Source organism: Bacteroides intestinalis DSM 17393, assembly GCF_000172175.1.
Lineage (GTDB): Bacteria > Bacteroidota > Bacteroidia > Bacteroidales > Bacteroidaceae > Bacteroides > Bacteroides intestinalis.
This window is the reverse complement of record NZ_ABJL02000008.1, coordinates 2996570-3054240: the sequence shown is the minus strand read 5'-3', so window position 1 is coordinate 3054240 and position 57671 is coordinate 2996570. Positions and strand designations below refer to the sequence as shown.

Below are 57671 nucleotides of genomic sequence, written 5' to 3'. Positions count from 1 at the left end.
AATATACAACGGTAGCAGGTGTAGATTTTACTCAATATCAAAACTACCAATTTAATAAACCGGAATCTCAATTATCACAGATTTTAGGTTCACCTTATGGTTATCGTAACGATCGTATTCAACAACGTTCTACTTGGGTATGGACCAATATGTTGAGTTATGACAAAACTTTTAATGATGTTCATGAAGTAAAAGCTGCAGCTGCAATGGAAGCTCAATCCAGCCATTACCGTACACTGACAGCTTCTGTTAGTGGTTTTGCAACTGGTAAATTGGATGCTATTTCAGTTGGAGCAACAGATAAAGATGTAGCAGGAAATACTACTGATTGGAGAATGCTTTCATATCTGGCAACTGCTGGTTATACTTATGATAGTAAATACATTATTGATGCAGCGATTCGTTGGGATGGTTCTTCACGTTTTGGAGCAGATAACCAATATGGTATGTTCTGGGCTGTAGGTTTAGGCTGGAACATGGAACGTGAATCATTCTTGCAAGATGTAAGCTGGCTTACTCGTTTGAAAGTTCGTGGTAGTGTAGGTACCAGTGGTAATAATAACATTGGTGATTATGCTGCACAAGGTGTATATGGTTATGGTAGCTATAATGGTGCATCAACTGCTTATCCTGCACGTTTACCGAACCCTGACTTATCTTGGGAAAAGAGTATGCAGGCATCTGTGGGTTTGGATGCTTCTTTGTTCGATTCACGTTTAAATGTTACATTTGATGTCTACCAACGTAAAACAACCGATTTGTTACTTTCAACTCGTTTGTCTATGACTTCAGGGTTCTCAAGTCGTATTGATAATGTTGGTGAATTGATGAACAAAGGGTATGAACTCTCTATCAGTGGTGATCTTATCAGAACCAATGACTGGAAACTGACATTGAATGGAATGATTTCTCAAAATAAGAATGAAATCAAAAAATTATATAAGGGAAATGATATTTCTGTTGGTTGGAATAACCTGATTAAGGAAGGCTATCCTATCAATGTCTATAAGATGGTTCGTTGGGCTGGAGTAAATCCTGCCAATGGTGACGCTTTGTACTATACTGCAGATGGCAGAATTACCAATACTTACAATTCAAATGACGCTGTAGTTTTAGATGGTAAGACTCCTGACCCCAAATATTTTGGTTCTTTTGGTGCAAATCTGTCATATAAAGGATGGGAATTAGCTGCAGATTTCTACTTCTCTGGTGGAAATTATATCTATAATCATATTCGTTTCTTTACGGAAAGTGATGGTGCACAGTATGGTAATAACCAAGATAAGAGTATGCTGTATGACCAATGGAAAAATCCGGGAGATATAACTAATGTGCCCAAACAAAGTATCAACAATAGTTCTTATCAGTCTACCAGATATCTGGAAGATGCTTCATACTTACGTTTGAGAAACTTAACCTTGGCATATACTTTCCCGAAGCAATGGCTAAAGGTAGCCCATGTAGAGAAGTTACGACTTTTTGCACAAGGTTTGAATCTGTTTACTGTAACAGGATTTAAAGGACTTGACCCTGAGGTAGGTGATTCACCTGCAGGTACAGGTGCAGGTGCTACAGGTGGTGTTCTTGACTTTAGCTACCCGGCTTCCAGAACGATCATGTTCGGTATTGAAATAGGTTTCTAATTATTATTTATGAATTTCAAAAAAGACACTCGTATGAAATTAATTAAAAAAACAATAATACCAGCAGTTGCTCTTTTTAGTTTGTCACTGACCGGATGTTCTGGTTTTCTGGATACCACTCCTCATGACTCTCTGAATAGTGACAATGCACTAGAGTCTATGCAAGACTTTGATAATACAACCAATAGTGTATATGAATCAATTCGTTCGGCATCTTATACCACCGAGTTTATGTTGATGGTTCCAGACGTTATGTCCGATAATCTAACATTGAATCGTGACGGCCGTTTGATTTACAATGAATTTGCCGATTTCAAGTTTTACGCTGATACATATGGTGTAACTGGTATGTGGTCTGCTGCTTATAATGGTATTTTAGGTGCTAATGAGGTTATTACCCGTTTGGATGGTATGGAAATAGCTGAAGCAGATAAAAAGTTAGGTGCCAACCTACTTGCTGAATGTCTGGCTTTACGTGGCATGATACATTTTGATCTGGTACGTTTATATGGTAGAAACTATCAGCAGGCTTCTGACGGTGATTTAGGAGTTACTTATAAAAAAGATACGGAAACTGATTTTCCGGCACGTAATACTGTGAAAGAGGTATATACATGGTTGGTAGAAGATTTGGAAAGAGCGAAAGGATTGATGAGCGATGATTACAATGCTAAAATCAATTATCGCTTAAATAAGAAATCTGTTTGTGCTATTTTGGCACGCGTGTATCTAACAATGGGTGAAAATCAATTAGCTGTAACAAATGCAACAGCTGCTATTACAGGTGATGGCTCTGATATGGCGGATACTCAAGGTTTCAGCAAAGTATATACTACCAGTATGGCAGTTCCTGAGGTTTTATTCCGCATAGCACTTAAATCAGATGATGGAATTCTACCTGGCAACAGCTGGGGACAGGGTGCTACAACCAGCTATGTAGGTAATTATTCTGTTTCTTGCGGATTAAGAGAACTGTATACAACCACTGACTGCCGTAATTCTGTTATCAAAATGGTTACCAGCGAAAGTGGTGATTGCAATATGGTATGGAAATGGGCTAATGGTGGTGCCTCTGCCGGTCTGGTTGATATTCCTCTTATACGTACTGCAGAAATGTACTTGACTCGTGCAGAAGCTAATTACAATTTGAAGCAGTATACTCCTGCTTTGGCAGACTTGAATATTGTACGCTCAAAACGTTATTCAGATTATGAAGCAGGTAATGAAAGTGGTGAGAGTTTGGAAAAAGCCATTCAGTTACAAAGACGTTTGGAACTGGCATTTGAAGGGCACCGTTTCTTTGACTTAAAGCGCAGACATGAAGATTTGGAGCGTGATGGTTTAGGTTTCTTAGCTGATGGTACAGGTGCTCCTGCCGGTGCTCAAGAAGTATCTGCAGACAGTCCTTACTATCTCCTGCCTATTCCACAAAGCGAAATAGATGCTAATGAGAATATGATTCAAAACAAGTATTAATTTCTAAAAACGGAAACAAATGAAAAAATTGACATATTTAATATTGGCTGTCGGGTTGTTGTTTACTTTTGCTGCATGTGATGATAACGAACCACAATCATTCAGAGCGGCAGATTCTAACGCAAGTTTTCCGACAACGACAGCTTCAGTAGATGAAAATGCTACCGAGCCCCTTCAAATCCCTCTTGCTTTAGCAGGGATTAAAGGGAGTGGAAAAGTAACGGTAACCCTTACAGCTTCTTCCGAAGGAGAAAGTAGTCCGGCCATTGAAGGAACAGACTTTGTTATTGAAAACAAAGAGATTGTTTTTGAAGATGGTTGTGGAGTACAAAATGTAATTGTAAGACCGATAGATAATGATGTCTTTACCGGAAAAAAGACTTTTAAAATTATTATCTCAGCGACATCTCCTAAATTACTAGAATCTGAACAAAATAGTGTTCTCGTTACGATTGTAGACGACGAACATCCGTGGGCAGCTATAATCGGAACTTATAATATAACTGGTATTTCTGCTTTCGATGAAGTTACTCCGGTAAGCGTTCCAGCAGTAATTAGCGCTTCTGATGAAGATACGAACGTATTAAATGTGAATTTTGGTTATGGAACTCTTGCCAAAATGAGTGTGGAAGAAGTAGATGGGGAAATTGTGGTTGCAATGAAAGATAATCAATATATAGGTCCTATGCCGAAACCTACAGATGCATGGAACCGTTACTTCAGGGCCACTCATGTAGAGGGAGAAGATTTATATACAGTGAGTGCTTTAGCTGGAATTTTTGAGAATGGAGTAATTACGTTTGAATATGGATTTGGATTCCAAGCAATTCATCCATCTACAGGCGCATCTGGTGGCTTCTTTACCTTACTTATGGATGGCGTTGTAGCTACGAAAGCAAAATAATTCCTTCCTTATAGTCATTTAAGAATAAGGTCACCTATTTGATGGGGTGACCTTATTTTGTTTAAAATCAATAATATGATAAAGAAAAGATTACTTTTGATTTGTTTTTGGTGCAACATTTTCTGCTGGATGTATGCTGCTCCTTTTAGCTTTCTTGAAACAACAGTTACCCAACCTGATGGAAGTCAATTAACGCTGTATGCTTCAGGGGATGAGTTTTACCATTGGGTGCATGACAAAGATGGTTATACAGTATTGCAAGGAGAAGATGGTTACTGCTATTATGCTGAGAAAAATGATATGGGAGAATTGGTTCCTTCACCATTTTTAGTAGGAAAAACATCGATAGCTGATACAAAGCTCAAACCTTGGTTAAAAATTTCCAAAGAAAAATATGATGTTCGTCGTGAACGTTTGCAACCTTTATCGCGGACAAGGGGAATGTTTCAACCTCAATATGCTTCTCATAAAAAGCCTTTGAATAATATTGTAATATTTATATCTTTCCAAGATGCTACTACTTTCTCAAAAAAGAGAAGTGTATACGACAGCCGCTTTAATAGTACTACCTCTTCTACAGGTTCCCTTAAGGATTATTACTTAGAAGTTTCTTATGATAATTTGACTATCCAGTCTCATTTCTTTCCTCATGCTGATTTAGAAGCTAATAATGTGGGTTATGTAGATTTTCATAACAGAGGTTTCTACCGGGCTTATAATGCAACGACTAATCCGGATGGATATAAAACCAGTGAAGAATCTACAATGAGAGAACATAATCTTGTTCAGAATGCAGTTGATGCAATGAGAAGTATTATTGAACAAGAGTTTACTCCAGATGAAATAGATAATGATAATGACGGATATGTTGATAATATCTGTTTTGTTGTTCAAGGAAATAGTGACGGATGGAGTGATTTATTATGGGCACATCGTTGGTCACTTTATACAAAAGAATGCTATATACATGGCAAGCGTGTAATGGATTATGTTTTTCAACCGGAAAACCAAGTAACTGTTAATACCCTCTGCCATGAAATGTTTCATGCTTTAGGAGCTCCGGACTTATATCATTACAGTGAAGAAAGTAAAACTCTAGACCCTGTTGGTGCTTGGGATTTAATGAATAGTGGCTGGTGTCATATGGGAGCCTACATGAAGTGGATGTATGCAGGTAAAAGTTGGATTACTGAAATTCCGGAAATTACGACTACCGGTAGATATTCATTAGTACCCCTTTCTCAAGGTCCAGATAACTCTTGTTACAAAATAAATTCATCCAATGCGAATGAATACTATGTTTTGGAATATAGAAAGAAAGAAGGAAAATACGAAAAGAACATTCCAAGATCCGGTTTATTAATTTATAGAATCAATACAACTGTATCTAATGGTAACCGGAATGGTCCTCCTGATGAGGTCTATATCTATCGCCCTTATGGTTCCTTAGTTGAAAATGGTTTTCTAGACGAGGCTGCTTATCAAACAAACGCTGGAGCAGTAATGACGGATAAAACCTATCCGAAACCTTTCTTATCTGATGATAGTGATGGAGGATTACGTATCACAAACTTAGTTGTAGAGAATGATAAACTTAGTTTTGATATTAATATCACTACTACAGGCGTTGAATCAGAACAGGAAACCAGTTCTTTCAAAATATATCTGGAAAGCAAAACATTAATAATTCATTCCAATGAGTTAATTAAGGATATCGTTGTTACAGATCTCTCTGGAAAAGGTGTTATGAAATGGGATAATGTAACTCAACCCATATCATTGCAACAGCTTTCCTCTGGAGTTTATATTGTTTCTGTTACTTTAGCTAATGATACGACGTATCAACAAAAAATCATTTTAAAATAATAATAGTATGGCGTCTATTTCTAATAAGATAATTGTATTGTGCTGTTGTTTTGTAAGCACTACTTTGGCATGGGGGCAAAATGGTAAACATTTTGTTTTTCCCGAATATCAAGAAGGGCAGATTGTTTATAAAAATAAGAAAGTTAACAAAGTAGAGTTGAATTATAATAAGGCAACTGAAGAAATGATCTATACTGGTTCTGACGGTAAGAAAATGGCTCTTCATCCTATTGACCAAATTGATACTATCAATTTCGGGAAGAGGAGTTTTATTCCTTCAGGGAATAGTTTTGAAGAAGTTTTATTGTCAGGAAAGTACCCTTTGTATGCATCCTATCGCTGTCGTTTGAGTATTGGTGCTCAAAATATTGGTTATGGTAGTTCTTCTACAACGGCTATTGATAATATTTCCTCTCTTAATACGGGTGGAGAAATGTATCAGTTGAAATTACCAGAAAATTATAAAGTGGAACCATATACTATATACACCATAGAAATAAATGGAAAACGTGAGCGTTTTAGGAGAATAAAAGAAGTTATAAAAATATTCCCTGAACGAAAGAAAGAAATCATGAGCTTTCAGAAAAAAAATAAGTTGAAGAATGATAACGAGGGTATTATCCAGGTAATTCAATATATTTCTTCTCTGTGATTTAGTAGGTTCTGATAGAAATAGTGGACTTTATAATAAATAACTTACACATAAAGCGGGAGGCATATTCTAAATGATATGCTTCCCGTTTTTGTTTTGGATTACAGCTATATAGATAATTATTTTCCAACAATATGCTATCTAAAAGACTTTTAGTTGTAAATTAATAATGTAGACTACAACTATATTTCTATTTATATGCTTAATAATTAGTAAGTTAGATTTATTATTAGGATATATACGGTAGATCATTATGATAATTATATTAATATATATGTCTTATAATCAATACAATAGTATATACAAATATTCGATTTATGGGTTCTTTTTGTTTTAGTAAATCGCTTATAATTAGATCAATAGCTATATTGTAGTTCTGCGAAGACTTTGCAGATTTCGTACATTGGAATGCAAGCACAAGAAGTGGGTATTAAACCTACTGTGAAGGTTATTATGAAGTCTGATGCTGAGATGCTTGACGAAGTAATGGTGGTTGCTTATGGTACCGCGAAGAAGTCTGCATTTACAGGTTCTGCTTCAACTATCAAAGCAGATAAGTTGGCAGAGCGTCAGGTCTCTAATATAACTAATGCACTTTCAGGTCAGGTGGCTGGTGTACAAACAACCAGCGGAAATGGCCAACCGGGTACCGGGTCTACTGTACGTATTCGTGGTATCGGTTCGATTTCTGCCAGTAATAATCCATTATATGTAGTAGACGGTGTACCTTATGATGGAGATATTTCTGCTATTAACTCTCAGGATATTGAGAGTATGACAGTTTTGAAAGATGCAGCTTCTAATGCTTTGTATGGTGCACGTGGTGCGAACGGTGTTATTTTGGTAACTACTAAAAAGGGGGCTTCCGGAAAAGCTGTTGTTAACGTTGATGCAAAATGGGGTACAAATAGACGTGGGGTTCCCAGTTATGACGTTATGACCAATGCTAATCAATATGTTGAAACCTATTATAAAGCAATGCTTAATGGCTGGGCAGGTGGTGACCCCAATAAAATTGTTGATTATGCAGGAGATGGTTCTGTGATGATTTCTGGTAATAACCTAGTTAATGCCTTGATTTTTGGCAGTGACTATCTGGGATATCCTATATATACAACGCCGAATGGAGAAAATGTAATTGGTATGGATGGTAAAATTAACCCTAATGCTAAAATTGGTTCTGTTTATGGTGATTATTATGTAACACCGGATGATTGGGAAAAAGAATTGTTTGATAATAGTAATTTGCGTCAGGAATATAATGTTAGTATTAGTGGTTCAAGTGATAAGATGACCTACTATATGTCAGCAGGTTATCTGGATGACAGTGGTATTATTCCGGGCTCTGGTTATTCTCGTCTCTCTACTCGTTTGAAAGCAGACTATAAGGTACAAGAATGGTTGAAAGTAGGTGCAAATTTCTCATATGCCAATGTAAAGAGCCGTTATCCTGATGAACAAACAAAGACAGGAAGTAGTATGAACTTGTTTTATATTACTAATAATATAGCTCCTATTTATCCTCTATATATTCGTAATGCAGATGGTAGCATTAAACAGGACAGCCGTGGTTATACAATGTACGACTATGGTAATGGTATGTATAACAGGCAGGTGAATGGAAAGACTGAGGCTTTGAATCGTCCATTCTTGTCCAATTCTAACCCTGCTTCTTCACTACAGTTGGATAAACGTGAATTCTTAATGGATATTCTTAGTGCGAAAGGATTCGTTGAAATTGAGTTTATGCCAGGTTTGAAAGCTACTGGAAACTGGGGTATGGATTTGGATAATACTCGTTATTCAGAGTTGGTTAACCCGTATTATGGCCAGTATGCTTCAGAAAGTGTTGGCGGTCTTGTTTCTATGGAGCACTCTCGTACTTTCAGTGTAAACCAACAGTATTTGCTTACCTATAAGAATAATTTCGGGATACACAATATAGATTTGTTAGCAGGATTTGAATCTTATAATTATAAATCTCAGTATTTGTCCGGTAGTAAGCAGAAATTGTATAATCCTACAATTATAGAAATAAATAATGCAATCAAGACTCCAGCTGTTTATTCTGCAACTACTAATTATGCAACTCAGGGTTTCTTAGCACGTGCCCAATATGATTATGATAGTAAGTATTTTGCAAGTGCTTCTTATCGTCGTGATGCTTCTTCTCGCTTTCATCCTGACCACCGTTGGGGAAATTTCTGGTCTGTAGGTGCCAGCTGGTTGCTGAATAAGGAGGCTTTCATGAGTGATTTAACATGGATTGACATGTTGAAGTTTAAGGCTAGTTATGGTGTACAAGGCAATGATAATATTGGTAATTATTATGCTTATCAAGATCAGTACTCTGTATCTAATAGTAATGATGATTTCTCTGTTTCTCTTGCATATAAAGGTAATAAGAATATCACTTGGGAAACGTCTCATAGCTTCAATACTGGTTTTGATTTCGAATTCTTTGACCAACGTTTGAACGGTACGATCGAATATTTTAGCCGTAAGACTACGGATATGTTGTATAACAAACCAGTTAATCCGTCAGTAGGCTATTCTGCAATTCCAATGAATGTAGGTTCTATGATTAATCGTGGTGTTGAACTTGACTTGAATGGTGATATTATCCGTACTAATGATATTACGTGGAGTGTAAACTTCAACTTGACTCATTTTAAGAATAAAATCCAGAAACTGCATCCTGATTTGAATGGCGAATTGATTGATGGTAGCCGTATTTATCAGGAGGGGGAGTCTATGTATCAATTCTATTTGCGTAAATATGCAGGTGTAGATGAGGAAACGGGAGTTGCTCTTTACTATAAAGATATAACAGATGCGAACGGTAATGTTACTGGTCAGGAAAAGACTCAGAATTGGTCAGATGCAACTCGTCATGCAACGGGTGATATTCTTCCGAAAGTATATGGTGGATTTGGTACTCGTTTGAATGTTTATGGATTTGATTTTGCTATTTCATTGGCTTATCAATTAGGTGGTCGCGTGTATGATAATGGATATGTATCCTTGATGCATGCAGGTGATGATCCTGGACAGAACTGGCATAAAGATATTCTGAATGCATGGACTCCGGAAAATAAGACAAGTAATATTCCGCAGATCAACGTATTTGCGCAGTATGCCAATTCTTTGTCAGACCGGTTCCTGACAAGCTCGGATTATCTAAGTATTAATAATATTACGGTAGGATATACATTACCTAAAAACTGGACCCGCAAAATGTTAATCAGTTCTATGCGTATATATATGGCTGCTGACAATGTTGCTTTGTTCAGTGCACGAAAAGGATTGGATCCTCGTCAGAGCTATACAGCATCAAGTGCTGATGTGTATTCTCCGATACGAACTATTTCTGGTGGTATAACCCTTTCTTTCTAACCCCTTTAAAAAGCAAGAAAATATGAAAATAAATAAGAGTATATTGTTACTTTCATCTGTTTTTGTAATGGCTGCGTGTGATCTGGATAAGTATCCTGAAGGCTCGACCATGACGCAAGACCAAAAAGATGAAGTTATCTCCATGATTCCGGAACGTATTGAGTCTGAGTTGAATGGTTTAAAAAGTGGATTGAATGTTTTAGGAACATTGGGTAATCCTAACTCTACCGGTTATCATTTTGACTATGGTTTCCCGGCTATATGTATGATTTACGATCAGGCAGGGCAGGATATGACTTGCAAGAATGATGCTATTGGTTACAATAAATATATATCCCAGCAGAAGTTCAGAGACCGTATAACTACTTCTGTTTTTAATGAGTTTATCTGGAAGAATTACTATAACCATCTGAAAACAGCAAATGACTGTATTGCAACATTGTCGGCTGCTTTCCCTGAAGATAAACGTACTGCTAAAGTAAAGAATTACTTTGGGCAGGCATTAGCTTCACGTGCATTCGATTATTTACAACTGATCCAGACTTATCAGTTTACTTATATTGGTCATGAATCAGCAAAAGGTGTACCTTTGGTTCTGGATACAATGACAGATGATGAGAAATTAAACAATCCTCGTGCAACAGTAGAGCAAGTTTATACTCAAATTATGTCTGATTTGAATACTGCAATTTCTTATTTGGCAGAAAATCCTGTTACTCGTAAGGATAAAGCACAAATAACGGCAGAAGTTGCTTATGGACTTCGTGCGCGTACTAATTTATTAATGGGTAATTGGGCTGCTGCTGCTTCAGATGCTGCTAAAGCATGTGCAGGTGCTCGTCCTTACTCTATGGAAGAAGTTAGTGTTCCTAGATTTTATGATGCCAGTGATGCCTCTTGGATTTGGGGGATTGTGATTACTTCAGAAGATGGAGTCGTGAAAACTGGTATTGTAAATTGGGCTTCTCATCTTTGTTCACTTACAGGTATGGGATATACTACTGCAGCCAGTGCTACAGATGTGTCATTTAGGGCTATTAATAATAAATTATGGGCAGAGATATCAGTGTCTGATGTTCGTAAGGCATGGTGGGTGGATGATCAGCTTCATTCGGATGCTTTGGTTAATGCGTATGGAACTCAGAATGCTTACGGATGGGCAAATGGACTTTTTGGTTCAACAATATTCTCTCCATATGTAAATGTTAAGTTTGGTCCTGAAGGAGGGCAGATAGCTAATTCTGACAATGCACAAGACTGGCCTTTAATGCGTGTTGAGGAGATGTTATTGATTGAGGCTGAAGCTACTGGTAGAGATAATCTTGCTGCCGGTAAACAGAAATTGGAGGCTTTTGTAAAGGGGTATCGTGATGCTACGTATATTTGCAATGCAACTAATTTAGACGAATTTATAGATGAGATATGGTTCCAACGTCGTATTGAATTATGGGGCGAAGGGTTCTCATTATTTGATGTTTTGCGTTTGAAGAAACCAATTAAGCGTATTGGCACTAATTTCCCAGCAGGTAGTACATTTGCAGATATTGCTGCTGAATCCCCACTTTTGATCTATACAATTCCTGAATGTGAAACTGCAGTAAATAAAGCTATTACTCCTGCAGATAATAATGAAGCAGCGATTCCGCCGACACCTGTTCAGAATTAATGATTAAGTAAGAAGCATTAATATAAAAATTACTTATTGAGTATTAGAAATATGCACCCCAAATGTCGATATCGCCTTTGGGGTGCTTTTTTTAATACACTCTTGTCTTTGTTAATATACAAAATAGTAGATGAAAATATTTGCAGTGTATCGAATTTCAGTAAATTTGCAATTTTCTTTTAATTATTCTAATAAATGATGCCTATGAAGAAATTACTACTCCTGTTTTTGGTTCTTCTGTGTAGCTTAACAGCATGGACAGCCCAGCGTTCTCCGGAAGAAGCTCTTTCTATTGCCCGTTCTTTCTTTATGCAGTCATCCGGGGATGTAACCCGTAGTGCTGGTGATATTCAGTTGGTGACAGTTTCCAATGATTTGCTAAAATCTGTATCTACCCGTAGCGTGGAAGGAACAGCTTTTTATATTTATAACTATGAGCAGTCTGCCTATGTCATAGTATCCGGTGATGACCGCATGAAACCTGTGTTGGGTTATTCGGATAATGGGAGTTTCATAACTGAAAACTTACCGGTAAATATACTTGGGTGGTTGGAATTATATAATGCTGCCTATGCTGAACTGGGTAATGGCGAAAAAGCAGTTACTGAACCTAAATTACTTACTAAAACAAGTTTTCCGGCATCTGTATCTCCTTTGCTGGGAAGTATATGTTGGGATCAAAGTGCACCGTACAATAATACCTGTCCCCTTTATCAGGGAGAACGCTGTGTGACGGGATGTGTAGCTACGGCAATGGCTATGATTTTGAAATATCATGAATACCCAGTAAAAGGAAAAGGTACTCATTCTTATAAAGCTCCTAATGGAATTGAATGTTCTTTTGATTATGGAAATACTACTTTTGACTGGAATAATATGCTTCCGCAATATTCTGGAACTTATACTGCCGAACAGGCTGACGCTGTTGCTCAATTAATGTCGGCCTGCGGTGTAGCGGTTGATATGCAGTATTCACCTTATAGTTCAGGAGCTTATTCATATCAGGTAGGCCAAGCATTAATTGACTACTTTGGGTATGATGGTAATTTGGAATTGGTATATCGTCAATATTTTACTTCTGCCGAATGGATGAATCTGATTAAATCAGAAATAAACGAGAAACGTCCTATCTACTATTTTGGCTCATCGGATGATGGAGGACATGCGTTTGTCTTTGATGGTTATGATACTCAGGATATGGTTCATGTCAATTGGGGATGGAGTGGAATGAATAATGGCTACTTTGAGGTTTCTTCTTTGAATCCTGATTCTCCCGGTATTGGTGGTGGAAGTAATCTAGGAGGAGGATTTACGAGAGGCCAAGGAATGTATCTGGGGATACAGCCACCTACTTCTTCTTCAAACTTTACTTCTCATTTTTATATGACGGAGTTGGAAGTAAATAAAGAAGAAATTGATAAGGGAGACGTGTTTAAACTGACGATTACTAAGATATTCAATATGAGTATGGCATGCAAGAATAGTAAATTGGCAGTGATAGCAGAAAAAGATGGTAAGCAGTCAATATTAGGGCAGATTGCTTTGGCTACGATGATAAATACGTATGAAGGATATAATACTCTTGTTCTTTCTAATCTGAAAATACCCAATGATTTTGTTGATGGAACTTATTCTGTATATGCAGCTACCAAAGATGAGCGCGAAGCAACATGGAGCCGTGTGCGTGGTTACGTAGGTTCTGAAGCACAACTCATTCTTGTTGTGGCTGGTAATAAATGTACTTTGACTCCGTTTAGTGGTAATCTTAGTTATAGAGAAGACATAGAAGTAAATGTGGAATTAGTACATAATTTGTATAGTGGTCTCAAGGGAGATTTCAAAATGTTGGTTTCTAATAAAAGTGCATCGGATGAATATTATGGTTTAGTGGGTGTTGCACTTTTTAAAGCTGATAAAGAACAGAACTTTGTAGCGATAGTCGGAGATGTACAGGTTGAAATAAAGCCGGGCACGGTGAATAGAGAATTGGCTGTATCCGGAGATTTGGCTGTTACAGAGAACGGCGTGACTACCAATATTCCTGCCGGAGATTATTATATTTGTCCCTGCATGGATTGGGGAGGAGCTACGTATGCCATCGGTGAGTTAACTCCGGTAACCATAAAGGAAGCCTATGGAGCTGCCGATTTAAAAGTCAGTCAACCCCGTCTGGAGAAAACGCAGCTTCAAGTGGGGGAGAATCTAAAACTGTTGGCTGATCTTTCATTATCTGGCAATGGAAATGTATATGCTGGGACATTAACAGTGGCCATTTTTCAGTATGATGATCAGTATGCGTCCAGTGTGCACTATCAAAATGTATTTGTGGAAGCAGGGCAGGCAGTTAATCTTGTTATGGAAATTCCTTTGAATGTAGGTGTAGGGGATCATACGGTTGGTTTGTTTAAACCTGATGCAAGTGGGAACCCTACGCCAGTTCGTTATCTTTCTTTCTCTGTGGGACCAGCTACCGGTATTGAAGATGAAGTGACTGATAAAGACGAGTTAGTTGTCTGTCAACAACCAGTAGACGATATTCTTAATATCCGTACTTCTAATGCTGTCCAAATGATCTCTGTCTATAATCTGTCCGGGCAACAGATGATACAGCAAAAAGAGTCCGGAGATAAAAAAGAATATTCCATACCAGTAAGAGGGTTGACCGCAGGTTACTATATTGTAGTATTACAGTCGGCTGATGGTAAGGTATACAAGAGCAAGTTTATGAAACGTTAGACTATATATTTATAGTATGAAGGGCGAGGCTATTCTATTAACTTGGGATGGCCTTGTTTTTTATATTCTAATGAACGATTTTCACTCTAAAACGTTCATTTGCGATAGGATCATCAAAAAAAAGTATTCAAAATCATCTGACGAACCATATATTTCAGTAATTTTGTCTTTCTAATGAACAACAAGATAGTGATTTGTGTCATTCGTTGAGGTGCTACTAAAACAACTAACCCCTAATTATATGAGGTGTACACTACTCTTTCTATTTATTCTTCTTACAAGTCGGCTTCTTGCTGATAATGTAACAGCAGAGCAGGCTCATGCTTTAGCTGCCGATTTCTTTAAAACGAATGTTCAAACCCGTAACACTTCTACATCACCACAGTTGCAATTAGTTTGGGACGGAGAAGATTTGAGTACTCGTAGTACAGGGAATCTTCCGGCTTTCTATGTTTTTAATAATACCGACCGGAAAGGTTTTGTTATTATTGCCGGAGATGATGTGGCTATGCCCGTATTGGGGTATTCTTTTACGGATAACTTTGTGGTAGATGGGATGCCTTCTAATCTGAAAAGTTGGATGAATGGGTTGAAAGAGCAGATTAATAGAGCTAGAGAGACAGGACTGAATGCTTCCGACGTTGTATCCAAAGCATGGAGAGGATTGTCGGACATGACTACGGGAGACGTGGTGAAACAATATGAAACGGCAAAGTGGGATCAATTAAGTCCCTATAACCTCCTTTGTCCTGAAATTAATCGCATTCGAACTGTAACAGGTTGTGTTGCAACGGCTGTAGCTATACTTATGAGATATTATCAATGGCCGGATGTGGGTACGGGAACTCTTCCGGCTTACAGTTATACAGTAAATATAAATGGAAGAGAAATTTCCCAGACAGTGCCGGAAAGGACATTAGGTAATACTTATGCGTGGAGTAATATGCCACTTGAATATGATTGGAGTTCTTCAGAAGTCACCGAAAATGAAGTTGCAACTTTGATGTACGATTGTGGTGTTATGGCTCAGGCTGAGTTCAATATAGCTTCTGCCGGTGGTACCGGTGCTGCTACATTGACAGCAGTTCGTGGATTGGCTGAGTATATGAAGTATGATAAAAGCATGTTGTGCCTGCGTCGCGAATGGTACTCGGATACAGAGTGGATACAAATGCTGGAAAATGAAATAATGACAGTAGGCCCTGTGCTTTATGGTGGAGCTACTCTTAGCAATGAAGGGCATCAGTTTATACTGGATGGATATACAACAGAAAATTATTTCAGAGTAAATTGGGGATGGAGCGGGCATAGCAATGGTTTCTTTCTGATTTCCGCTTTAAATCCGGATGATCAGGGGGCAGGCGGTAGTACAGGTGGTGGTTTCATTGCGAACCAAGATGCTTTGTTTGGGCTAAAGCCGGCAAAAGGAAATTCAAACTATCAGACTTTGCTGGGGATGCTTGCCGGAAAAACTGGCAGTGGAGAATCTTATTCCGGTTTGATGACTTCTGAAACACAGTTTAATGTAAATACTAATTTTACAGTGAAATGCGGCTTCTTCTGGAATCTCGGATTAATTCCGTTTTCTGGGAAAGTAGCTTTAGCCATAGTTGATAAGAATCAGAATGTTAGAGAACTTATATCAGGTACTTCATCTATTCCAAGCATGAATACGTATGGTGGTATGGCTTTTACGTTCCCTTGTAAAATCTCATTGTCTCCACAGCCCGGTGATCGTATTGTTGCAGTTTACAAAGGAACAAATGATGCTGATTGGAAAATAGTTCGTGGTGGTCCTGATACTACGAATGAGATTATCGTTAAAACTGATCCTACCCCCATAATCGAGACCGAACAAGAAACCCGGTTTACTGTTCATTGTGATAAGCAACAAGGAACTGTGATTGCCCATTTGCCGGAGAATTCCCATACGTTGAATGTATATGATGTAAATGGGTGTTTATTGAGACAAATATTGTCTGAAGGAAAAGATACTATAATTTTCTCTTGTCGGGAATATCCTGCGGGAGTATATATATTGCAGGTTATAACAGATAAGGGAAGTCAACAATGTAAGTTTTTAAAATGAAAAAGGAAATTAATGTTGTAATAGCGACCTTACTTGTACTATTGGTAGGTTGTCGCTCTGCGAAAAAAGAAACAACGGTTACATCGGACATGCAAAAAATAGAAATGAATTCTGTGGCGATTATTCCACAACTGACAGGGGGGAGTCCAGCCTCTACTTCACCAATAGTCTATGTCTATAAGACAAAGGCTGATTATTCACATCAGGTACCAGTGATAATGGATGAGGCTCGTACGCGTATCTTATCCTATCCCGCACCCGGGGATCTGAAAATGGGTAATGGATTGCGTCTGCCTACTGTTTTGAATAAAGGCTACTTGTTGGATAATAAAGGAATAGGTCCTAATGTGGCTTTTCTTACCTATACATATGAAGAGTATAGCCAGTTGCCCACAGCACCTTCCATGGACGATTTGATGTCACATATTCTTGATAAATATCCTTTATTGGAAATACATGCATGTGGTCGTCGTGCTGATTATAAAGACATTGTTCCAGAATTAAATGAGAAAATAGCAGAAGGAATTCTGCAAAAATAATTATATTTGTCGCCCAATATTTAATAAATAGGTATAGTAAATGAAAGAATTTGTAATCTCCGAAGTACAGGCAGAAACGGCGGTATTAGTTGGTCTCATTACGAAAATGCAGGATGAGCGTAAGACAAACGAATACCTCGATGAACTGGAATTCTTGGCTGAGACAGCCGGGGCGGAAGTAGTGAAACGATTTACTCAGAAGCTGGATCAGGCACATTCTGTGACCTACGTCGGCAAGGGTAAACTGGAAGAAATAAAAGAATATATCCGGAGCGAAGAGGAAGCCGAACGGGAAATCGGTATGGTGATTTTCGATGACGAACTCTCCGCGAAACAAATACGTAATATTGAAGCGGAGTTGAAGATCAAGATATTAGATCGTACTTCGCTTATTCTCGACATATTTGCTATGCGCGCACAGACAGCCAATGCAAAGACGCAGGTGGAACTGGCACAGTATAAATACATGCTTCCCCGCTTGCAACGTTTGTGGACTCACTTGGAACGCCAAGGTGGTGGTTCCGGCGCCGGTGGCGGTAAAGGTTCCGTGGGACTTCGTGGTCCGGGTGAAACGCAGTTGGAAATGGACCGTCGTATCATCTTGAACCGTATGTCATTGCTGAAAGAGCGTTTGGCAGAGATTGATAAACAAAAGGCAACTCAGCGGAAGAACCGCGGGCGCATGATCCGTGCGGCACTAGTGGGATATACCAATGTGGGTAAATCTACATTGATGAATCTGCTGGCGAAGAGTGAAGTCTTTGCAGAAAACAAGCTGTTTGCGACATTGGATACTACAGTGCGCAAGGTGATTATTGATAATCTGCCGTTCTTGCTTTCAGATACGGTTGGTTTCATCCGTAAGTTGCCGACAGACTTGGTCGATTCTTTTAAATCAACTCTGGACGAAGTGCGCGAGGCGGATTTGCTGTTGCACATTGTGGATATTTCACATCCTGACTTTGAAGAACAAATAGAAGTAGTCAATAAAACTCTGGCAGATATCGGTGCATCCGGTAAGCCTATGATACTTGTTTTTAATAAAATAGACGCTTACACCTATGTGGAGAAAGCGGCTGACGACCTTACCCCCAGAACAAAGGAAAACTTGACACTCGAGGAACTGATGAAGACTTGGATGGCAAAGATGGAGGATAATTGCCTCTTTATCTCTGCCCGCGAGAAGATCAATTTAGAGGAACTGAAGAGTGTAGTTTATGCGCGTGTAAAAGAATTGCATGTACAGAAGTACCCTTATAACGATTTTCTTTATCAGACCTACGAAGAAGAAGAGGTCTAATCAATGAAGAATTAAGAATGAAGAATGAAGAATTGGGCTGCGTGCTCTTGTGCTGCATAGTAATTCTTCATTCTTAATTCTTCATTCTTAATTTACTTATTATGGATTACAGACATTTAACCGAAGACGAGATACTTCGGTTGAAAAGCCAGTCGTGTCTGGCAGATGATTGGGGGAAAGTAACGGTAGCGGAAGACTTTGTTACCGAATTTGTGCATCATACCCGGTTTTCGGGAAATGTACGTTTAGGTGTGTTTCAATCAGAATTCACACTACCGGGAGGAATCAAGAAACACTCCGGTCTGCGCCATGTGACGCTACACAATGTTTCTGTAGGAGATAACTGTTGCATAGAGAATATCCAGAATTACATTGCTAATTATGAAATCGGGCATGATACATTTATTGAGAATGTGGATATTATCCTGGTAGATGGTTTGAGTAAATTTGGTAATGGGGTAGAGGTATCCGTGTTGAATGAAACAGGTGGGCGTGAGGTACTAATCAATGATAAACTTTCTGCGCATCAAGCCTATATCCTGGCACTTTACCGTCACCGTCCGGAGCTGATTTGCCGGATGAAGGCTATCACTGATTTTTATTCCAATAAGCATGCTTCTGCAATAGGTAGCATTGGCAACCATGTCATGATACTCAATACTGGATCTATCAAGAACGTACGTATTGGAGATTATTGCCACATTTGTGGGACGTGTCGTCTTTATAATGGAAGCATCAATAGTAATGAAGAGGCACCGGTACATCTTGGTCATGGGGTGATCTGTGATGATTTTATCATCTCGTCCGGTTCGCATATAGATGATGGGGCGATGTTAAGCCGCTGTTTCATAGGGCAGGCTTGTCGTCTGGGGCATAACTATTCAGCATCCGATTCACTCTTTTTTAGCAATTGTCAAGGAGAAAATGGTGAAGCATGTGCTATTTTTGCCGGACCTTTCACGGTGACGCATCATAAATCCACCTTATTGATTGCCGGTATGTTCTCATTTATGAATGCCGGTTCCGGATCTAACCAAAGTAACCATATGTATAAGTTAGGTCCTATTCACCAAGGTACTTTGGAACGCGGTGCTAAGACTACTTCCGACTCTTATATTCTATGGCCTGCCCGTGTGGGAGCCTTTTCGTTGGTGATGGGGCGTCACGTCAATCATTCCGATACATCCAATCTGCCTTTTTCCTATCTGATAGAACAGAATAATACCACTTATCTTGTGCCGGGCGTTAACTTGAGGAGTGTCGGAACCATCCGTGATGCGCAGAAATGGCCGAAGCGTGACGGACGTACTGATACCAATAAGTTGGATTTCATCAATTACAACTTGCTCAGTCCTTATACTGTACAAAAGATGTTTAAGGGGCGAGAGACTTTGCAGAATCTGCGCCATGCTTCCGGAGAACTTTCTGATATTTATTCTTTCCATAGTGCTAAAATCCGTAATTCAGCGTTAGTGAAGGGGATAAAGTTCTATGAGATAGCTATTCATAAATTCCTTGGGAACTCTGTAATCAAGCGTCTGGAAGGTATTGATTTTAAGAGTAACGAAGAAATACGTGCCCGTCTGAAACCTGATACGGTGATAGGTAGTGGTGAGTGGGTGGATATTTCCGGATTGATAGCTCCGAAGAGCGAGATAGATGCTTTAATCAATGATATAGAGTGTGGTAAAGTGGATCGTCTGAAGTCTATTAATGCGGAATTCGAGAAGATGCATCAGAACTACTATACTTACGAATGGACCTGGGCTTATGAGAAGTTAGAAGAGTTTTATGGTATCAAGCCTGAGAATATTACGACGGCAGATATCATCCGTATTGTAGAAAAGTGGAAAGAAGCTGTAGTTGGGCTGGACTGTATGGTGTACGATGACGCTAAGAAAGAATTCTCACTGGCCTCCATGACGGGCTTTGGTGCCGATGGTTCGCGTGCAGAGAAAGAAATGGACTTTGAACAGGTGCGTGGAGATTTCGAAAGTAATCCTTTTGTCACTGCTGTGCTGAAACATATTGAAGATAAGACAGCATTGGGTGACGAACTGATAAGTCGTATGCAGCGGATAGCATCATTTTACGCTAATTAAAGAAATATTTCAATAATAGTTCTTACCTTTGTGCTACGATTCATTAATTTAATTTACGAGTAATTATGGCAACAACACCTCCGTTCCATTATCAACCTATGTTTGAGCATGGAGAAGATAAGACAGAGTATTATCTGCTTACAAAAGATTATGTATCCGTAAGCGAGTTTGAAGGGAAACCTATGCTGAAGATTGAAAAAGAAGGTCTCACAGCAATGGCTAATACGGCTTTCCGCGATGTGTCATTCATGTTGCGCCGTTCGCACAATGAGCAAGTTGCTAAGATTCTGCGCGATCCGGAAGCAAGTGATAATGATAAATATGTAGCACTAACTTTCCTGCGTAATGCAGAAGTAGCCTCTAAAGGCGTGCTTCCTTTCTGCCAGGATACCGGTACGGCTATCGTTCATGGTGAAAAGGGACAACAGGTATGGACCGGATATTGCGATGAAGAAGCACTTTCATTGGGCGTCTACAAAACATATACTGAAGAAAACCTGCGCTACTCTCAGAATGCTCCGTTGAATATGTACGACGAGGTGAATACAAAATGTAACCTGCCTGCACAGATTGATATCGAAGCTACCGAAGGTATGGAATATAAATTCCTTTGTGTGACTAAAGGGGGGGGGTCGGCAAATAAGACTTATCTCTATCAGGAAACAAAGGCAATCCTGAATCCCGGTACATTGGTTCCTTTCCTTGTTGAGAAGATGAAAACCCTGGGTACAGCTGCTTGTCCTCCTTATCATATTGCTTTCGTCATCGGTGGTACTTCTGCAGAGAAGAACCTGTTGACTGTGAAGTTGGCATCTACTCATTACTACGATGAATTACCAACTACCGGTAATGAATACGGTCGTGCTTTCCGCGATGTGGAACTTGAAAAAGAAGTACTGAAGGAAGCTCACAAGATTGGTCTCGGTGCACAGTTTGGCGGTAAATATCTGGCTCACGATGTACGTATCATTCGTTTACCTCGTCATGGTGCTTCTTGTCCGGTAGGATTGGGCGTTTCCTGCTCTGCCGACCGTAACATCAAGTGTAAGATCAATAAGGATGGTATCTGGATTGAAAAGCTGGACAGCAATCCGGGTGAACTCATTCCGGAAGAAATGCGTCATGCAGGCGAAGGTGCCGTCGTTAAGATAAACCTGAACCAACCGATGGCAGATATTCTGAAAGAACTGACTAAATATCCGGTAGCCACCCGCTTGTCACTGAACGGTACGATTATCGTGGGACGTGATATTGCTCATGCTAAGCTGAAAGAACGTCTGGATCGTGGTGAAGACCTGCCACAATACATCAAGGATCATCCTATTTATTATGCCGGTCCTGCTAAAACTCCCGCCGGAATGTCTTGTGGCTCTATGGGTCCTACTACTGCGGGACGTATGGACTCATATGTAGAGTTGTTCCAGAGTCATGGTGGTAGTATGGTTATGCTTGCTAAGGGTAACCGTAGCCAGCAGGTGACGGATGCTTGCAAGAAATACGGTGGTTTCTATCTCGGCTCTATCGGTGGTCCTGCTGCTATCCTGGCACAGAACAATATCAAGAGTATCGAATGTGTGGAATATCCCGAACTCGGTATGGAAGCTATCTGGAAGATTGAAGTAGAAGACTTCCCGGCATTTATCCTGGTAGATGATAAAGGCAATGATTTCTTTAAGCAACTGAAACCATGGAATTGTAGTAAGTAAGCATTCTCTTTCTATAGATTAAGTAAAAGCTGTCCCGAAGAAGTTTATTAACTCCTTGGGGCAGCTTTCTCTGTTTATTCTCATCTTGGTGAGTATCTATTCTCTATTAAGTGAGAAAAAGAAGATGCGAGCACCTGTCCGAAACTATCATTTATTGTGTTTCTTTTTCCACTGCTCGTATTTCTTGAATACTTTCAGCCCGTCACTATTATACCAACTGTATCCGTTACGGCGCTCATATCCGATTTCGGAAATGTCGAACTTCTTCACCCCATCACGATCGCTAACGAACGGACGGTTGTCTTCTAAAGTATAGAAGCGTGCCCACAGGGGAGGACAATCTGTGCATGGAACCATACGGAAGTCTTTTTTGCCTTCATCATTCGTGAAGAACTCTTTCTTCATTCCCTCAATCTTTGATGCTTTGAACCATTCGATAGCGTTCTCTATACATTCGATAATCTCTTTTGAAGGATCAGGCAGAGACATTAACAGAATGACGATGTTGTCCGATTCGGCACCACTCAGTGAGGGAAGTTCATAAGCACGTGCTTTGGCGGGGGCAAGGGTGTGTTCATCATGCTGTGCACACCATACAGTCGGTTTTCCATTCAGTACTACCTGAGTTTTTAAAATACATTCTATACCTTTGTCGAAAGCGGCACGGGCACGGTCACAGATACTGTCGGGAACATAGGTGTAGGGCTCTTTCTTTTCATATACTTCACGCAGCAATTCCATGACATTTACCATTGCGTTGTCATTGTAGGTGATATGTGTATAGTAACCTTTAGGACGGGGCCAGAATTGAGGCCAACCACCATTGGGATATTGTGCTTTGAGAATGTAGCGAATACCATCCAGTGCCCCGTCTTTGTATTTCTCAATATGGGTGGCCAGGTACAAGCGTGAGAGATATTGTATCTCTGTGCTGGTAGCACCATTGTCTATTGTACTTTCGTTTACTTCGTCTTTAGAGGCAAGTACATCTTCTAACTCCTGTTGAGTCAGTTCGGCAGGCATATAAATGTTTTTGGGCCAACCTCCGGTAGTTTGCTGGTAAAGTAAGACGTTGTCGCCAATGCGGATGGCTTCGTCGGTTTTAAAAAATTCGTCGTTGAGCTTGGGGGCCATCTTTACCCAAATCTTGTACGGCATCTTTTCTTTGTAGTTTACGGTTTCTTGTGCGAATAGGTTTGTCAGGCAGATTAGAGCCAGGCAACACAGGCAAATCTTTTTCATGATCATTGTTTTTATAGTTCTATGACGGCAAAAATAGAGGAAAAAAACTTGCCTGATGGGGAATAATTGTTCTATTCCAGGTATTTTGTTACCTTTCCACTGATTTGCAACAAGGAAATCTCACAAACTTTCGTATTATATTCCGCAGAAAGGATTCTTTCCTCCGCATCCAGAAGGCTCTTTTGTGCTTCACGCATTTCGATACCGGAAAGGTTTCCCAACATATAGCGCTCCATGGCGATCTCATGATTCTCCTTTGCGGCTACAAGATTCTGACGTTCCAGGTTTAGCATTTGCAGGTTATTCTGGTAGGCTTGCCACAAATTACTCAGGTCGGCACGCAATGCCTGTTCCAGTTGCTCCCGTTCCAGACGGGCATTCTGAATGGCAATACGCGCATTGTTACGTTCCCGACGGCGGTTCCCATCGAACAGGTTGAAGCCGATAGTCAGACCAAAGTTTGCTCCGAGATTACCACGCTGGATATTGGTAGCAACATCATATTTATTGAAAGTATAGCCATAGCCCCCGTTCAGCTTCAGATAAGGGTAGTCGCGGGAGCAAACCTTCTTGTAATCCAGTTGTGCAAGTGTATTGTTTTGATGGGCTCTCAGCAGGGAGGCATTCGCTTGCAGGGTAGCATTCCAAAGCTCTTCAAAGTTCAGACTGCCGTCTACGTTGATAAGGCTATCCTGGACAACAATCGGTTGGTCCACATCTTCATTTGCCATCAGTTCGTTCAGTTGGATACGGGAGGTATGCAATAACTCTTGCTGCTTCATATACTGAGCACTGTCGGCATTGAAGTCCACTTTTGCCTGTTGGTAATCCAGACGGGAGAAGTTACCAATGTGATAACGCTCCTCTACGATACGTAAACGTTCTTTGGATAGAGATACGGCGTAACGGAAATTATTCAGGCGGATTTTATGTTGCAGGTAGTTGTAATATTCCGCTGCAATATTGGCTATCAAATCTTCTACAGCAATACGGGTATTTGTTTCACCTTGTCGTTCCAGTTCCTTCAACCGTTGGTAGTTGGCGGTGATGTTGAAACCGTCAAAGATAGTCCAATTCAGATTGAGACCTACATTCATGGTCTGGTCGAATACACCATTCTCTTTGAGGTGTTCTCCGGTGGCACGCACTTTACTGTCAGTGTTATCAACAGTTCCTTTATAACTTGCTGACAGGTCAAGTGTTGGCAGGTAGCCGGCGTTACCCAATGTTGCATTGTTCTTGGAGACTTGTTCTTCATTACGGGTAATGCGCAACGAATAATTGTTTTGAAGTCCGTATTCCAGACAGGATTTCAGTGTATAAGATTGAGGCATCTGCGCCTGCAAAGCAAGCGAGGTGCAACAAATCGTTATGAGGGATAAAATCGTACGTTTCATGATTTCTTTAACTTACTGCGGTTAGTGGATATATAGCTATATATGGCAGGTACGATGTACATGGTCAGGAATGTGGATACCAACATACCTCCCACTACGGCCGTACCCATGGCAATACGCTGATTACAACCTTCCCCCGAAGCGAATGCCAGCGGTATCAGTCCCAGAATGGTAGAGGCACTGGTCATTAGAATAGGGCGTAGACGTTGTAGTGATGCATCTTTGATGGCTTCCATCTTGTCTTCTCCGGCTTCTTGCTTCTGATTGGCAAATTCTACAATGAGGATACCGTTTTTCGCTACCAGACCAATCAGCATAATGATGCCGATCTGGCTGAAGATATTCATAGTAATATCGCCGAAATACATGAATACCAGGGCACCTGCAATGGCCAGAGGTACGGTAAGCATGATAATCAGCGGGTCCTTGAAACTTTCGAACTGAGCTGCCAGAATCAGGTAAATCAGCAAGATGGCCAGTACGAAGGCAAACATCAGACTGGAAGAACTTTCCCGGTATTCTTTTGAGTCTCCGGTCAATGCGGTACGGAATGTATCGTCCAGTGTTTCCTTGGCTATTTTATCCATTTCATCCAATCCCTGTCCGATAGTCTTTCCATCGGCAAGTCCGGCAGAAATGGTGGCGGAAACGAAACGATTGTAACGGTATAACTGCGGTGGGGCAATACCACTAGTCAGTTCAATCAAATTGTCCAACTGCACCATCTCTCCTTTGTCACTACGGATATAGATACCTTTCAGGTCGGCAGGTTTATTACGCTGCTGACGGTTGATCTCTCCTAATATCTCATATTGTTTTCCGTTCATATAGAAGTAACCCATACGCTGGCCGCTCAATCCGTATTGTAAGGTTTGTGCAATGTTGCGTGTACTTACTCCCATGATACTTGCTTTATCACGGTTGATGTTGATACGTGCTTCGGGTTTGCTGAATTTCAGGTTTACATCAGCCATCTGGAATACCGGATTTTCATAAACTTTTGCCATGAATTTGGGTAATACCTCTTGCAACTTTTCGATATTGGTGGCCTGTAGTACATATTGTACAGGCATGCCACCACGACGTCCGCCGAATGAAGAAGATTGTTGTACAAAAGACCGTGCCTTTGTTTTCTTTTGAACCGCCCGGGAAATCTGTTCCGCTACTTCCATCTGTGTGTAATCACGATCCTTCATATCTTTCAATGTGATACGCACATTACCGCTACCGCTTGATACACGCGCGGTAACAGACTCTGCATCCGGAAGTATGGAGTCTACCAGCTGATTGATGTCTTCTGTGTAATCCCGTATATATTCATACGTCACACCCTCAGCTCCACGGGTGTTAATGCTGATTTGCGAACGGTCTTCAAGGGGGGCCATTTCAGCAGGGATAGCATTCCAAAGGAATACAATGATAAATAAAGTACCTAATACAAGAGGCATAGCCAGCCAGCGTTTGCGTAAGAAGATTTCCAGTGACCGGCTATATATGCGGTTCATTCCTTCAAAGAACGGTTCGGTTTTTATATAGAACCAGTTTTTCTTTTCTTGTTTTACCAGCAATTTGGTAGCAAGCATAGGTGTGAAGGTCAGTGCGGCAAACGAAGAGATGATTACCGAACCGGATACCACGATACTGAATTCACGGAAAAGCCGTCCTGTCATACCATCCATAAATACAATGGGGAAGAATACGGCCACCAATGTGATGGTGGTAGAGATTACGGCGAAGAAAATTTCCTTAGCACCTTCGATACCGGCTTCTTTTGGGGGCATTCCACGTTCAATGCGGACATAGATATTCTCCGTCATAACGATAGCATCATCCACTACAAGCCCCACTGCTAATACTACTGCCAACATGGAAAGCACATTGATGGAGAATCCTGCCAGGTACATCACGAAGAATGCACCGATAAGCGAAACCGGAATTACGATACAAGGTACTAATGTTACGCGCCAGTCACGCAGGAAGAGGAAAATAATAATGATAACGAGGATAAATGCCACATATACGGTTTCCTTTACTTCGTCAATGGAAGCACGGATAAACTTGGTGTTGTCAAAACCGTAAGAATATTGCACGTCTTCAGGAAGGTCTTTCTTCATCTGTTTCATGCGTTCGTAGACGGCGTCGGCAATTTTTATATGATTGGCACCCGGTTGCGGAATCACAACGATACCCACCATAGGCACTCCGTTCATCTTCATGTAGCTTTTTATATCCGCCGGACCTAATTCTGCCCGTCCGATATCACTGAAACGAACAATGCGGTTATTATCTTCCCGCAGGATCAGGTTGTTAAACTCCTCTGCCGTATGCATCAATCCCAATGTACGGATGGTAAGTTCCACTGTATTACCTTCAATACTTCCGGACGGGAGTTCTACATTTTCTTTATCTACTGCATTTTTAACGTCGATAGGGGTAATGCCATAACCTGACATCTTGATCGGATCTAACCACAAACGCATGGAATAACGCTTTTCTCCCCAAATACTAACGCTACTGACGTCTGCAATAGTCTGCAATTGTTCTTTTACGGTGAGGTCGGCAATTTCACTCAATTCCAACAGAGAACGTTTATCACTTTGTAATGCCACCATCAGGATAGGCATGGCATCTGCATCTGCTTTTGATACCGTAGGCGGGTCACAGTCACGGGGCAGGTAGCGTTGAGCACGTGAAACTTTATCACGCACGTCGTTTGCAGCAGTTTCCAAGTCGACGGAAAGTTCGAATTCTACCGTAATACGGGATGAACCCTGCTGGCTGACGCTGGACAAGGAACGGATACCCGGAATACCATTGATATTTTGTTCCAGTGGTTCGGTAATCTGGTTTTCAATAACATCGGCATTTGCACCCGGGTAGGAGCAAGATACCGAAATGATAGGATTGTCCACGGACGGATATTCTCGGACGCCGAGGTAGCTGTACCCGATAATCCCGAAAAGCAGGATAATAAGGGTGAGCACTGTGGAAAGTACCGGGCGCCGTATACTGAGTTCAGATATATTCATAAGGCATCCGGTTTAATAAATGTTATCCAAAGTTACAGGTAATCCGGTACGGAGTTGCAAGGTTCCTGAGATTATAATAGTATCCCCTTCCTGCAAACCTTGTAATACTTGAGTCTCGGCTTCCGTGCGTATGCCGGTTTGTATTTCTACAGGCTGGGCTTTCCCCGATTTATAAAGAAATATCTTATCCTTACCCATCTCCGGAACAATCGCTTCGGATGGAACGGCAAGGGCATCCTGAATCTCGTTTTTGCTTAAACGGATGTCTGCATAGCGTCCCGGCATCACATAACCGTTGGCATTTGGATAGAGGGCACGTAAAGTCAACGTATGGGTGTTTTGATCCATTCTGGATTCCCGGGCATAAACTTTTGCGTGGAAAGTCTCGAGCTTACCTTCAAGTCCGAAATTCACTCCTGCACCGATTTTTACATCGTTGGCGTAACGTTCGGGGACGGAGAATTCTACCTTCAGTGGAGATATTTTGGTTAGTTTGGCTACAATAGTAGTAGGAGAGGCATAAGTTCCTACACTGACTTGGCGCAAACCAATCACACCGTCGAATGGTGCACGAAGCTCGGTTTGTGCAATGTTTGCCTCTATCAGATCTATGTCTGCATTCAGGGTTGCCAGTTCAGTTTTTACCTGTTCATAGGCTTCTTTACTGACTGCATCTCTTTCCAACAGAGCATTTTGGCGGAATACACGGTCTTCTGCTAATTTCAGTTGGGCTACAAGACGTTGCAACTGTGCTTGCAAAGGACGGTCGTTTACTTTAGCCAGTAATTGTCCTTTTTTTACCTGGCTTCCCTCCTCGAAATTAATTTCAATAATTTTACCGGAAGTTTCGAAAGAAAGATCTACCTCTTCATCAGGCAATAAGCTACCACTGATTTTTATTTCATCTTTCAGCAGTTGAGGTTTTATGATCTTTGCATTTACATTCAGTATTCTCTTATTATTGCGGTTAGTGCTCATCACTTTGTCTGCAGCCGCCAATTCTTTGTTCTCCTTAGGGAGTTGAGAATAAATACCCCCGCCTATTAGTCCGGCACCAATAAAAATGATGATGCCCCATTTAACTTTCTTATTCATGTATCAGTATTAGTATTACGTCAGATTATGTCAGCATGAATTTGGACATCTTGAGAACAGGAAGGTTTAATACGAGAAGCGTTAAAAAAAGTGATAAAGTGATGATGATTTTAATATGCTGCCCTGTATTTTCCTTCCTCCTTGTCTTCCAGCATGTTGAGGTAAGAGCTATAGCGTGACTCGCTGATATAATGTTCTTTTACAGCTTCCCGTACGGCGCAGCCTGGTTCCTGACGGTGAGTGCAGTTGCCATAACGGCAGTCTGCAGAGAATTTGAATATCTCTGGGAAATAGTGCCCTATCTCTTCCTCTTCCATATCGAATGTGCCAAAACCTTTGATTCCCGGTGTATCGATAATATATCCGTCTCCCGGAACGGGAAACATTTCAGAGAAGGTGGTGGTGTGCATACCTTTATTATGATAGATGGAAATTTCACCGGTTTTTACCTCTTGGTCAGGCAGTATCGCATTGATAAGGGTTGACTTTCCTACACCGGAATGTCCGGAGAAAAGTGTTACCCGACCTTTCAATTCTTCCTGAATTTGTTCTATACCCTCACCTGTTTTGGCCGAAACTTTAAAACAGGGATAGCCGATGGTAGTATAGAGATTGATAAGTCCGTCCAGATAGTGAAGCTCATCCTCATCATAAGCATCTGTTTTATTAAAGATTATCTTAACGGGTACGCGGTATGCCTCAGCAGAAGCCAGAAAGCGGTCGATGAAAGTAGTGGAGGTTTCCGGATAATTGACCGTAACAATAAGCATGCTTTGGTCAAGGTTGGCAGCAAGGATATGCGATTGTTTAGAAAGATTGGAAGCTCTTCGGATAATGTAGTTTTTCCGGTCTTCTATTTCCTTGATGAAAGCAGTTCCTTCCGGATTCAAGATAATTTGCACATAATCTCCCACAGCTACCGGATTGGTACTGCGTATGCCTTTGAGACGGAAGTTACCTTTGATTTTACACTCCACACATTTCCCCTCGTCGGTCTTTACCAAATACCAACTACCTGTATTTTTTATTACCAGTCCCCTCAATTTAATTGTCAATTGAAAATTGACAATTGACAATTATTGCTTGGCAACATACCTCAGTTACAGTTTCTTTCGGTACTTGTCAATTCTCAATTGTCAATTGTCAATTGGTTTTTATACGGTCATAATTTCTTTATCCTTTGCAATCAGCATATCATCGATCTGTTTGATATACTTATCGTGAATCTTTTGCAATTTTTCTTCACCACCCTTTTGTGCATCTTCTGCCAGACCGTCTTTAACGGATTTCTTCAAAGCATCGATAGCATCACGGCGAGCATTACGCACACTCACTTTAGCAGTTTCACCTTCACCTTTACATTGTTTGGCGAGCTGTCTACGGCGTTCTTCTGTAAGCGGTGGAATACCGATACGGATAATCTCACCGTTATTTTCGGGCATAATGCCGAGACTGGAGTCAATGATTGCTTTCTCAATTACCCGGAACATGCTTTTGTCCCACGGCTTAATGGCGATACTACGGGCATCCGGAGTATTTACGGCAGCTACATTGTTGATAGGAACCATGCTTCCGTAAGAATCCACACGGATACCATCCAGCAAACGAACGTCTGCCTTTCCGGCGCGGATGTGAGCCAATGCTTCCTCCAGATACATAACGGCCATATCCATTTTCTCTTGCGCTTCATCTAAGATGTCTTTTACGTCTCTCATATTCTTCGGTTTTTGGAATTGTACTTTAATTGAAACTTTGCAAATATAATTATTTTCACCACAGAGCACTCTGATATACAGAGTTTTTTCAGAGAAAATTAGTTGTGTACCAGTGTTCCGATCTCTTCTCCTTGCATTACTTTCTTCAAATTGCCTACTGTGTCCATGTCAAATACAATGATTGGCAGATTGTTTTCTTTACACATGCAGGTGGCAGTGAGGTCCATAACTTTCAGGCCACGTTTCAGAACTTCATCGTAAGTGATCTCGTCAAATTTAGTGGCAGTAGGATCCTTCTCCGGATCAGCAGTATAGATGCCATCTACGCGTGTGCCTTTCAGCATAACGTCGGCTTCAATTTCAATGCCGCGTAGGGAAGAGCCTGTGTCGGTAGTAAAGAACGGATTGCCTGTTCCGGCAGACATGATAACCACTTCGCCTGCTTCCATAGATTCGATAGCTTTCCATTTATTGTAAAACTCACCGATAGGTTCCATGCGTACGGCTGTCAGTACACGCGTCTTTACACCGGCAGCTACCAGGGCAGAGCTTAATGCCAGGCTGTTGATTACCGTAGCGAGCATTCCCATCTGATCTCCTTTCACGCGGTCGAAACCTTTGTTTGCGCCACTCAATCCGCGGAAGATATTACCACCACCAATGACGATACCTATCTGGACGCCCAACTCATGGATTTCCTTGATTTGTGCTGCATATTCGGCAAGGCGCTTTTCGTCAATGCCATATTGTTTTTCGCCCATCAGGCTCTCACCACTGAGCTTTAACAGAACTCTTTTATACTTTGCCATTATGATATTACATTTAGTTTCTGCAAATATACGCTTTCTGTCTGTAATGATTAACTTTGGTACAAAATTTTTCTACTTAAAACTGCCTGTACGATGCCGCGCAGAGATAAGTAGACGATGAAAGCCAGCCAAAGGGCATGATTTCCCATCCACTCGTGTAAGGAGTAATAAACGAGGAAGAAACCGGCTGAGGCTGCCAGCATTGCATAAAACATTTGCCGAGTGGCAGTGGCTCCGATAAATATTCCGTCCCATAGGAAAGCGGCAAAGCCTGCAAATGGGATAGCCAATACCCAATAAAAGTAATTTCCAGCTTCCCGGCTAACAGAAACTTCATTAGTAAGCAAACTTAGGAATGCCTTGCCGCCAAAGAAATAAAGTAATGTGAAGCCTGTAGAAAGTCCGATTCCCCAGATAAAGAGCTGGCAAACGGTACGATGCAATGCCGGGCGGTTGTCCGCACCGATATATTTACCAACCAACGCTTCACCTGAATAAGCAAAGCCATCCATTATATAAGAAAAAAGAGTAAATAGCTGCATTAGCAAAGTGTTGACTGCCAATACAACCTCTCCCTGTGCTGCTCCGGCGGAGGTAAAGAACAGAGTGACAATAACCAGGCAGAGGGTTCGTAGGAAAATGTCCCGGTTCACCTGAAAGAAACGTAGCATAGCTTCTTTTTTCAATATCTCCTGCCAGGCAATACGTTCTTTCAATTTGCCATAATATCGCCTCCATAATAATAATGCCATAAAGAATCCTGCATACTGGGCTGTAAGTGTCCCCAGGGCTACCCCGGCAACTTTCATGTGGAACAAATAGACAAAGCAAAGGCTTGCAGCGATGTTCACAATGTTTTGTGTAATGGCAATGTACATCGGGAAACGCGAATTCTGCATGCCAATGAACCAACCGGCAAAACCGTAAAGTCCCAGCATGGCAGGAGCTCCCCAAATACAAATTTGGAAATAGAGTGTAGCCAACAGGTCTACTTCCTCTGTAGTTTGTATAAAAGTAAATGCCAGTTTACGGATGGGATATTGTAAAGCCACCAGAATAATGGCAATGAGCAATCCTACTCCAACGGATCGTAACAAAAGTCGGATAACTTCGTCCATATCGTGTTTGCCGTATGCTTGTGACGTCATTCCGCTGGTTCCCATTCTTAAGAATCCAAAGATCCAGTAGATGATGTTGAATAGCATTCCGCCCACGGCAATAGCTCCGATATACGCTGCAGATCCCAGATGGCCTACGATTGTCACATCAATCAGTCCCAATAGTGGGACTGTGATATTCGAAATGATCGAAGGTACAGCTATCTGAAGTATTCTTTTATTGATAATATTCGGAGTTTGAGCAATCATTTTAAAGCACTGATTTGTTCTATTTATCGACAAAGGTACTCTTTTTGCCGTAAATGGTAAAAAGGCATTTGATAATAACAATTTTTATAATACATAATATTTTAAAAATGAGTATATTTGCGGAAACAAGAACTAGGTAATATTAATAAGCGATGAGAACCTTAACTTTACTATTTTCATTCATGGTTGCTTTCCCTTTTGTGCTCTCAGCACAATCAGCCGGGGAGTTGCTTCAAAAGGTGTCTGCTGCCTTATCTGAGGGGCAGGATGACTATGCGGTGAGTCTGTTTCGCCAGTCGGTAAAGGCTGGGGCAGATCAGACTGAGATGTTTTATTGGACTCAGGTGGAAAAAAACAGCGCTGTAGCTCCGCGTTTGGTAAATGAGTTGGCAACCTATTACAAACATAAGCGGAATTATGACAAAGCTTATTTGTTTTATAGAGAATTTCTGCAGTATCATTCAGACGATGTTCCTGCTCTTGTATCGTGTGCCGAAATGGAGATGATGCGGGGTAAAGAAAAAGATGCTGTAAAAACTTATGAGAAGGTATTGATACTTGATGCTAATAATTTGCAAGCTAATATTTTTCTGGGAAATTATTTCTATTTACAGGCAGAACGTGAAAAGAAAAAGTTGGAAGATGATTATAAGAAGATAACTTCTCCTACACGAATGCAATATGCCCGTTATCGTAATGGACTTTCTGATGTCTATTCTAACGGTTATGCCAAGGCAAAAGATTATTTGCAGCGGGTGTTGCAGTTGTTTCCTTCAACGGAGGCAGGAAATACTTTGGAAAAGATTAAGAAGTTAGAAGTGGAAATCAAATGAGAGGAATAATTTCTTGTTTGATTGTCTATAAGTATAATTCTCTGATTTTATGGCTGTTGTTAGGATTGCCTATCAGTATGATTTCGCTTTCTTTATTTAATAAAAAAAGTAATGCATTACATAATATTAATAATATGAGACTATAATTTCTTATAAACTTATTTCCTCTATTTATAGCTGAATAAAACTAATATTGGATTGCTTTCTTCGTCCAGACTCTTTATTTGTAACTGCTTTTCGGTATCTGTGACAGATGATAAAATCTGTTGGATATTATCTTCTGTCGGTATCATATATGAGATGAATTCTTTTCCGGTAGTGGCAATGGCACCACCATTAGGCATGTTTTTGTATTTATGAGTAGGCATATAATACGTTTGATTGTTTTCTTTATTGATTATTCCATATCCGGGAGGCATGCCTTGGATTGTTATAAATATGTATTTCTCTGTTTCATAACATGCGGATATATCACCTACATATTGCATGGATTTCATAAATTGCTCACTAGGTGTACCTTGGCTCCATTGTTCCACTTCATCTTTTGTCGGGATTTTCTTTGTAAGTAAGTTTGTGAAGTATTTTATAGAGTCATTGTCTATCTGATAGATATATGGGTAAAATCGTTCATAATAAGTTACGATATTTGCTGAACGATAGAAGTAATGGTTTGCTCTATAGGCCAGCTTGTTGCCTTCAATGCGCTCATTGTTTTTCAGAATTCTCATCTCATTCTTTTTTTTATCCCAGAGTGCTAAACTTATTTTGAAACTATTCTCTTGCAGTATATTGCTTAGAAAAATGTATTTATCTGTCATAGCAAAATCCAGGAAATATTGTCCGATCTTTAATATTTCATAATTTTCCGGTTTCCCATTTTTGTATGTTATTATACTTTGGGTAGCCCAGTCGTATACGTAAATATTACCTTCCTTGTCAATATCTATGTCAGATGGTTCAAGATATTCACCAGGACCTTGACCCACTTTATGGATAATTTGCATGGCTTTTCCCTTTCTATCAAAAACTAGTATCTTTTTTTCAACTTTGTCCAATATATAGTATTTGTTATTTTGATACAATATCTTGTCTATATTACCTATCAATGAACTATCGGTTGTTTCTAATGGAACATATTTTATTTGAGCTAATTCAGGTAGTGCTTCCGATATGGAATCTATATTTATCTCATATACAGTTTGCATTTTTGGTGCAGAAGGTGTGCATGCAGTAAAAAATGGCATAATAAGGAAGAGTAATAGTTTTTTCATATAATTGGTATTAAAGGTTGGCTATGTTTAATCTTTCGAACTGGTTTTAACGTGAGTTTGATATAAACATTAAGCTATTCTTTTGAATACTAAGGATATAGCGATGAAAGTCTTAAATTTGTAGTGCTGAATATGACATTTAAACGATTATCACTATGTTCTCAATGGCTAAAGTTACAAAGATTAATTATATGGCGGATGATTTTAGCAAAGAATTTGTCGGACAGCAGGAAAAATATACGGTCAAAGCTACAACTCATAAACAACGGAACCAACCGAACCGTATGAACGATGCGGGGTTACTAGTAAAGGGTAAGGCAGGTAATACTTTGGATAAAATAAGAAATTAGAAGTAGAAATCAAGTACCTGAATTCATTCAAATATCTCTTTTTTAGTCTGAATTATTTGTATCAGGTGGGGGAAATTGTGGCCATGAGGCAATATGTTTTCCCTTATTGTTCTTTCTCGAAACAATGTATGCTTGTTACTAAAAGTATGTATGTTTCTTGCTAAAGCAATGCTTATTTTGCTATGACTACAGTAGTGGTTAACTTGGCTCACAATCGTAGAGCAAGTGCTTCATAAACGTGAAGCTAGTGAACCACAGTTGTGGTCAATCATTTACAGTGCTTCCTTTATGCGAAAACGTTGGTTGTCAGTCTGATAAATATTAGGGGGAATATGAAAGTTCTTAAGCATTTCGGGAAGCAGAAGCAGGAATTGATGATAATACAAAGGTAAATGTGTCAAAACTCTGGCACAACCTTTTTTATGCACAAAGCCCAGACTTTCGCAAGCCCGGGCTTTGCTATTCCCCAAAGTTTTTGTATCTTTAGGCATAAAGTATTTCGTTATGGCAAAGTTACATTTTCGTCCTTACATTCCCAACCAAACCGTTCTTTTTCCTCAAAGAATTGATGAAAACATTGCGTCGAACGACCCGGTTCGCATAGTTAACACAGTTGTTGATACTCTCCATCTTGAAGGTTTCAATAAACTTTATAAAGAAACCGGCCGCTGTCCTTATCATCCTAAAATGATGCTTAAGGTAATTATCTACGCCTACATGAATAATATCTATTCGTGCCGTAAAATAGAGAAGCTTCTCTTGCGTGACATTCATTATATCTGGCTTGCCGGTAATGAGCATCCGGATTTTATCACCATCAATCGTTTTCGTAACCGTGTAAAGGAGGAGATAAATAATGTATTCACCCAGTTAGTTCTTGTCCTTGCCGACAAAGGTTTCATCAGTCTTGAGGTGGAGTATATCGACGGCACTAAGATTGAATCCAAAGCCAACAAATATACTTTTGTCTGGCGCAAGAGTGTTGAAAAGCACCGCACGAAGTTGCTGGACAAGATTCGTATCCTTCTGGAACAGGTGGACGAAGCCATTGCACAAGAGAACTCCGTAAAAGACACACCCGCCCAATTCACTCCCGCCATGCTCTCTGACATAGTGGATGAACTTAAAGAAGTCCTAGAACACCAGCCTGCGACAAAGGATAAGGAACAAAAGAAAGCCCTGCGCGAAAAGAAGAAACAGCTCAAGGAACTTGAAGGGTATCGTGACAAGCTGATGGAATACGACAATCATCTTGACACTCTTGGAGAACGTAATTCCTATTCCAAGACTGATCCTGATGCCACATTCATGCGTATGAAAGAAGACGCCATGAAGAACGGGCAGACCAAGCCCGGATATAATTTGCAAATAGGTACTGAAAACCAATTTCTCATAGACTTCCGACTGTTTCCCAACCCTACCGATACACTGACGCTCATTCCTTTCTTCCACTCCTTCCAACATCGCTATAACCGCTTACCCGCTGTCGGGGTGGCAGACTCCGGTTACGGCTCAGAAGAAAATTACCGGTTCATGCAGGAGAACGGGATAGAAGCCTTTGTCAAGTATAACTTCTTCCATAAAGAACAGCGTCCCCGTTATACTCCCAATCCGTTCCATGCGGAAAGTCTCCATTACAATACAGAAGAGGATTATTACGTTTGCCCTATGGGGCAGCGCATGAACCGTATAGGGACCAGACGTGACAAAACTGCAAGCGGATACATCACCGAAAGTGCACGTTATAAAGCACAAAATTGCGAGGGTTGTCCTTTGCGTGGCAGTTGCTTTAAAGCCCAGGGAAATCGTATTATAGAAGTCAATCACCGGTTAAACCAATACAAACGGCAGGCACGGGAAAAATTGCTCTCAGAGGAAGGTATCAAGCATAGAGGCAGGAGGTGTATAGAACCGGAAGCTGTGTTTGGACAAATGAAATACAACATGGCATACCGCCGGTTCAGACATAAAGGAGAAGACAAGGTTACGATGGACTTTGCTTTCTTTGCTATAGCTTTTAATATCAAAAAAATGTGTGCTAAACTACTAAAAGCAGGAAAGGGAGGGACTGCACGCATTATATGTATTCTTATCAGAACAATTATGACGCAATATACGAGGAATATAGCCGCGTATTACCAAATTAGTGAAAAAAGAGTCGCATAGAGAAAAAAAACATTTAAATATAAAAAAAGGAGATGTGCCTTAGTTTTGACACATCTCCTTGACTAAATGTTGCTGCCACCACTGAATTTGGACTGTTTATCAGTTGTTTATCACGCTTAGTGCAAGCGTGCAGGTAAAAGTGAACATAAACTCTATGTAGCCTCTGAGTTCAAGAAGCCCTACCTGAATTTAAAGAATGTATTGTACTTCCTTAAACAAATATCCGCGCTCTTTTCCTTCTTGGTCTTCAAGAATAAATCGCCCGTCCGGTTCTACGCGTAGTAAGCAGGCAAGAAATTCGCCGTTCGCATCTGCATAGCGGTGAAAGCCATTCCGACGGAATAGGGAATGAGCATAACGGGTGTTAATCAAGTCTGCTGTTTTACCTGAACAGTCTGTTCGTAAAAGGGTATAGTACTCTTTTATCCGTTTCATAATATTGGCAAGTATCAGATATCGATCATGATCTTCTCCTGTAATCTGTTTTAGGGATACCGGGTTGGGAGCATCGCTTCGGAAGACTTCCTGATTGATGTTCACCCCGATACCGGAAATGCTGCGTCCGATATGATGTCCTAAAAGATCATTCTCTATCAGTATGCCGCAAATCTTTTTCTCATTCCAATAAATGTCATTCGGCCATTTTATGGAGATACCTTCTGCCCATTCATCTAATTCTTCTTTGATGGAGAGAGAGATGATCTGAGAAAGGATAAATTGTTGACGTGCCTCAATGAAGGTAGGATAAAGTACGAAGCTGAATGTAATGTTCTTGCAATCTTCCGATTCCCAACTGTTGCCACGTTGCCCTTTTCCGGCGGTCTGGCGTTCAGCAATTACTGTCATAAATTCCGGAATATCGGTTCCTTGTTCATCGCAAAGTTGTGTTAAATGCCGATTGGTGGAGTCTGTTTCCATTAATACGAGCAGGGGAACAGGAAATTTCGCAGAGGGGAGATGCTCGTTGGACTCTTTATTCATGTCAGGGTAAGGCTTCATATTCGGTACGCATTTTCTTGGTGAACTTCTTTAAGACTTCCTCATAAGCATGATCAATGAGACTTTTTATCAACTTATCGTCTGCATCACCGTTGAGGAAAACCTGATTCCAGTATTTCTTATTAAAATGATAGGCGCCTTCGATGGCTGAGTAACGTTCGCGCAACTCTATGGCATACTCAGGATCGCACTTCATACAAATCTTGTTGGAGTATTCTAGGTCAATCAATACGAACATTTTATCCATAACTTTCATCACGAGTGAATACTCATCGAATGGAAGGCATTCTGTGACTGCTTTCTTGGCTAGGCAGTATTCGCGGGCAGTTTCTATATCCATAATAATTTCCAGATATTTTTAATAGTTATTAATCTCCCAGTAACCGGTTCTTGCAGAACCTTTGCGTAATAATTTTCCGGATTGTCTAAGTTTTGCGATAATGCGTTCACACTGGCGTGTGCTAATCCCTAAGGTTTCAGCTATTTCCTTGGTTGTAATATTCGGATTATGCAAGATCAGTTGTGTGATTTTCAATTCATTATAGCTGATATTGTTATCAATATTGCTGACATCACCGACATTATCACCGACATTTGTAGGAAGTTCGCCTTTGAATTCCAGACGTCGTCCTTCCGGTTGGGCTATGAGTTCGTTTATATTCATTTTACTGCAATTTATAATTCAGAACATTGGCGGATAAAATGCATCCTTAATATGTTCTATTTCAAATGCTCCAGCTTCGCCGACCGCGGTGATAATATCAAAACGAACAGGAATGTCTATACTGAAATGCTTGATATATGCATCGGCAGCCACTACAATGTGGCGTATTTTCTGCCAATTAACGGCATCTTGCGGTTCGATGTATTCCGTATTGCTTCGTGTCTTCACTTCCACTACAATCAACAATTCATCTTTGACTGCCACAATGTCCAGTTCCAGATGGTTTTTGCGCCAATTACGGTGGCGAATGATATATCCGTTGCGTTCCAGATACGCTACTGCGGCGTCTTCTCCGTCTTTTCCAAGGGTATTGTGTGCTGCCATACCTGTATTTATCCCTATTTTAGCTGTTTCTATGCAAAAATACGTTTTTTCTGCTTTGTATTTACAGAAGTAAAACTAATTTTGCAGTAAATATGAGAAAGAGAGATAAAACGTGTGCGAAAGCAACACCCGAAGAGCCGAAACGTGAACAGCGCATCGTATGTCTGATGAGCGAAGAAGAGCTGCGGATTGTAGACCGTTATCTGGAGAAGTATAAGATAACGAATAAATCACGCTGGCTTCGGGAGACTATTCTCATGTTTATCCATAAAAATATGGAAGAGGACTATCCGACTCTTTTTGGAGAACATGATATGCGAAGATAAATTGAGAATTAAAAATTAAAGGTAAAAGGGTGGTGGACGATAACTTTTATATGAAGCAAGCGCTTGTAGAAGCACGTAAGGCAGCAGAAAGAGGAGAGGTGCCTGTTGGTGCGATTGTTGTTTGCAAAGAGCGTATTATAGCACGTGCCCATAACCTGACAGAAACATTGACAGACGTGACAGCTCATGCTGAAATGCAAGCAATTACTGCTGCTGCTTCTACCCTTGGTGGAAAATATCTGAATGAATGTACTCTTTATGTTACGGTTGAACCTTGTGTCATGTGTGCCGGTGCCATAGCCTGGGCGCAGATGGGGCGGCTTGTGTTTGGTGCTGAAGATGAAAAGCGCGGATATCAGCGTTATGCACCACAGGCGTTACATCCGAAAACGGTGGTTGTGAAAGGGATTCTTGCTGATGATTGTGCTGCTTTAATGAAAGATTTCTTTGCTGCAAAACGGCGTGTCTGATTATTCTTTAATTTCTTCAAAATCCACATACTCTCCTTCATCTTTAGAGAAGAGTTTTTTGTGTTTTCTATGAATATTATTTCCTTCAGAAGTGGTTCCTTCATCGGTTTGTGAAGAAGAGTTTGGTTGTTGACCGCCTGAGTAAGAATAACCTTGACCAGATTGATAACTGCCGGAGGAAGAACGACGCTTTCCTCCCAGTCCGAAGATAGTCCGGAGAACGGTGCCGATGATACTGAGTCCGATGACCAGAATAACGACTATGATGACAAATAGAAATCCTAAGATATGAAACATGGGCTAATCGTTTTATATATTGTTCGTCTTACGAACGATAGTACAACAACTGTGCCAAAAGATTTGTTTAGAGTTTCTTTCTAACAAACCAGCATAGAATGATGTACCAGCCTATGACAGCAGCAAGTCCTACGAAAATAAGTAGAGGAATACTGACTATCAAAAATAAATAACGGATTTTATTTTCTTCCCAAGAGAGGTTCTTTAATTTGAAAGCAAACATTGGAAATTCGGAAACCAGCAGCAGGGAGAATAGTACAATACAGATTAGTAGTCCATACAGAACTACCCCACCTTGTATCAGCCAGTCATGGTATTGCGCAGCGGCTGCCGCCCAAAACAATGTGTTGGCTGGTGTATTTAGTCCGATGAATGAACTGGTTTGGCGTTCGTCAATATTGAATTTTGCCAGACGCAGTGCTGAAAATATGGCAATGAGAAAAGCAAAATAGGGAACATATTCCTGAAAGCTGCTCATCCAATCGGGGTAAGTCGTCTCACGCAATAAGGAGAATATGATAACTGAAGGTACTAATCCGAAACTGATATCGTCTGCCAGGGAGTCCAATTCTTTTCCAATGGGAGAAGGGGCATGCAATACCCGCGCCGACATTCCATCGAGGAAGTCGAACACAGCACTGATAATGATGAAAGTCAGAGCCCAGTCATACTTGAACTCAAATGCCATAACACATGCAATACAGCCGGAGAACAGATTCAGGCATGTCAGTGTATTGGGGATATGGCGAGTAATACGGTTAGCCATTGTTTAGTTATTTTAGTTTGGCTATCACGGTCTGGTTTCCTGTGGTGGTTTGTCCCATTTTCACGAACACTTCTGTGCCCAATGGGAGATAAACATCTACACGAGACCCGAACTTGATAAAGCCCATGTGTTCATCGATATAACAGTCTTCGCCGGGTTCGGCATAAGTGACGATACGTCGTGCCATAGCTCCGGCAATCTGCCGAGCCATTACTTCTACACCTTCGGGAGTTTCAATCACCACTGTAGAGCGTTCGTTGTCGGTACTGGCTTTCGGCAGCCAAGCTTTCATGAACTTACCATTATGGTGTGCCACTTTCTTTACGGTTCCGTCTACCGGATACCAGTTGGCATGTACATTGATGACACTCATAAAAATAGAAATCATAAGACGGCGGTCGTGGAAGTATTCGTTTTCATCCACTTCTTCTATGACTACTATTTTGCCATCGGCAGGTGCCACCACAATCTTTTCGGTGTCTTCCTGGCCAAATAGGCGGATAGGGCATCGGAAGAAATTCACCAGCATTCCATACAGGACGATACTGACCACAGCTACGATATAGAACGGTAATTTGCATTCCAGCCCAAAATAAAGTGCTGAATTGACAACCAATAGCAATAGTAAGCTACCGGCCAGTGTGTGTGTCCCTTCGCGGTGAATTCGTATCTTTTTTAGCTTTTTTAGTCGACTCATCTAAGTTGTTTTATTCTCTTGAATACAAATTATCGGCAAAAATAGGCTTATTTTGAAAATCTAACAAGCATTTGGAGGGAGAAATGCATCTGTTGATAACTTTTAGGGAAATATTTTTGTTAGGTCTTATATAGGTTGTACTTTTATGCTCTTAATTGAAAGGAGATATTTATGCAGGATTTTGTTCATTTGCACGTTCATACCCAGTATTCCTTACTCGATGGTCAGGCCAGCGTAAGTGCGTTGGTGGACAAGGCTATGAAAGATGGAATGAAGGGAATAGCCGTGACTGATCACGGGAATATGTTCGGCATTAAGGAATTCACTAACTACGTTAACAAAAAGAATAGCGGACCGAAGGGGGAGATCAAAGATCTTAAAAAACGGATGGCTGGTATTGAAAGCGGCGAGATTGCTTGCGATGATAAGGAAGCGGAACTTGCTGACTGTCGTGCGAAGATTGCGGAAGCTGAAAATAAGCTGTTTAAACCAATCATTGGTTGTGAGATGTATGTGGCTCGCCGTACTATGGATAAAAAAGAAGGTAAACCTGACCAAAGCGGTTGGCACTTAATTGTATTGGCGAAAAATGAGAAAGGCTATCATAATCTGATTAAGCTGGTATCCAGAGCTTGGACCAAAGGTTACTATATGCGTCCGCGTACCGACCGTAACGAATTGGAGAAATATCATGAAGGTTTGATTGTATGTTCGGCTTGTATTGGTGGTGAAGTGCCTAAGAAGATTATCAATGACCAGCTGGAAGATGCGGAAGAAGCCATACGCTGGTATAAAAATCTTTTCGGTGAAGATTATTATCTGGAATTACAACGGCATCGGGCTACTATACCGCGTGCCAACCATGAAGCTTATCCGTTGCAGCAGAAGGCGAATGCCAAATTAATAGAGTTTGCAAAAAAATATAATATTAAACTCATTTGTTCCAATGACGTTCATTTCGTGAATGAGGAACATGCTGAGGCACATGACCGGCTGATTTGTTTGAGTACCGGTAAAGATCTGGATGATCCGAATCGTATGCTTTATACCAAGCAGGAATGGATGAAGACGAAGGCAGAGATGAACGAGCTCTTTGCTGATGTTCCTGAGGCTTTGTCCAATACTCTTGAAATTCTGGATAAAGTAGAATACTATTCCATTGACCATGCACCTATCATGCCTACTTTTGCTATTCCCGAAGACTTTGGAACAGAAGAAGGGTATCGGCAGAAATATACCGAGAAGGACTTATTTGATGAATTCACTCAGGATGAAAATGGTAATGTGGTGTTGAGTGAGGAGGATGCCAAAGCGAAAATCAAACGTCTGGGCGGATATGAAAAATTATATCGTATCAAACTGGAAGCGGATTATCTGGCCAAATTGACTTTTGATGGTGCTAAGATATTTTATGGAGATCCTTTGTCTGAGGAAGTGATGGAGCGTTTGAAGTTTGAACTTCATATTATGAAGACAATGGGTTTTCCGGGATACTTCCTCATTGTACAGGACTTCATTGCTGCCGGGCGTAATATGGGAGTTTCGATAGGTCCGGGGCGTGGATCGGCGGCCGGTTCAGCGGTAGCATATTGTTTGCAGATTACGAAAATCGACCCCATTAAATATGACTTGCTGTTTGAGCGTTTCCTGAATCCCGACCGTATATCATTGCCTGATATCGATATCGACTTTGATGATGACGGACGTGGAGAAGTGCTTCGTTGGGTGACGCAAAAGTATGGTCAGGAAAAAGTGGCGCATATCATTACCTATGGTACAATGGCTACCAAACTTGCTATTAAAGACGTTGCCCGTGTGCAGAAACTTCCTCTTTCTGAGTCTGACCGTCTAGCTAAATTGGTTCCTGATAAAATACCCGATAAGAAGTTGAATCTACGGAATGCCATTGATTATGTTCCTGAACTGCAAGCAGCAGAAGCTTCTCCCGATCCTTTGGTGCGTGATACACTGAAATATGCCAAGATGCTGGAAGGCAATGTGCGTGGTACCGGAGTGCATGCCTGTGGTACGATTATCTGCCGTGATGACATTACTGACTGGGTACCTGTAAGCACTGCCGATGATAAGGAAACGGGTGAGAAGATGCTTGTTACCCAATATGAAGGTTCGGTTATTGAAGATACAGGTTTGATCAAGATGGACTTTCTGGGATTGAAAACATTATCAATCATCAAGGAGGCCGTGGAAAATGTGCGCTTGCATCGTGGACTGGCGTTGAATATAGATAAGGTGCCTATTGACGACCCTGCTACTTATAAATTATATAGTGACGGGCGTACTATCGGTACATTCCAGTTTGAATCTGCAGGTATGCAGAAATATTTGCGTGAGTTGCAGCCATCTACTTTCGAAGATTTGATTGCGATGAATGCCCTCTATCGTCCGGGACCTATGGATTATATTCCGGACTTTATCGACCGTAAACATGGACGGAAGCCGATTGAGTATGATATTCCTGTCATGGAGAAGTATCTGAAGGATACATATGGTATTACGGTGTATCAGGAACAGGTGATGCTTTTGTCACGTTTGTTGGCGGACTTTACCCGCGGTGAGTCCGATGCCCTGCGTAAAGCGATGGGTAAGAAGCTGCGTGACAAACTGGATCATATGAAACCTAAATTTGTCGAGGGCGGACGTAAGAATGGGCATGATCCGAAGGTGCTTGAAAAAATTTGGGGAGACTGGGAGAAGTTTGCATCATACGCTTTCAATAAATCTCATGCCACTTGCTATTCATGGGTAGCTTATCAGACCGCGTATCTGAAAGCGAACTATCCGGCAGAGTATATGGCAGCTGTGATGAGCCGAAGTTTATCGAACATTACTGATATCACCAAATTGATGGATGAATGTAAATCGATGGGTATCAAAGTTCTTGGTCCGGATGTGAATGAGAGTAACCTGAAGTTTACTGTTAACCCGGAAGGAAATATCCGTTTCGGTCTTGGTGCAGTAAAGGGAGTAGGCGAAGGCGCTGTACTGAATATCATGGAAGAACGTGAGAAGAATGGTTCTTTTAAAGGTATATTCGATTTTGTGCAGCGTGTCAATCTGACAGCTTGTAATAAGAAGAATCTGGAATGTCTTGCTTTGGCAGGTGGTTTTGATGAGTTCCCTGAGTTAAGACGTGAACAATACTTTGCGGTGAATTCCAAAAATGAGGTTTTTCTGGAAACTTTAGTACGTTATGGTAACCGTTATCAGGCAGACCAGGCAGCGGCTGCCAACTCGTTGTTCGGTGGAGATAATGTAGTGGACATTGCTACTCCCGAAATACCTGAAGCTGAACGCTGGAGTGATCTGGACCGATTGAACAAGGAACGTGATCTGGTAGGTATTTATCTATCTGCCCATCCGCTGGATGAATATTCCGTAGTATTGCAGCACGTATGTAATACGCGTATGGCTGAGTTGGAGGATAAAACGGCACTTGCCGGACGAGAGATAACGATGGGAGGCATTGTGACTTCTGTGCGTCGGGGAATCAGTAAAAATGGTAATCCTTATGGCATTGCGAAGATTGAAGACTATTCCGGTTCGGCTGAACTTCCGTTCTTTGGTAATGACTGGGTAACCTATCAGGGATATTTGGGTGAACGTACCTTCCTTTTCATTAAGGCTCGTTGCCAACCTAAACAGTGGAAGCAGGATGAGTTGGAAGTTAAGATTACTTCTATGGAATTGCTTCCGGATGTGAAAGAGAAACTGATTTCTAAAATTACTATCCTGATACCGCTTTCTGTGTTGAACCAGGCTTTGGTTACGGAGCTTGCTGCACTAATGAAAGGGAATCCGGGTACAACGGAACTCTATTTTAAGGTGAGTGATCCTGATAGTAAGACGGTAGTAGACATGATTTCCCGACCTGTGAAGCTTTCAGTAGGACGTGAGTTAATCTCTTATTTAAATGATCGCCCCGAACTGGAATTCCGGATAAATTAGTTATCTTTGCTTCCGTAAATAATTTGACAGTAATCATTAAACATTAAATAATTAATCATTAACGCAATGGCTTTAGAAATTACAGACAGCAACTATAAGGAAATCCTTGCAGAAGGTAAACCTGTAGTGATTGACTTTTGGGCCCCGTGGTGTGGTCCTTGTAAGATGGTAGGTCCTATCATAGAAGAATTGGCAGAAGTGTATGAAGGACAGGTTCTCATCGGTAAGTGTGATGTAGATGAGAATGGTGATGTGGCTGCTGAATATGGTATCCGTAACATTCCTACCGTATTGTTCTTTAAAAACGGTGAGTTGGTTGACAAGCAGGTAGGTTCTGCTGGCAAATCAGCTTTTGATGACAAGATAAAAAAGATGCTCTTATAGGAGTATAATATAATAAGGTATTAACCCTTAAAAAACTAACTGTTATGGGACTGGAAGACGATTTCTTAAAGGATGATCTCGATGACGAAAAAACCATCGAATACATCAAGAATTATTTGCCGCAGGAGTTAAAAGAGAAGTACTCCGATGATGAATTCTATTATTTTCTCGATTTGATTGACGAGTATTATTCTGAAAGCGGCATCCTAGATGCAAAGCCGGATGAAGATGGATGCATCGAAGTCGACCTGGGGCAAATCGTAGATTACATCATCAAAGAAGCCCACAAAGATGAGATGGGTGAGTATGATCCGGAAGAAATCCTGTTTGTAGTTCAAGGAGAACTGGAATATACGGAGTCATTGGATGATGATGAAGAATAAGAAGTTTCAGTTAAGTAAAAGAGAAGTCCGGACAGCTTGTTCGGACTTTTTTTGTGGAATAATTCCACACTTGTAGAGTGAATTCCCCACTCTCATAATCCTTTGTTAAAACTTTAATGGTTTGACTATGAATAATAAAGGTATAGCCATCGAACTTTGGCATGCCGGTTGTTTTTTTATTTATAGGGTTTTTAACATTAACATAAACAGAGAGCTTATGAAACCGTTTTTTAAGAAGAGAGAATTCAGAATAACGAAAAAACAGGCAGTGATTGCCGCAATTGGTATAGTACTGTTAGTAGCGATTTACTGGTTTATTACTCATCGTCCGGCACCTGCACCGGATCTTCCGGTAGTAGCTGTGGAACCGGTGACACAAGATGATGTCGAAATCTATGGTGAATACGTGGGACGTGTTCGCGCTCAACAGTTTGTGGAAGTTCGTGCCCGTGTAGAAGGGTATCTGGAAAATATGCTTTTCGAAGAAGGTACTTATGTGACGAAGAATCAAGTATTGTTTGTTATCAATCAGGATCAGTATCGCGCTAAGGCGGATAAGGCTCGTGCACAGCTGAAAAAAGATGAAGCACAAGCTAAAAAAGCACAACGTGACCTGGAGCGCATTCGCCCCTTGTATGAACAAAATGCTGCCAGTCAATTAGATTTGGATAACGCGGTGGCAGCTTATGAAACGGCAGTGGCTAGTGTTGCTATGAGTCAGGCCGATCTTGACCAGGCAGAACTGGAACTTGGATATACAGTGGTTCGCTCTCCGCTGGCCGGACACATCAGTGAACGGTATGTAGACCTTGGTACATTGGTCGGTACGGGCGGCAAGTCATTGCTTGCCAATATCGTGAAAAGCGATACGGTACTGGTAGATTTCAGTATGACAGCATTAGACTATCTGAAAACCAAGGAACGTAACGTAAATCTGGGACAGAAAGATTCTACCCGTTCTTGGCAGCCGAATATTTCTATTACACTTGCCGATAATACAGTCTATCCTTTCAAAGGCTTGGTCGACTTTGCCGAACCGCAGGTTGATCCACGTACCGGTACTTTCTCTGTTCGTGCCGAAATGCCTAATCCGAAACACGTATTACTTCCGGGCCAGTTTACTAAAGTGAAGCTATTGCTGGATGTGCGGGAGAATGCAACAGTGGTTCCCCTGAAGTCTGTTATTATAGAAAAAGGTGGTGCCTATGTATTTGTTATGCGTCGTGATTCTACTGTAGAACGTCGTTTTATAGAGTTAGGACCGGAGTTCCAGAATCAAGTAGTGGTGGAGAGAGGTTTGGTGCCGGGTGAAACAATAGTGGTAGAAGGATACCATAAACTGAGTCCGGGGATGAAAGTTAAAGTTAACAATGCCCTGTTGAAGAAAGAAGATGAAGAGGGAGGGGAGAGCGTATGAAAGTAAGTTTCTTTATAGACAGACCGGTCTTTTCGGCTGTCATCTCTATACTGATTGTCATTGTGGGTATCATCGGACTGACGATGCTTCCCATTGACCAATATCCGCAGATTACACCGCCGGTGGTGAAGATTAGTGCTTCGTATCCCGGTGCCAGTGCGCTGACGGTATCCCAAGCGGTAGCTACACCTATTGAGCAAGAGTTGAACGGAACGCCGGGAATGCTCTACATGGAGTCCAATAGCTCAAACTCCGGTGGTTTCTCAGCTACAGTTACATTTGATATTTCTGCTGATCCTGACTTGGCAGCGGTTGAAATACAAAACCGCTTGAAGTTGGCGGAATCCCGTCTTCCGGCAGAGGTGGTACAAAACGGTATATCCGTAGAAAAACAGGCAGCCAGCCAGTTAATGACTATCTGTCTGAGGTCTTCTGATCCGAAGTTTGATGAAATTTATCTGAGTAACTTTGCTACATTGAATGTGCTCGATTTACTTCGCCGTATTCCCGGTGTAGGTCGTGTGTCGAATATTGGTAGCCGTTACTATGCTATGCAGATTTGGGTGCAACCAGATAAGTTGGCAAACTTTGGACTGACCGTAGCCGATTTGCAGAACGCTCTGAAAGATCAGAATCGTGAATCAGCAGCCGGTGTATTGGGACAACAACCTGTGACAGGATTGGATATTACCATTCCTATTACAACGCAGGGACGTCTCTCTACTGTAGGACAGTTTGAGGAAATTGTAATTCGCGCTAATGCGGATGGTTCCATTATTCGTTTGCGTGACGTGGCACGTATCTCATTGGAGGCTTCTTCGTACAATACGGAGAGTAGCATCAATGGTGAGAATGCAGCTGTGTTAGGTATCTATATGCTTCCGGGTGCCAATGCTATGGAAGTGGCGGAGAATGTGAAAAAGGCAATGGATGAAATCAGCAATAACTTTCCTGACGGATTGAGTTACGAGATTCCATTTGATATGACTACTTACATTTCAGAGTCTATTCACGAAGTATACAAGACTTTGTTTGAAGCATTGATACTGGTGATTATCGTAGTATTCTTATCATTGCAAAGCTGGCGTGCTACCCTTATTCCGATTGTGGCGGTACCTATCTCTCTGATTGGTACGTTTGGTTTCATGCTGATATTCGGTTTCTCTCTCAATATACTTACCTTACTTGGATTAGTACTTGCCATTGGTATTGTGGTGGATGATGCCATTGTGGTGGTAGAGAATGTGGAGCGCATCATGCATGAAGAGAAACTGCCACCTTACGAGGCTACAAAGAAAGCGATGGAAGGATTGACGGGAGCGATTATTGCTACGTCTCTGGTGCTGGCAGCTGTGTTTGTACCGGTTAGTTTTCTCGGTGGTATCACAGGACAGCTTTATCGTCAGTTTACGGTGACAATTGTGGTTTCCGTATTGCTTTCTACAGTTGTTGCGCTGACTCTGAGTCCGGTGATGTGTTCATTGATATTGAAACCGGAATCTCATAAACGGAAGAATATTGTATTCCGCTATATCAACTATGCACTGAATATGGGTAACCGTAAGTATGTTCGCCAGATTTCACGTGTGATAGGCAATCCCCGCAGGGTATTGAGTGCATTTGGTGTGATATTGGTAGCTATTTTATTGATAAACCGCCTGATACCGACTAGTTTCTTGCCTGTAGAAGATCAAGGATACTTTAAAGTGGAATTGGAATTGCCTGAAGGTGCGACGCTGGAGCGTACGCGAATCGTATCGGAACGTGCTATAGAATATCTGATGTTGAATCCGGCTGTAGAGTATGTTCAGAGTGTAGTAGGTAGTAGCCCCCGTGTGGGTAGCAGTCAGGCACGTAGTGAACTGACAGTTATTCTGAAACCGTGGGGTGCACGTGACGGACAGACTATCGATGAGGTAATGGCTCAGGTGAAAAAGGATTTGCAGGAGTATCCCGAGTGTAAGGTATATCTTTCCACACCGCCGGTTATCCCGGGGCTGGGAAGTTCGGGTGGTTTCGAGATGCAACTCGAAGCACGTGGAGACGCTACTTTTGATAATCTGGTACAAGCGACGGATACGTTGATGTATTACGCTTCGCAACGCAAGGAATTATCCGGGTTATCATCATCTTTGCAGGCAGATATCCCGCAGCTCTATTTCGATGTAGACCGTGATAAGGTGAAACTGGCAGGTGTACCGCTGGCAGATGTGTTTTCAACCATGAAAGCTTATACTGGTTCGGTATATGTAAATGACTTCAATATGTTTAACCGTATTTATCGTGTATATATCCAGGCAGAAGCACCTTACAGGGAACACAAGGAAAATATTAACCTGTTCTTTGTACGTGGGGCGGATAATGTGATGATACCGCTAACTTCCCTCGGAACTACCTCATATACCACGGGGCCGGGTAGCATCAAGCGTTTCAACATGTTCAACAGTGCTGTGATCCGTGGTGGAGCGGCCGACGGTTATAGTTCCGGTCAGGCAATGGAGATTATTGAGCAGATTGCCCGTGAGCATTTGCCGGAGAACATAGGTGTGGAATGGAGCGGACTTTCATATCAGGAGAAGCAGGCCGGCGGACAGACGGCAATGGTGTTGGCGCTGGTATTTCTGTTTGTATTCCTCTTCCTGGCTGCCCTTTACGAGAGTTGGACAGTGCCGATTGCGGTATTACTTTCATTGCCGATTGCCGCATTGGGAGCTTATCTCGGAGTATGGACTTGCGGTTTGGAGAATGATGTCTATTTCCAGATCGGGCTGGTTATGCTAGTCGGACTGGCGGCAAAGAATGCAATCTTGATTGTAGAATTTGCTAAGGAACAGGTAGACCGTGGTGCGAATGTAGTTAAAGCAGCTTTGCATGCATCACAGTTGCGTTTTCGTCCTATCTTGATGACATCTTTGGCATTTATCCTTGGTATGCTGCCGATGGTGATTGCCAGTGGACCGGGCTCGGCTAGCCGTCAGGCTATTGGTACTGGTGTATTTTTCGGAATGATTCTGGCTGTAACGGTAGGTATTCTTTTAGTCCCGTTCTTCTTCGTACTGATTTATAAGGCGAAGGCAAAAGCGAAAAGCGCGAATATTAAGAAAGTTACGAAGCGATTTAAACGATAAGTTATGAAAAGAAAATATACAATATATGGTATGATAATGGTGGTGGTACTGGCGTTCAGTTCCTGTCAGTTGGGTAAACACTATGCACGTCCGGAGTTGAATTTGCCGCAGCAACTTGACTCCACAGAACAGGACACACTTTCTATTGCCGACCGGCAATGGTGGGAACTTTATACTGATACCACGCTGCAAGCACTTATTGAGCGTACTCTTGAATATAATAAAGATATGAAAATTGCTGCTGCCCGGGTAAAGGAGTTGGCCGCAATGAAACGCATTGACTTTGCTAATCTTTTTCCACAAGTCAGTGGAAAGTTATATGCAGATAAGGAGGCGGAGAATTATGGCGGAGATAATTACAGTTCGGACCGGAGTTATGAAGCCAAAGCAATAGTCTCATGGGAAGTAGATCTTTGGGGAAACCTGCGTTGGGCAAAAGATAAGAGTATGGCAGATTTCCTGGGTTCGATAGAAGCACAACGGGCACTGAAAATGAGTCTGGTGGCAGAAGTGGCTCAGGCGTATTTTGAATTGGTAGCCTTGGATAATGAATTGGCTATTGTGCGGCAGACACTGAATGCCCGTAAAGAGGGAGTTCGTTTGGCAAAGCTTCGTTTTGAAGGCGGACTGACTTCAGAGACTTCTTATCAACAGGCACAGGTGGAATTGGCACGTACTGCGACCTTGGTACCGGATCTGGAGCGAAAGATTTCCATAAAAGAAAATGATATTGCGTTTCTGGCTGGTGATTATCCGCAGAAGATTGCACGTTCAGTATTGCCGGAAGAAGTGAAATTACCGGAAAGCCTTCCTGTTGGGCTTCCTTCCACATTATTGGAGCGTCGTCCGGACGTACGTCAGGCGGAACAGAAGTTGATTGCAGCCAATGCATCAGTGGGGCTTGCATATACCAATATGTTTCCTCGTTTGGCTTTGACAGCGCATTATGGTTTGGAGAGTGCTGAGTTCTCGGATTTCCTGAAATCACCATATCATTTTTTGAGCGGATCATTACTGACGCCCTTGTTTGCTATGGGAAAGAACCGCGCAATGTTAAAAGCAAAGAAAGCAGCTTATGAACAAGAGGTGTATTCTTATGAGAAATCAGTATTGACAGCATTTAAGGATGCGCGGAATGCCATTGTGGATTTTAGTAAAATCAAAGAGATTTATGAATCGCGTCTACAATTGGAACAAGCGGCACGGAGTAATGTAGAGTTGGCGCAGTTACAGTATATCAACGGAGTGATCGGGTATTTGGATGTGCTGGATGCGCAACGTGGATATTTTGATGCCCAGATAGGTTTAAGCAATGCGATACGGGATAAGCAGATAACGTTGGTGCGGCTATATAAAGCACTTGGCGGAGGATGGCAATAGAATCCTTGAGTTTTTAGACGCAGATAATGCAGGTGTTGCAGTTTCTGCGTCTAAAAAATTATACCGGCGGTGTATTCAGAAAGAAGAACACCGACATTCCGATAAGAATAACTCCCAGTACACCATAGAATAACCGGGCACGTTTTCTTCCCACACTTTTTACTGCGAATTGTGTATTGCGAGCAGTGAAGAACCACTCCCAGTCCAATATTGCTGCCAGTAATGAAATGATGCCGGCCACTGCAAAGATGCCTTGTACGATGTATTGACTCATAAGATATTAACCTTGATTTTCCATTGTCAACTTGCGTGAACCATCTTCCAGCTCTTCGATGGTTACTTTCACTGTATTGCCCGGCAACAGTTCTTCTACCAGCTCCGGCCATTCAATGAAACAGAGTGCCCCACTGTAGAAATAATCCTCATAACCCATATCGTATACTTCTTCCAGCTTCTTGATACGATAGAAATCGAAATGGTAAATGAGTTCTCCCGCTATGTCCGAACGATACTCGTTGATAACGGCAAAGGTGGGTGATGTAACGACATCTTCAACACCCAGTTCCTGACAAAGTGCTTTGACAAAAGTAGTTTTACCAGCTCCCATCTTTCCATAGAGAGCAAAAACAGTGTTGTCGCCCATAGCAGCGATAAACTCGCGGGCGGCTTCATGGATATGGTCCAGAGATTGAATTTTAATTTCCATATTAGATTGAATTTACAATTTACTTTCAGCTTCGTCCGCTCAGTGTGATGAGCGGGATTATCATTTCCTCCATCGAAATACCTCCGTGCTGGAAGGTATCGGTGTAGTAACTGACATAATGGTTGTAATTATTGGGGTAGGCAAAGAAATCGCGTCCTGTGGCAAAGATATAGCGCGTACTCACATTGGGTGAGGGAAGGTGTATCTCGGCCGGGCGGGTGATTTCAAATACCTGTTTGGGGTTGTATGCCATATTACGTGATAGCTTATAGCGCAGGTTAGCATTGATTTCCTTACTGTTGCTCTGTACTTTTACAGGGTTATCTACGCGGATACTGCCGTGGTCGGTCGTGATAATGACACGATATTGACGGGATGCGAGCGCTTTCAGAAGATCGCTCAAGGGTGAATGGCGGAACCATGAAAGGGTAATGCTGCGATAGGCAGCTTCAGTAGAAGCGAGTTCACGTATCATTTTACTCTCTGTACGGCTATGGCTCAACATATCGATGAAATTGAATACGGCAACGTTTAAGTCATTCTGTGCCAGGGTAGGAAGTTGTGTCAATAAGCGTTCTGCACCGGCTGCATCATTGATTTTATGATAAGAGAATGTGTCGTTGCGGCGATAGCGCTCAATGATTGTACGTATCAGTGGAGCTTCGTTCAGGTTTTTGTTTTCTTCTTCGTCTTCATCTACCCACAGTTCCGGAAACAATTTGGCTATCTGGTCAGGCATCAGACCGGAAAAAATAGCGTTACGGGCATATTGTGTGGCAGTGGGCAGAATGCTGAAATAGAGTTGCTCGTCTATATTGAACAGACTGGATAATTCGTCGGCAAGTACGCGCCACTGGTCGTAACGGAAATTATCGAGTACTATGAAGAAAACCTTCTCACCTTTGTCCAGTGCCGGGAAAAGAATACGCTTGAAGAGATCAGGACTCATCAGGGGACGGTCGGCAGGTGCATCTTTGGTTGATACCCAATCTGCATAGTTCCTTTTGATGAATTTCGCAAAAGCACTGTTGGCCTCTGTTTTCTGCATGGCAAGCATTTCGCTCATGGGGCTGTCTGTAGCTTCCAGTTCCAGTTCCCAATAAACAAGGCGGCGATATAATTCCATCCAGTCGGCTGCAGTCAGTGAGTCATTTATCTGCATGCCTATCTTACCAAAACTCTGCTGGTAACCGGTTTGTGCGGCTTCGCTGACAATATCCCGGCGGTGAAGGTTTTTCTTTAGCGATAATAATATTTGATTGGGATTGACGGGCTTGATCAGGTAATCTGCAATTTTCTGACCGATAGCCATGTCCATGATATTTTCCTCTTCGCTCTTGGTGATCATGACCACGGGGACGGTGGGGCAGATATCTTTTATCAAAGCCAGGGTTTGCAGGCCGCTCAGCCCAGGCATGTTTTCATCCAGAAAGATCAGGTCATAGGTGGTAGCACGGCAACGGTCCAGTGCATCCTGTCCGTTGGTTACGGTGTCTACTTCGTAACCTTTGCCTTCCAGAAACAGGATGTGCGGTCGCAGCAAGCTGATCTCATCGTCTACCCAAAGGAGTTTATCTTTCTTCATAACACTACTCACTTTTTCAGTCCTCAAAGATAACACCATTTTCCGGGTCATCCTCTTCCATAGGCAGATTTTCTTCTTTTTTCCGTTCTTCTTCCTCTGTTGGCAGGTTCAGTAGTGGCTCATCCAGCGTGTAACCTTTTAACTCAGGTTCCGGTATAGAAGAGAAGTGTGCACGGTAGAAGGTATCGTAATCGTCGAAACTATACTGTTTAATCAGTTGTTCGTAGTTGGCTTCCGATATGAGTATGGCACGCATACCACTGAGTCGTGTAGCCATTTCGGGATTGGCATAAAGACGGCGGAAGTATTGCTGCGCCTCATCGTAGTTACTGAATGGTCGGATTTGCAGCATGCCAATGCCCCGTTCGTGAGCAAACGCAAGATCGAAGTTTTTCACCAGGAAAGTGGAGAAGTTATAGCGTGCCACTTCAAACAGTAGCATGTTCTCATTTACCTTTCCTTCTTCGTAAGCCAGGATAAAAAGGAACGGTGTGTTGCGCTCTGTACTGAATGCGCTGTCCGGAGGAAGAATAACGCTACCGCTCAGACTGTCGCCCGTTAACTTGCCAGCTTCGGCAAGCTCAGCATTCCGCCGTTGCCAGATGGAGCCAAATGTATGGCTGTCGTGAGCCAGCAGGCGTCCTTCCTGTACCCCTTTCAGAATATGGGCAGCCAGATCCGTGATTTCATTTTGCGGATATTGCTGTACAAGCTCTTTCAGGATAGCAAGGAACTGATCAGTTTCCCCTCCCTGTAGCCGGGTGACGGCATTGAGGAACATAAATTTGGGACGATGTTGCCCCAGAGGGTATATCTCGGCAGAAAGATGTTCGGCTGCACGTACGGTGGTTGTATCACCCAGTTGGAAATGTTTGTAAGCACGGGCATAGAGGGAGTCCTCACGTTGTTTGCCATATACGGCATTTTCAGCAAAGTCCGGGTCGGCTAGTGTCTTGGCATAGCGGCTTTTGGGGAACCGGGCGATAAGTTCGGCCTTATATTTCTCTGCACGTTGCAGGGCAGGAAGTTCTCCATAATAATTTAGAGCCAGTTCGGTCAGGAATAACTGATAATATGCTTCATCCGCTTGTGCAAAGTCAGGGAACTCGCGTACCAGTCGTTCAAACGCAGCTTCTGCCCGTTTGAAATCCTGCATACGATCCTTGAAAATCATTCCGGCACCATATAAGGCTTCTGATAACAGTGTGTTTGAGGCTTGCATAGCTTCTTCTGTCAACGGAATTTGTGTCAGGTAGTATTCCGGGCGGTGAGTATCACCGGCAATGCTGTCGGCAGTGTTCTTTTCATTTTCTTCTTTTTGGGGAATGGAAGAATCAATAGTTTCATTTCCCTGATTGCCATGGATTGTGTCTTTCTTAGCAACACTCTCTTCCGATTCACTGTAATCTATCGCTTCAAAATCATCCAGTGCAACTACTGTTTTATTTTTCCTTCGCCAGTTATCTTCCAGCTTTCTGCGTCCCCACAAGCGTTGGAATTCAGCTTTTCCTTGCTCTACCAATTGAGGGTTATAGAAATACCAGTCTTGCTTTCCTCCTATTGTAGATTGGAGGGGCTGTGGGGTAGTGACTGCATTTTCCTGTCCCGGTCTGCTGATAATTGAAGTGGCGGGTAATTGACTTTCCGCTTCTTCCCTCATCTTCTGTCGGTTTGCTTCCCGTTCTGCTTCTTCTGCAGCTTTGCGTTCTGCTTCTTCCCGGGCTATCACTTGTGCTATGATTTTCTCTATGGCTGCCATTCGCTCTGCTTCCGGCAGTCTGGCAAGATGTTGCAAGCTATCCTGTAGCTGTATGGCATTGGTATGTGGTACCAGTTCGTCCAGGATCTCTGAACGATTGGTGATAGTGGCATATTCCCGATGGGCTTTGTCTATCAATCCTATTGCTTCGGCGTATGCTTTTTGTGCTTCGGCATAACGCGCTTGCTGCCAGTACAGATTACCCAGTGTAAGTTGAAGCATTCCTTTCTCCACATCGTTCCGAGTGCTCTTCTCTATTCCTTTGTGATAGGCAGCAAGAGCTTGTACCGTATCTTTTTCGGCAAGGTATACATTGCCCAATGCATAATAAATCTGATCGAGGTATTCTTTGTTTTTCTCATCCTTGCTGAGGCGTAATAACTTTCCGGTAATCTTACGACTATTGGCGGTGGGCATCACTTCCGTCTGACGGATGCGGGCACTTAACGCCAGTTCGTATGGTGGATTGAGGCGGATTACCTTGCTGTACGCCTGATAGGCCTGTTCCGGTTGTTGCAGCGTTTGATAAGTCTGCCCCAGAAGATAGTAACATCGTGCTTTCTGTTGCTTGTTCTTTTCTTTCCTGGCTGTCTTTTCGAGATGGGGGATTGCTTCTCTGTATCGTTGGCTACCTAATAGGAAATTTCCTGTGGCCGAAGCGTATGGAACAGCCAGTGTCGGTGGCAAACTGTCATTATTCACCCTGCTTAAAGCATCTTCCGCATCATATTGCCACCCCAGCGCAGAGTAGCAACGGGACAACCATATTAAAGCTTCGGAAGTGATATTCGTCTGTCCGTCATAAAGCCGTGCAATATATGAGAAGGTTGCGGCCGCTTCCGGAAAGTCTCCCTTCTGATATTGCGCTTTACCCAATAACATCCAGGCACGATTAATGAAAGGATTGAACTCCCGGCGTGCCAGCCATTTCTTGTATTCATCCGTATAAGCTCGTCCCGGTTTACGGATAGGGCGCCGTTTGATGGAATGTTGGCGAATGGCTTTTTGTGC

At 41.7% G+C, this 57671-nt stretch carries 43 protein-coding genes and 1 pseudogene (2 of these 44 running past the window's edge); 24 read left to right on the top strand and 20 right to left on the bottom strand.

From position 1 onward, the window contains the following. From BACINT_RS21645 to BACINT_RS21585, 13 genes and pseudogenes are all read left to right on the top strand, one after another. A protein-coding gene (locus BACINT_RS21645; protein ID WP_225663174.1) for a SusC/RagA family TonB-linked outer membrane protein crosses the window boundary here: on the top strand, nt 1–1643 show its 3' portion. Its footprint begins 1129 nt before the window's first position; only the last 1643 of its 2772 coding nucleotides appear in the window; its start codon lies off the left edge, out of view; its stop codon occupies nt 1641–1643. A 33-nt stretch (nt 1644–1676) separates the two neighbouring features. Then, on the top strand, nt 1677–3119 hold the full coding sequence (locus BACINT_RS21640) for a RagB/SusD family nutrient uptake outer membrane protein (protein ID WP_021967101.1): 1443 nt from the start codon (nt 1677–1679) through the stop codon (nt 3117–3119). Nucleotides 3120–3138: 19 nt separating this feature from the next. Next, nucleotides 3139–4023 carry a Calx-beta domain-containing protein gene (locus tag BACINT_RS21635; protein ID WP_007667324.1) on the top strand — a complete coding sequence of 295 codons (885 nt, stop codon included), beginning with the start codon at nt 3139–3141 and terminating at the stop codon, nt 4021–4023. Nucleotides 4024–4098: 75 nt separating this feature from the next. Then, nucleotides 4099–5889 carry a M6 family metalloprotease domain-containing protein gene (locus BACINT_RS21630; protein ID WP_021967100.1) on the top strand — a complete coding sequence of 597 codons (1791 nt, stop codon included), beginning with the start codon at nt 4099–4101 and terminating at the stop codon, nt 5887–5889. Nucleotides 5890–5896: 7 nt separating this feature from the next. Then, nucleotides 5897–6541 (top strand): hypothetical protein, encoded by a 645-nt coding sequence (locus BACINT_RS21625; RefSeq protein ID WP_007667320.1) that lies wholly within the window; start codon nt 5897–5899, stop codon nt 6539–6541. 372 nt (nt 6542–6913) lie between these two features. Next, a pseudogene (locus BACINT_RS21620) lies at nt 6914–9937 on the top strand (SusC/RagA family TonB-linked outer membrane protein); the annotation flags it as partial. A gap of 22 nt (nt 9938–9959) precedes the next feature. Further along, nucleotides 9960–11603 carry a RagB/SusD family nutrient uptake outer membrane protein gene (locus BACINT_RS21615; protein ID WP_007667318.1) on the top strand — a complete coding sequence of 548 codons (1644 nt, stop codon included), beginning with the start codon at nt 9960–9962 and terminating at the stop codon, nt 11601–11603. Between the two features lie 204 nt (nt 11604–11807). Continuing rightward, nucleotides 11808–14339: a C10 family peptidase gene (locus tag BACINT_RS21610; RefSeq protein ID WP_044155416.1), complete on the top strand. Its 2532-nt coding sequence runs from the start codon at nt 11808–11810 to the stop codon at nt 14337–14339. A gap of 241 nt (nt 14340–14580) precedes the next feature. Then, a complete protein-coding gene (locus tag BACINT_RS21605) occupies nt 14581–16428 on the top strand; it encodes a thiol protease/hemagglutinin PrtT (RefSeq protein ID WP_007667316.1) in 1848 nt (615 codons plus the stop codon). After that, nucleotides 16425–16967: a hypothetical protein gene (locus BACINT_RS21600; RefSeq protein ID WP_007667315.1), complete on the top strand. Its 543-nt coding sequence runs from the start codon at nt 16425–16427 to the stop codon at nt 16965–16967. Before BACINT_RS21605 ends, BACINT_RS21600 begins: the two co-directional genes overlap by 4 nt. Nucleotides 16968–17007: 40 nt before the next feature. Continuing rightward, nucleotides 17008–18267 carry a GTPase HflX gene (gene hflX, locus BACINT_RS21595; protein WP_007667314.1) on the top strand — a complete coding sequence of 420 codons (1260 nt, stop codon included), beginning with the start codon at nt 17008–17010 and terminating at the stop codon, nt 18265–18267. 101 nt (nt 18268–18368) lie between these two features. Beyond that, nucleotides 18369–20369, top strand: coding sequence for a DUF4954 family protein (locus tag BACINT_RS21590; RefSeq protein ID WP_007667313.1), 2001 nt, complete (start codon nt 18369–18371; stop codon nt 20367–20369). A 65-nt stretch (nt 20370–20434) separates the two neighbouring features. Continuing rightward, nucleotides 20435–22075, top strand: coding sequence for a fumarate hydratase (locus BACINT_RS21585; protein ID WP_007667312.1), 1641 nt, complete (start codon nt 20435–20437; stop codon nt 22073–22075). A 147-nt stretch (nt 22076–22222) separates the two neighbouring features. Here BACINT_RS21585 and pelA read toward each other — a convergent pair whose 3' ends face one another. The 8 genes from pelA to BACINT_RS21545 form a co-directional block, all read right to left on the bottom strand. Next, the gene (gene pelA / locus BACINT_RS21580) at nt 22223–23317 is read right to left on the bottom strand and encodes a pectate lyase (RefSeq protein WP_044155415.1); all 1095 of its coding nucleotides are present in this window, start codon (nt 23315–23317) and stop codon (nt 22223–22225) included. Between the two features lie 71 nt (nt 23318–23388). Next, nucleotides 23389–24714 carry a TolC family protein gene (locus tag BACINT_RS21575; RefSeq protein WP_007667310.1) on the bottom strand — a complete coding sequence of 442 codons (1326 nt, stop codon included), beginning with the start codon at nt 24712–24714 and terminating at the stop codon, nt 23389–23391. Further along, on the bottom strand, nt 24711–27743 hold the full coding sequence (locus tag BACINT_RS21570; RefSeq protein WP_007667309.1) for an efflux RND transporter permease subunit: 3033 nt from the start codon (nt 27741–27743) through the stop codon (nt 24711–24713). The genes BACINT_RS21575 and BACINT_RS21570 overlap by 4 nt, the downstream gene beginning before the upstream one ends. A 12-nt stretch (nt 27744–27755) precedes the next feature. Next, nucleotides 27756–28838, bottom strand: coding sequence for an efflux RND transporter periplasmic adaptor subunit (locus BACINT_RS21565; protein WP_007667308.1), 1083 nt, complete (start codon nt 28836–28838; stop codon nt 27756–27758). Nucleotides 28839–28948: 110 nt separating this feature from the next. Beyond that, nucleotides 28949–29881 (bottom strand): ribosome small subunit-dependent GTPase A, encoded by a 933-nt coding sequence (gene rsgA / locus BACINT_RS21560; RefSeq protein ID WP_044155159.1) that lies wholly within the window; start codon nt 29879–29881, stop codon nt 28949–28951. 111 nt (nt 29882–29992) lie between these two features. Further along, complete coding sequence (gene frr / locus BACINT_RS21555) at nt 29993–30553, bottom strand: ribosome recycling factor (protein WP_021967093.1); 561 nt, start codon at nt 30551–30553, stop codon at nt 29993–29995. A gap of 98 nt (nt 30554–30651) precedes the next feature. Next, nucleotides 30652–31362: a UMP kinase gene (gene pyrH / locus BACINT_RS21550; RefSeq protein ID WP_007667302.1), complete on the bottom strand. Its 711-nt coding sequence runs from the start codon at nt 31360–31362 to the stop codon at nt 30652–30654. A gap of 50 nt (nt 31363–31412) precedes the next feature. Next, nucleotides 31413–32729 (bottom strand): MATE family efflux transporter, encoded by a 1317-nt coding sequence (locus tag BACINT_RS21545; protein WP_007667301.1) that lies wholly within the window; start codon nt 32727–32729, stop codon nt 31413–31415. 152 nt (nt 32730–32881) lie between these two features. Between BACINT_RS21545 and BACINT_RS21540 the strand changes: the two genes are divergently transcribed. After that, nucleotides 32882–33562 (top strand): tetratricopeptide repeat protein, encoded by a 681-nt coding sequence (locus tag BACINT_RS21540; RefSeq protein ID WP_021967091.1) that lies wholly within the window; start codon nt 32882–32884, stop codon nt 33560–33562. Between the two features lie 167 nt (nt 33563–33729). Here the strand turns inward: BACINT_RS21540 and BACINT_RS21535 are convergent, their stop codons facing one another. Beyond that, nucleotides 33730–34833, bottom strand: a complete 1104-nt coding sequence (locus BACINT_RS21535) for a 6-bladed beta-propeller (RefSeq protein ID WP_007667295.1) — start codon at nt 34831–34833, stop codon at nt 33730–33732. Nucleotides 34834–34997: 164 nt separating this feature from the next. Between BACINT_RS21535 and BACINT_RS21530 the strand changes: the two genes are divergently transcribed. After that, entirely contained in the window at nt 34998–35183 is a 186-nt protein-coding gene (locus tag BACINT_RS21530) for a hypothetical protein (RefSeq protein WP_007667292.1), read from the top strand. 504 nt (nt 35184–35687) lie between these two features. Continuing rightward, nucleotides 35688–37349, top strand: a complete 1662-nt coding sequence (locus tag BACINT_RS21520) for an IS1182 family transposase (protein ID WP_007663408.1) — start codon at nt 35688–35690, stop codon at nt 37347–37349. Between the two features lie 189 nt (nt 37350–37538). On the opposite strand, the gene BACINT_RS21515 is transcribed toward BACINT_RS21520, so the two are convergent. From BACINT_RS21515 to BACINT_RS21500, 4 genes are read right to left on the bottom strand one after another with little or no spacing between them, the layout of a single operon-like run. Next, nucleotides 37539–38348 carry a biotin--[acetyl-CoA-carboxylase] ligase gene (locus tag BACINT_RS21515; protein ID WP_007667285.1) on the bottom strand — a complete coding sequence of 270 codons (810 nt, stop codon included), beginning with the start codon at nt 38346–38348 and terminating at the stop codon, nt 37539–37541. Continuing rightward, complete coding sequence (locus BACINT_RS21510) at nt 38332–38688, bottom strand: MmcQ/YjbR family DNA-binding protein (protein ID WP_007667283.1); 357 nt, start codon at nt 38686–38688, stop codon at nt 38332–38334. Before BACINT_RS21510 ends, BACINT_RS21515 begins: the two co-directional genes overlap by 17 nt. An 18-nt stretch (nt 38689–38706) precedes the next feature. After that, a complete protein-coding gene (locus BACINT_RS21505) occupies nt 38707–39012 on the bottom strand; it encodes a winged helix-turn-helix transcriptional regulator (protein WP_007667281.1) in 306 nt (101 codons plus the stop codon). 18 nt (nt 39013–39030) lie between these two features. Further along, on the bottom strand, nt 39031–39396 hold the full coding sequence (locus BACINT_RS21500; RefSeq protein WP_007667278.1) for a YraN family protein: 366 nt from the start codon (nt 39394–39396) through the stop codon (nt 39031–39033). A 92-nt stretch (nt 39397–39488) separates the two neighbouring features. Here BACINT_RS21500 and BACINT_RS21495 point away from each other — a divergent pair, with 92 nt between their 5' ends. Both BACINT_RS21495 and BACINT_RS21490 read left to right on the top strand, forming a co-directional pair. Then, nucleotides 39489–39722 (top strand): hypothetical protein, encoded by a 234-nt coding sequence (locus BACINT_RS21495; protein ID WP_007212260.1) that lies wholly within the window; start codon nt 39489–39491, stop codon nt 39720–39722. 32 nt (nt 39723–39754) lie between these two features. Next, nucleotides 39755–40192, top strand: coding sequence for a nucleoside deaminase (locus tag BACINT_RS21490; RefSeq protein ID WP_021967088.1), 438 nt, complete (start codon nt 39755–39757; stop codon nt 40190–40192). On the opposite strand, the gene BACINT_RS21485 is transcribed toward BACINT_RS21490, so the two are convergent. The 3 genes from BACINT_RS21485 to BACINT_RS21475 form a co-directional block, all read right to left on the bottom strand. Then, the gene (locus tag BACINT_RS21485; protein ID WP_007667261.1) at nt 40193–40489 is read right to left on the bottom strand and encodes a DUF4834 family protein; all 297 of its coding nucleotides are present in this window, start codon (nt 40487–40489) and stop codon (nt 40193–40195) included. 67 nt (nt 40490–40556) lie between these two features. Then, a complete protein-coding gene (gene pssA / locus BACINT_RS21480; protein WP_044155157.1) occupies nt 40557–41255 on the bottom strand; it encodes a CDP-diacylglycerol--serine O-phosphatidyltransferase in 699 nt (232 codons plus the stop codon). A gap of 7 nt (nt 41256–41262) precedes the next feature. Further along, nucleotides 41263–41952, bottom strand: coding sequence for a phosphatidylserine decarboxylase family protein (locus BACINT_RS21475; protein ID WP_007667255.1), 690 nt, complete (start codon nt 41950–41952; stop codon nt 41263–41265). Nucleotides 41953–42123: 171 nt separating this feature from the next. Between BACINT_RS21475 and dnaE the strand changes: the two genes are divergently transcribed. The 6 genes from dnaE (at nt 42124) to BACINT_RS21445 (ending at nt 52610) form a co-directional block, all read left to right on the top strand. Beyond that, the gene (gene dnaE / locus BACINT_RS21470; RefSeq protein ID WP_007667252.1) at nt 42124–45918 is read left to right on the top strand and encodes a DNA polymerase III subunit alpha; all 3795 of its coding nucleotides are present in this window, start codon (nt 42124–42126) and stop codon (nt 45916–45918) included. A 66-nt stretch (nt 45919–45984) separates the two neighbouring features. Further along, entirely contained in the window at nt 45985–46302 is a 318-nt protein-coding gene (gene trxA, locus BACINT_RS21465; protein WP_007667249.1) for a thioredoxin, read from the top strand. Nucleotides 46303–46346: 44 nt separating this feature from the next. After that, entirely contained in the window at nt 46347–46685 is a 339-nt protein-coding gene (locus tag BACINT_RS21460) for a hypothetical protein (protein WP_007667246.1), read from the top strand. Between the two features lie 217 nt (nt 46686–46902). Further along, entirely contained in the window at nt 46903–48102 is a 1200-nt protein-coding gene (locus BACINT_RS21455) for an efflux RND transporter periplasmic adaptor subunit (RefSeq protein WP_021967085.1), read from the top strand. Then, on the top strand, nt 48099–51230 hold the full coding sequence (locus BACINT_RS21450; RefSeq protein ID WP_007667239.1) for an efflux RND transporter permease subunit: 3132 nt from the start codon (nt 48099–48101) through the stop codon (nt 51228–51230). The genes BACINT_RS21455 and BACINT_RS21450 overlap by 4 nt, the downstream gene beginning before the upstream one ends. 3 nt (nt 51231–51233) lie before the next feature. Then, nucleotides 51234–52610, top strand: a complete 1377-nt coding sequence (locus BACINT_RS21445; RefSeq protein ID WP_007667237.1) for an efflux transporter outer membrane subunit — start codon at nt 51234–51236, stop codon at nt 52608–52610. A 58-nt stretch (nt 52611–52668) separates the two neighbouring features. On the opposite strand, the gene BACINT_RS21440 is transcribed toward BACINT_RS21445, so the two are convergent. The 4 genes in view from BACINT_RS21440 to porW are tightly spaced (at most 25 nt apart) and all read right to left on the bottom strand, a layout consistent with a single transcriptional unit that may run on beyond the window. Continuing rightward, entirely contained in the window at nt 52669–52884 is a 216-nt protein-coding gene (locus BACINT_RS21440; RefSeq protein WP_007667236.1) for an immunity 17 family protein, read from the bottom strand. Between the two features lie 6 nt (nt 52885–52890). Continuing rightward, entirely contained in the window at nt 52891–53316 is a 426-nt protein-coding gene (tsaE, locus tag BACINT_RS21435; RefSeq protein WP_007667233.1) for a tRNA (adenosine(37)-N6)-threonylcarbamoyltransferase complex ATPase subunit type 1 TsaE, read from the bottom strand. 25 nt (nt 53317–53341) lie between these two features. Further along, complete coding sequence (gene porX, locus BACINT_RS21430) at nt 53342–54901, bottom strand: T9SS response regulator signal transducer PorX (RefSeq protein WP_044155156.1); 1560 nt, start codon at nt 54899–54901, stop codon at nt 53342–53344. A gap of 16 nt (nt 54902–54917) precedes the next feature. Further along, nucleotides 54918–57671: the 3' portion of a type IX secretion system periplasmic lipoprotein PorW/SprE gene (porW, locus tag BACINT_RS21425; protein ID WP_457851308.1), read on the bottom strand. Its footprint extends 279 nt past the window's final position; only the last 2754 of its 3033 coding nucleotides appear in the window; its start codon lies beyond the right edge, outside the window; the stop codon is at nt 54918–54920.

What these genes read in the sequence shown, in the direction of transcription:
- BACINT_RS21495 (WP_007212260.1), top strand. Translation starts at nt 39,489, where the DNA reads ATGAGAAAGAGAGATAAAACGTGTGCGAAAGCAACACCCGAAGAGCCG.
- BACINT_RS21475 (WP_007667255.1), bottom strand. Translation starts at nt 41,952, where the DNA reads ATGAGTCGACTAAAAAAGCTAAAAAAGATACGAATTCACCGCGAAGGG.
- BACINT_RS21625 (WP_007667320.1), top strand. Translation starts at nt 5,897, where the DNA reads ATGGCGTCTATTTCTAATAAGATAATTGTATTGTGCTGTTGTTTTGTA.
- BACINT_RS21585 (WP_007667312.1), top strand. Translation starts at nt 20,435, where the DNA reads ATGGCAACAACACCTCCGTTCCATTATCAACCTATGTTTGAGCATGGA.
- BACINT_RS21640 (WP_021967101.1), top strand. Translation starts at nt 1,677, where the DNA reads ATGAAATTAATTAAAAAAACAATAATACCAGCAGTTGCTCTTTTTAGT.
- BACINT_RS21505 (WP_007667281.1), bottom strand. Translation starts at nt 39,012, where the DNA reads ATGAATATAAACGAACTCATAGCCCAACCGGAAGGACGACGTCTGGAA.
- BACINT_RS21445 (WP_007667237.1), top strand. Translation starts at nt 51,234, where the DNA reads ATGAAAAGAAAATATACAATATATGGTATGATAATGGTGGTGGTACTG.
- BACINT_RS21610 (WP_044155416.1), top strand. Translation starts at nt 11,808, where the DNA reads ATGAAGAAATTACTACTCCTGTTTTTGGTTCTTCTGTGTAGCTTAACA.
- BACINT_RS21565 (WP_007667308.1), bottom strand. Translation starts at nt 28,838, where the DNA reads ATGAATAAGAAAGTTAAATGGGGCATCATCATTTTTATTGGTGCCGGA.
- BACINT_RS21575 (WP_007667310.1), bottom strand. Translation starts at nt 24,714, where the DNA reads ATGAAACGTACGATTTTATCCCTCATAACGATTTGTTGCACCTCGCTT.
- BACINT_RS21535 (WP_007667295.1), bottom strand. Translation starts at nt 34,833, where the DNA reads ATGAAAAAACTATTACTCTTCCTTATTATGCCATTTTTTACTGCATGC.
- BACINT_RS21440 (WP_007667236.1), bottom strand. Translation starts at nt 52,884, where the DNA reads ATGAGTCAATACATCGTACAAGGCATCTTTGCAGTGGCCGGCATCATT.
- BACINT_RS21630 (WP_021967100.1), top strand. Translation starts at nt 4,099, where the DNA reads ATGATAAAGAAAAGATTACTTTTGATTTGTTTTTGGTGCAACATTTTC.
- BACINT_RS21615 (WP_007667318.1), top strand. Translation starts at nt 9,960, where the DNA reads ATGAAAATAAATAAGAGTATATTGTTACTTTCATCTGTTTTTGTAATG.
- dnaE (WP_007667252.1), top strand. Translation starts at nt 42,124, where the DNA reads ATGCAGGATTTTGTTCATTTGCACGTTCATACCCAGTATTCCTTACTC.
- BACINT_RS21605 (WP_007667316.1), top strand. Translation starts at nt 14,581, where the DNA reads ATGAGGTGTACACTACTCTTTCTATTTATTCTTCTTACAAGTCGGCTT.
- BACINT_RS21510 (WP_007667283.1), bottom strand. Translation starts at nt 38,688, where the DNA reads ATGGATATAGAAACTGCCCGCGAATACTGCCTAGCCAAGAAAGCAGTC.
- BACINT_RS21520 (WP_007663408.1), top strand. Translation starts at nt 35,688, where the DNA reads ATGGCAAAGTTACATTTTCGTCCTTACATTCCCAACCAAACCGTTCTT.
- BACINT_RS21540 (WP_021967091.1), top strand. Translation starts at nt 32,882, where the DNA reads ATGAGAACCTTAACTTTACTATTTTCATTCATGGTTGCTTTCCCTTTT.
- BACINT_RS21590 (WP_007667313.1), top strand. Translation starts at nt 18,369, where the DNA reads ATGGATTACAGACATTTAACCGAAGACGAGATACTTCGGTTGAAAAGC.
- pyrH (WP_007667302.1), bottom strand. Translation starts at nt 31,362, where the DNA reads ATGGCAAAGTATAAAAGAGTTCTGTTAAAGCTCAGTGGTGAGAGCCTG.
- BACINT_RS21515 (WP_007667285.1), bottom strand. Translation starts at nt 38,348, where the DNA reads ATGAAGCCTTACCCTGACATGAATAAAGAGTCCAACGAGCATCTCCCC.
- BACINT_RS21500 (WP_007667278.1), bottom strand. Translation starts at nt 39,396, where the DNA reads ATGGCAGCACACAATACCCTTGGAAAAGACGGAGAAGACGCCGCAGTA.
- BACINT_RS21545 (WP_007667301.1), bottom strand. Translation starts at nt 32,729, where the DNA reads ATGATTGCTCAAACTCCGAATATTATCAATAAAAGAATACTTCAGATA.
- BACINT_RS21485 (WP_007667261.1), bottom strand. Translation starts at nt 40,489, where the DNA reads ATGTTTCATATCTTAGGATTTCTATTTGTCATCATAGTCGTTATTCTG.
- porX (WP_044155156.1), bottom strand. Translation starts at nt 54,901, where the DNA reads ATGAAGAAAGATAAACTCCTTTGGGTAGACGATGAGATCAGCTTGCTG.
- BACINT_RS21570 (WP_007667309.1), bottom strand. Translation starts at nt 27,743, where the DNA reads ATGAATATATCTGAACTCAGTATACGGCGCCCGGTACTTTCCACAGTG.
- tsaE (WP_007667233.1), bottom strand. Translation starts at nt 53,316, where the DNA reads ATGGAAATTAAAATTCAATCTCTGGACCATATCCATGAAGCCGCCCGC.
- BACINT_RS21450 (WP_007667239.1), top strand. Translation starts at nt 48,099, where the DNA reads ATGAAAGTAAGTTTCTTTATAGACAGACCGGTCTTTTCGGCTGTCATC.
- BACINT_RS21530 (WP_007667292.1), top strand. Translation starts at nt 34,998, where the DNA reads ATGGCTAAAGTTACAAAGATTAATTATATGGCGGATGATTTTAGCAAA.
- BACINT_RS21455 (WP_021967085.1), top strand. Translation starts at nt 46,903, where the DNA reads ATGAAACCGTTTTTTAAGAAGAGAGAATTCAGAATAACGAAAAAACAG.
- trxA (WP_007667249.1), top strand. Translation starts at nt 45,985, where the DNA reads ATGGCTTTAGAAATTACAGACAGCAACTATAAGGAAATCCTTGCAGAA.
- BACINT_RS21635 (WP_007667324.1), top strand. Translation starts at nt 3,139, where the DNA reads ATGAAAAAATTGACATATTTAATATTGGCTGTCGGGTTGTTGTTTACT.
- pelA (WP_044155415.1), bottom strand. Translation starts at nt 23,317, where the DNA reads ATGAAAAAGATTTGCCTGTGTTGCCTGGCTCTAATCTGCCTGACAAAC.
- BACINT_RS21460 (WP_007667246.1), top strand. Translation starts at nt 46,347, where the DNA reads ATGGGACTGGAAGACGATTTCTTAAAGGATGATCTCGATGACGAAAAA.
- pssA (WP_044155157.1), bottom strand. Translation starts at nt 41,255, where the DNA reads ATGGCTAACCGTATTACTCGCCATATCCCCAATACACTGACATGCCTG.
- BACINT_RS21600 (WP_007667315.1), top strand. Translation starts at nt 16,425, where the DNA reads ATGAAAAAGGAAATTAATGTTGTAATAGCGACCTTACTTGTACTATTG.
- hflX (WP_007667314.1), top strand. Translation starts at nt 17,008, where the DNA reads ATGAAAGAATTTGTAATCTCCGAAGTACAGGCAGAAACGGCGGTATTA.
- frr (WP_021967093.1), bottom strand. Translation starts at nt 30,553, where the DNA reads ATGAGAGACGTAAAAGACATCTTAGATGAAGCGCAAGAGAAAATGGAT.